Here is a 57,671-nt window from a genome sequence, read left to right as displayed (position 1 = left end):
TGTGCCAAAAACATATAATTGCCGCCGGTTTTATAATTCACAAATGAAATGATTGGAATCAACAGGTTTAAAAAAATCATTGTACGCTTAATCGATTGAAATGTCGGTCTATACCCTTCTACCCAAGTCATAAAGAGCGGTGCCCAAATAAGCAATACGTGTGCGATGAAATATTCTATGAAGCGAAAATGTGGAAAAGCATACTGTAAATTAGGTGTTAAAATTGCTTGTGATGCTCCGATAATTCCAGTAAAAAAGACGATCTCATAGATTTTATAACTTTTTGTTATAACCATAATCGTTACTAGCACGAGACTAATCGTACATAACTCAAATGGCAGCGATGTACTTAATTGAAAAATCCCAGCTTTCATTTGCCACACATCAAGTCCAATTTCACTTCCGATAAATAAAAAGACCATCGTATATCGAATAATCATATTCCATTGTTGTTGTCGAAGTAGGTCTTGAAAATGATAAAGAAAATAAGCTCCTATGCCGATAAGAAGAAGTATAATGACATGTTGTTTTGAGTACGGAACAAATTTCTCCACAGGAAATGCTCCAAAATATGTTTCCATATTCCTCACTCCTTTCCTTCATACAATATTATTGTAAGAAAGAAAAGACGCGTCAAACAATCTGCTTGTCTCCCAATATGTAAACCTTACAAAACTGTAATGTTATTGTAAGCTAAAACGATTTGTCATATTTTCCTTCTCTTCTATACTGAAAGCAGATACAAAAACGAGCGAAAAGGTGATAAATAAATGAAAAAGAAAAATAAAGTGATAATTACAGGTTTGATAACAATTGGGATTGCAGCAGGATCATATTTTACATTTGCTGGTGGCGGTTCTGACGTAGCTATAGCATACAGCAGTTATAAAGTCACAGAGAAGCAGATTGAAAATGCACAAAAATTTGGCGGTGAAGTCATTCCAAATGGAATTGAAAGCATCACATTTGATCCCTCAAAAGGTACGTATGAACTGTCCGTTAAAAAAGGCGATGAAGTAAAAAAAGGACAGCTACTTTTTAAATACAATGATCCTTCTATGAAGTTAGGTGTAACAGAAGCAGAAATGCAAAAAAAACTTGCTAATAAAGAAGTAGAATTATTAAATAAACAACTAAATGAAGCAAAACAAAAATTACAAAAAGATAAAAATGCTGGCTCACCTGGGGAAATGTTAAAAGCAACTGAAACTGAAATCGGGCAACTTGAATCTCAGCTTGAAATGAAAAAAATTGAAGTTGAAAAAGCCACTCAAATGATTCAAACAAGCAACGAAAAACTAAATACTCTTTCTGTAACAAGCCCAGTTGATGGCGTAATTGAAGATATTACAAAAAATGCGGATGAAAAAACAGGTATGAGCGGTATTACCCTTCGCACTGCTGGTCCTCTAAAAGTAAAAGGGCAATTATCAGAATATGAACTAGCTCATGTAAAAGTTGGGCAAGAAGTAACTGTTACATCAAAAACTGTACCAGGAAAAACATGGGCTGGAAAAGTCACAGAAATCGGTACAACTCCAGTAAAGAGTATGGATGAAAATAAGACAGTTTCTAACTATCAATTTATCGTTACATTAGATAATAATGAAGAATTACAAACTGGCTTCCATGTATACGTAACAAGCAAGTCTGGTGAAGCAACTGGTACAGTTGTTCCAAAAAGCAGCATTGTGAAAAAAGGCGATAAAAATGTTGTATTCATCGTGAAAGACGGTAAAGCAAAAGAACAAGCAGTTACTGTTGAATTTGAAACAGATAGCGAGGCAAAAGTTTCTGGCGTGAAAAAAGGTGACCAAATCATCTCTAAACCAGAAAAAGACTTAAAAGATGGTATGGAGGTTAACGCCCAATGATTGATTTAAGAGGCATCACGAAATCCTTTCAAAACGGTGAAGAAACAGTTCAAATATTGCATGGTATTGATGTAACGCTTAATCAAGGCGAATTCACTTCTATCATGGGACCATCTGGTTCTGGTAAATCAACATTAATGAATATCATTGGTTGCTTAGATAAACCGACAAGCGGGACTTATTCGTTAGCTGGGCAAAATATTTCAAATATGTCTGAAACGGAGCTAGCTCATATTCGTAATAAAGAAATCGGATTTGTATTCCAAAACTTTATGCTACTCCCTCGTCTCAATGCAATGCAAAATGTAGAATTACCTCTTATTTATGCTGGTGTAGATAAAAAAGAACGACGTGAGCGTGCATTAGCTGCACTAACAAAAGTAGGTCTAGCAGATCGCGCAACACATTTACCAAACGAATTATCTGGCGGGCAAAAACAGCGTGTTGCTGTCGCCCGTGCGATTGTAAACAATCCGAAATTCATTTTGGCCGATGAGCCAACCGGTGCACTCGATACGAAAACAAGTAAACAAATTATGGACCTCTTTTACGAATTAAACAAACAAGGCTCAACAATCATTATGATCACCCATGACAGAGAAATTGGGGAAGCGGCAGCACGCCAAATTGTAATTCGTGACGGAAATATCGTCCAGGATTGGAGAGGTTAATTTTGAACACAAGTGAAAATATACGCATGGCCCTTTCCTCCATCTTCGCTCATAAAATGCGTTCTGTGTTAACGATGCTAGGGATTATCATTGGGGTTAGTGCCATTATTACAATCATCTCAATCGGGGATGGAACAAACGCCAAGTTCCGTGAACAAATTGGGAAGGAAAAGAAAGATCAATTTTCAGTAAACTATACGACAGAAGATTATTCTGATATGGATGGCAAAATATCCGCAAGCATGTATGAAAGTGTCTCAAAAATTTCTGGTGTTCAAGATGTTTATCCAGATGTTAGAGGCAAAGAAAAAGTATATGCAGGTAAAAAAGAATTGGATCTTGATATAACTGGTGTAAAAGGCGATTACTTTGAAGATACATCTCGCTTCAAACTTGAGCACGGCAGGTTGTTCACTGCCGCTGATTTAGATAAACCTGAACATACAATCGTGTTACACAAAGATGCATTTGATAAATTATTCTCTTCATGGGAACCAAACTTATATATTGATATAAAGGGGACTCCCTATAAAGTAGTCGGTGTATACTCTACAGAAGCAATGATGGGTGGCATGGAATCTAAAGAAGGTGCTATCTCTGCAGAAAACTGGCCTGTGCTATTTGGTAAAAACAACTATGATGGTTTAACAGTAAAACTCGCTCCAGGTCAAGATAAGGACGCAGTACAAGATGCAGTTGTAAAATCATTAAATGATGCTAAAAAACCAGAGCATACAGGAAAATTCAAAGTACCAGATCCACAAGAAATGTTAAAAGAAGTCGATAGCTTCACAGGCATTCTAAAAAGTGTATTTGGTGGTATTGCAGCTATTTCACTACTTGTTGGTGGAATTGGCGTTATGAATATCATGCTTGTTTCTGTAACAGAACGTACGCGTGAAATCGGTATCCGTAAAGCACTTGGGGCAACTCGAGGAAAAGTATTAATGCAGTTCCTAATTGAATCTTGTATTCTAACAGCATTAGGTGGATTCATTGGATTTATGCTTGGTATTTTCTTCGCTTGGATCGTTGCAATATTCGCTGGATGGCCACTTGTTGTTTCCGTAAAATTAGGTTTAATTTCAGTAGCACTATCTATGTTAATTGGTATTCTATTCGGTTTACTTCCTGCTAATAAAGCTGCGAAACTTGATCCAATTGAATGTTTACGATATGAATAAACAAAGAAGCTACCTTTTGGTAGCTTTTTTGTTTCATATGTATTCTTTCTTAAGTGAATCGTAATTTTAATTCAAATCTTGGTACATCGTTAAAATCTCGTCAGCTTGTATACGCAAATTATCTATTAATTCCTTTGGTTCTAAAACTCGCGCATGCATTCCAAGTCTGTAAAATAGTGGCGTTATAAAACCAAGTTCACCTTTATCAATGATTATATCAATATATCCAGTTCCATCTTCTTGCTCTACTACAAAGCCCTCAAAAGTAGGAACACTTTTACATTGACGTACGCCTTCCATTGTTAATTGCACATGCAATCGAATTGGTTTTTTCACTTCATGAGAGGTCAACCATTCCTCCAAATTCATGAATTCACCTTCAGCTTTTTCGGTTGATAAGATTGAAAGAATGCGATCTACACGATGCAGTAATACTTTTTGCTTACGATAATCATAAGCAGGTAAATACCATAATCCATCATGGGCATATACACCGATAGGATGAATATGTTTTGTTTTCATACCTGATTTAGATTCATATTGAATGTTTAAATTTCGACCATCAATAGAAGCCTCTAAAACATCTTTTAAAAATAGTGCATCAATCGTTCTTTTCGGATTCCAAAAGGCAATATAAGAACGCATTTTATCCACCTTTATTTTAGCATCACTCGGAAGTGTACTATATAATTTATGTGTAACTGAGTTAATCTCAGTATCAAAAGGCAAACTACGATAATAATTTAGAGATTGAAAAGCAAAGAAGATTGAAACAGCTTCTTCTTCTGTAAATAAAATAGGCGGAAGAAGTCTATTTGTTAATACTGTATATCCCCCGTTCCGTCCTTGTTCAGCATAAATTGGTAATCCCATATCACATAGGTCTAATATGTATCTATGAACAGTGCGAATAGAGATTTGAAATTCATCCGCTATTTCTTGTGCTGTAAACTTTCTCTTCGCATTCACAAACAGAAGAATATCTAACAACCGCTTTGCTTTTGACATTTCTCTCACCTTTTCTTTTATCATGCCATTACTTGTCATGTTTTATCGTTATTATAGTGTGTACCTAATGATTTTATCAATAAGGGATATTCTATAAGAGAAAAGGAGATAAAAATATGGCACGTGAAGTTATTTTATATATTGGAACTAGTTTAGATGGATTTATTGCGAAAGAAGATGATGACTTACAATGGTTATATGACACAGAGGGTGAAGGTGACAATGGATATACAGAAATGTATCAATCTATTGATACAACGATTATGGGGAAAAAGACTTATGACTACGTAATGAAACATACAGAAACATTTCCGTATCCTGATAAAAAATGCTACGTCTTTACCACTTCTAAAAAAGGTTCAAGTGAGTATGTGAATTTTGTGAATGAAGATGTAGTAACGTTTACAAAAAAGTTAAAAGAACAAAAAGGCTCTAAAATATGGATGGTTGGTGAAGCAGCTATACTCGATGCATTTATAAAGGAAGATTTAATTGATGAATATATTATCACGGTTTCACCTCATATATTAGGTTCTGGTATTCCTTTATTTAAAGAAAAGAATCCACAAATAGATTTAATTTTAATTGATACAAAACGTTTTGGACAATTTGTACAACTACATTATAAGGTGAAGAGATAACTTTAACTATTTTTGGTGTTGAGACAGAACACGCCCTTCATTTAATAGACATGTTCTGTCTTTCCTTGTTCTTTCTTACTGTATTTATAAAATAATTATTTCTTTAATGTAAATCCAAATTTATCCCACGCTTGTAAATAATCTAATAGGAAGATTTCCTCTTCTACCACACGACCTACTACGTTTGTCTTACCTGTATTCACCATATCTTTTAAGGCAATCTGTAATTCACCTTTATATTGACCGTATTGTTCATTATCAATAAGAAGATCACCACGTTTAATTGGTCTTGTATTATGTGGTTTAAACTCTTCTTTTTTATATTTTACACGGCTTTGTGTGGAACGAATCATATATTCAGATACATCCCCGCGGTAAAAATGTGGTTCTTCTAATACAATTTTTCTTTCTAAATCTGTTGTTGTTTCATAAATCTCTACGTCAAACGTTTGTTTTTCTTTATTTACTTCTCCAAGCGCTTTTAATTCTTCTTCTGATGCATAAGCATTTGCAATGATCACATCATCAATAGATTCTGTAGCAAATAAATGTTTCGCCTGCGTTGTCATTGGCAATTCACGATGTTGTTCGATTGTACATAATCCTTCAGTGACCGGCCATGGACCATATGTCGCATCAAATGATGTAATAAAAGCAGCAGTTCTCATACCGTAATCTTTAAATTGTTTTGAGCATTTTATAAAATGATCATAAGAAAGACCGGAATAACGATGCGGATAAAAATTATGACAACCAATTAAATTTTCACGGTTCGGACGATGACTCATAATATTATCAACATATTTCGTACCGTTACTCATATTAATCTCAATTTTTAATCCATATGGGTTATATGTCATAATGGATTCTTCTAATCCTGAGAAACCAACATCTAGACGAATACCATATGCACCTAATTCATGGAAAAATGAAAGGTCGTTATAAGAAATACCAAGCTGTTCAAAAACGGCTGGACTAATATCAACAAGTACTTGGAAACCTAATTCATTTGCATGCGAAATCGTTTCCTTAAATTCTTTAACAATTTTCTCTTTTTCTCCATCCACTGATAATAAACATGTAAATACACGTGTAAAACCATATTGATGTGCTAATGTTAAATATTCCTTATCTTTCTTTACTGTAGAATGTTCTGGATAAATAGAAATACCTAATCGTCTCATGCGTATACGCCTCTTTCTTCATCATCAATTTGTAAACCTTTTCAAACATATGTAGTAAAATAGTAGAAATCCTCTTCTACTTTACTATCCGTTTGAATCCGCTTTCTTTTAAAAAAACATCTCTATCAATCATAACAACTAGCAGACTATACATCTATACTTTACCTTTTTTGAGAATATTTGTGTAGTATTTACACAAATTTGTAAATTTTTTCACCTAAAAAAATTGTTACACCCTTTTAGTTCACCTTTCTTGACTGTTACATTGACCACTACATATACTCGAAAGAACAGAGAAAAATATTTAGGGGATGAATATATGGGAGAAGCAGCACTCGTAAAACGAGAACCATTATGGACAAAAGAATTTATTGCGCTCATTTTAGCAAATTTATGTATGTTTTTAGGATTTCAAATGTTAATTCCAACCTTACCTGTTTACGTTAAAGAAATTGGTGGCACAAGTTCAAACATCGGATTTGTTGTTGGAATGTTTACTGTAGCAGCTTTAATTATTCGGCCGCTCACTGGAAATGCACTACAGAAATTTAGTAAAAAACTCATTTTAATGACTGGAACTGCCATTTGTCTACTGGCCATGGGTAGTTACCTGTTTGCCTCTACCGTTTTTCTTCTTCTTGCTGTTCGCATTTTGCACGGAGCTGGGTTCGGTATTACAACTACTACATATGGAACTGTAGTCTCCTACTTAATTCCAGCAGCCCGCCGTGGTGAAGGTATGGGGTATTTCGGCCTCTCGGGAACGATAGCTATGGCACTTGGCCCTCTTATCGGACTGTGGCTCATGCAAACTTATAACTTTACGATTCTTTTTTTATGTGCGCTATCTTGCACAGTGATTTCTTTAATATTAACAAAGCTACTCAAAATTCAAGCAACTGAAAAACCAATTCACCAGGCACATGAATCATTTTTAGATGGATTTATCGAAAAGAAAGCTTTACTTCCTTCATTATTAATATTGTGTATTACATTAATGTATGGGGGGATTGGTAGCTTTATCACTTTATTTGCTACACAAGTCGGTATCGCTGATATTAGCCTTTTCTTCTTATTTAACGCTCTTGCCATCGCAGTAACACGCCCGTTCTCCGGAAGATTATACGATGTAAAAGGCCATACATTTGTTATTATTCCTGGTGTTATCTTAACATTTGCAGGAATTATCCTGTTATCGTATACAACAACAATACCAAGCTTAATTATTGCAGCAAGCTGTTACGGAAGTGGATTCGGTGCCATTCAACCTGCCTTACAAGCATGGATGATTGACCGTGTAGCCCCGCATCGCCGTGGCGTTGCTACCGCAACATTCTTTTCTGCATTTGACCTTGGCTTTGGAGCAGGAGCCATTATCTTCGGATTCATCGCACACTTTACAGACTATGCAACTGTATATCGGTACTCTTCGGTGTTACTTATCGCTTTTCTCTTTATTTACATTACAAATGTACGAAAGCAAAAACAGATGGATAAAAAGAATGAAAAAGCCGCTGGGTAAACCAGTAGCTTTTAATTTTATCTAGCACGATTTCTCCCTCCAAATTTATAAAGTGAAACTTCCATCTGTAAATATTGCAGATGAAGTTTTAGGAGAACAGGGAAAAGTTGCATTAAAACAAACACTATAATACAAAAAGACGATCTTGATAAAAGATCGTCTTTTTATATAAATATAAATTGAAAAAACTGATATAAAATCTTTCTTTTTTGGGTGGGAGAGATCGTCCGACCTTGCATAGAAACGGTCAGACCCTTTTTCTGCCCATACCAAGTGAAAACAAAGGGAGAAAACGAGTGGAGATCCCCTTTTATTCTCACAACCACAACTTATATGCCAGCAAATCAAAATAGATATATACTAACTACCTAATCTTGTAGTACATTTTTCATTGGATCTTCTGTACCTTGCGTTAATACGTTCACAATCGTTCTTCCCTTTAACTTCCCTTGCAATATAGGTTCAAATTTATCGTTTAATTCTTCTAATGTACATTCTGTCGTATAAGGTAATAAATTTAGATTCTTCCACTCATTTCCTAACATTGACCAAATCTTCTTTCTTAATGCCATTGGACATTGTACAGAATCGATTCCTAACAGATTGATACCACGCAGAATAAATGGATATACAGAAGTTTTAAATTCATGTCCCGCAACGTTACCACAGGTCGTTACACTTCCCCCGTATTGAATAACCTTCAGAGCCGTTGCTAATGTATTTCCACCAACTGTGTCAATCACACCCGCATATATTCCTTTTAACATCGTTTTTCCCGATTGATCATTCATTTCATCACGGTGAATAATCTCTTTCGCACCTAAATGAAGCATCATTTCTTTCTCTTCCGTTTTTCCAGTCGCAGCTACTACCTCATATCCTAATCGCGCTAAAATGCTAACTGCAACACTTCCAACTCCTCCTGTTGCTCCTGTAACAAGAATTTTCCCCATGTCAGGTGTAATACCTGATGTAATTAACTTGTGTACAGACAAAGCAGCTGTAAACCCTGCTGTCCCATACATCATACTCTCTTTCAATGACAGCCCTTCTGGTAACGGAACGACCCATGATGCAGGGACACGAATATATTGACCAAATCCACCAGATGTATTCATTCCTAAATCATATCCTGTTACAATTACTTGATTCCCTTTTTTAAAGGAAGGATCTTGACTGCTAATCACTTCTCCTGCTGCATCAATTCCTGGTGTATGTGGATATTTTCTTGTAACTCCCTTATTCCCAGTAGCTGAAAGAGCATCTTTATAATTTAATGAAGAATAATGAACACGTATTAGCACTTCTCCTTCAGGTAAATCATTTATCTCCCTCTCAACAAAGGTTCTTTCAAATTGAATTCCTTCCTTTTCATTTACAAGAATTGCTCGAAATGATGTATGATTCATTATGTCTATCTCCTTTACTCCTAACAAACTGTCTTTCTACTTCATTATATAAGGTCTATAGAATGTAATATAATCATCCTATTGAACATATTTCAACAAATCTTACTTCTTTATTATTTTTTCATAATATGTATTTCTATTTCAAATAGAACAAACTATACTTGTTCTATTGCTCATTCTCCCAAAATTCCCTTTACAAGAAGTCGAAAAATCTGACTTTTCGTAAAATAAGTTGGATTTTTGCGAAATGTAAATGATTTGTAATGTTCTTTTTCGCCAAATTTCATTATAATTAGGTGATATGAGTATCGTATTTCAATCCAAATGAAGGAGTATATGAAATGGATCAAAACCCATCTTTGCAAGAAAATATACGAAATAATAAGAAAACAGGAAAACGAAAAACAAAAATTATTATAAGTGTCCTTTTATTATTTTTAATAATAGGAGGCGGTTATACTTGGTTTCTAGTAAATAAAGCATCCTCTGCTGTTCGAAATGCCGCTCATGATTTAGCACGCGGTGATAAATCAGATTTACGTGATAAAGCTGTTAAACCTATTTCTAATAATGTATCTGTATTGATAATGGGCGTTGACGAAAGTGATGTACGTGGTAAAGAATACGGTGGTGCTATAAGAACAGATGCACTGTTACTTGCAACGTTTAATAAAGATAGTAAAACTGTAAAACTTTTAAGCATTCCGCGAGACACATATACTTATATCCCAATAGAAAAGAAAATGGATAAAATTACACATGCACATGCATATGGTTCTGCTAAAAATGGAAAAGATGGTGGACCGCAAGCTAGTATTGATGCGGTAGAAAAATTACTTCATGTTCCTGTTGATTACTTTGTAAAATTCAACTTTAAATCATTTATGAAAATTGTAGATGATTTAGGTGGTATTGAAGTAGATGTTCCTGTTGAATTTACTGAACAAGATAGCAACGATAATGCAGAAGCAATCCACTTGAAAAAAGGTGTTCAAAAATTAAACGGTGAAGAAGCACTTGCTCTTGCTAGAACACGCCACATTGATAGTGATGCAATGCGCGGTCAACGTCAACAACTTGTTATCGAAGCCATTTTGAAAAAAGTAACAAGCGTTGACTCTGTAACAAAAATAGGAAATATTATCGATGATATTAATGGACAATTTGTTACGAATCTAACATTTGATGATATGTTATCATTCTATAAATATGGTGCAGATTCTTCAATTGAAAAATTACAAATCAATGGTAAAGATTGTTATATGTCCGCTGGTGATAAAGAATGTGGCCGTGCGAGTGACGGCGGTACGTATTACTATGCACCAGTAGAGGAAGATTTAGAAGATTTAACAGATCAACTCCGTACTCACCTTGGATTGCCTGAGTATAAAAAAGCTAATTCTAATGATAAAGAGAGCAGCAAGAAAACAAATTCAGAGAAAACGAAAGAATCAAAATCTAATAGCAGTAACAAGGATGACTCAGATAACCAAAAAAATAACGATAATGATGAAGACACAGACTCCAAAACAACATCGAATGAAAGAATAAACAATACAAAACAAGATAACGATAATCAACAAAATTCTAACAACAATAAAAATAACAGTAACGATGAAGATACAGAAACAACATCGAATGAAAATTAATAAAACCCAGCTCTATGGAGGTAGAGCTGGGTTTTTCTACTTTTTAAAGCTTCTATCAGTGAGGAGTTCTTTATTTATCTTATTGTTTGTTAACGCACAACAAAAAATTAAAAATTCTAACTTTTTAGCTATCAATTCCTATATCTTTAAATTATAATAAAGGGTAGATATATATTCTAATTAACAGGAGGCACAAATATATGAAAGCCGCAGTTAAACATAACGTTTCAGACTTTAAAGATTATCTACAATCCAATGAAATACATATGGAAGAAAACATAGATGAGAATGATGGATCCGTATTTTTTTCAGTGAACTTAGAAACAGAGACAGGTGCAAAAATTCGCCTTATCGCTGCCTTTCATAACGACCATCCTACTGTCGATATATATTGCTTCAATGTCGCTCAAGTTCACGATTCAGCTAAGAAAAGCGAAGTATTGCATTTACTAAATGAACTAAATACGGCATATAGATTCGCAAAATTCACGATTAGCAACAGGGATTCTATCGATATTTCCACTTCCCTTGTATTTACAGAACCATACTTTAATCCTGCCCTTGTATTTGAACATACTAGACTATTATATAAAGCTGCAAATGATGAATATGAAAGATTGATGAAACTTGTTTGGGCTTAATAATTGAACGCCACTAATTCTTCAGTGGCGTTCTTATATTCTTTCTATACTAGCCTTCTTCTTAAGATATCTATCCAGTAACATTTGGTAATAAACTTCAAAAAAATCATATTACAACGCGATATCCATCCAAATTTTAATAGATGTCGAAACAATCAATATCGCTAATATCCACTGCAATATTTTTTGATTTAACCTCTTCCCTACACTTGCTCCAAGGGGTGAAGCGATTAAACTTGCAATCGCGATGATTATAGACGGCAGTACTACTACTTGTCCTGTAGTTACTTTTCCAATCGTAATCCCAATAGATGAAATAAAAGTAATTGCTAATGAAGTTGCAATTGTCATATGTGTAGAGATTTTGAGAATGACAAGCATAATTGGTACAAGTAGAAATGCACCGCCTGCCCCAACAATACCAGAAAAAGCACCTACGCTAAATGCTAAAATGCTAGCTAATCCTTTATTATACGTCAATGCTTCTAAAGGGAAATCACTCTGATTCCTTTTCGGAACAAACATCATAATAGCTGCCACTGTAGCTAAAATAGCATATACAATATTAATTTGCCCTTCCTCTAACACTTTTGAACCTAGACTCCCGACAAAACTCCCCACTAAAATACTCGTCCCCATATATAACACCAATGTTTTATTTATATAACCGCTTTTCCGATAAGCCCATACACCCGCAAATGTTGCGAAAAATACTTGAATAGCTGTAATACCGCTCACTTCATGCGCTGTATAACCAGTAAATCCTAATAGCACCGGAATATATAAAATCATCGGATAATTAATAATGGCACCGCCAATACCAACCATCCCTGAAATAAATGAACCAACAAAGCCAATAAGAAAGATTACAATCATAAAACTGAAGCTCATCTTTATTTTTCTCCCTTCTGAAGAGAAGGCTTCCTTTAATTGATTCCCTTTAAATAAATAAATTTACATTTCCTTCAGAAGCATCTGCTAAATAAGCTGCTACTCCAGCAAACTCAACATCGTCCATAATTTCTTCTTCTTTTAGCCCTAATAAATCAACTGTCATTTGACAAGCTACAAGCTTAACACCTTGCTCTTTTGCCATATCAATTAAATCTGGAAGCGGCATAGCATTATGCTTTTTCATAACATGCTTAATCATTTTAGGACCCATACCGGCAAAGTTCATATTAGATAAGCCCATCTTATTTGCACCGCGAGGCATCATCTTTCCAAACATTTTCTCTAGGAAGTTTTTCTTTACTTTTACATACTCACCTTTCCTGAGTGCATTTAATCCCCAAAACGTATGGAAAATCGTCACTTCTTGATCATACGCTGCTGCACCATTGGCAATAATATAAGCTGCCATCGCCTTATCGTAATCTCCACTAAACAAAACGATCGTTGTTTTTTTCTTGTTCTCCATGTTGACTTCTCACCTCTATATACCTATACGGGTATTTATAAAGATATATAATACCCTTTATAACATAACTCTGAGTCGTACTCAGTATTATTCTGTTTTACCTTCCCAATCTAACATGCCACCGGTCATATTTATAACCTGGAAACCATTACTTTCTAAAAATTGAACCGCCCGTGAGCTTCTCCCACCAGAACGACATACCATAATGTATTCTTTGTTTTTATCTAATTCATGCATACGAAATTCTAATAAACCAAGCGGAATATGAAGGGCTCCTGGAATTTTACCTTCTATCACTTCTTCTACTTCACGGACATCAATAATGTTTAACACTTCATGGTTCATTAATTTATTTTCTAATTCTTTGGCTGTCATTTCTTTCATTTTTAGTTCCTCCTTAGTTCCAAGCATTCATACCACCTGAAACATTTGTGATATGTTGAAATCCTAATTTCTTTAATATTTTTGTTGCTCGTTTACTTCTCATTCCACTTTGACAAATAACGATTACTTCTTTGTTTTTATCTAAATGGTCCGCTTTCTGCACCAACTCATTTAAGGGGATATTACGAAACCCTTGAATATGATTCCCTCTAAATTCACCTGGTGTGCGAACATCAATAAATTGTTTATTTTTTTTATTAATCTCAGCTTTTAGTTCTTTTCCATTTATATTTTTAACTCCCTTAATCGGTAAAAAGCGAGAAATAATAAACCAAGTAACAAGTACAATTAAAACGATATTTAATACTACATTTGCACTCATAGACCATCTCCTCCAATCTTTCTTTATACAATTTATTATCTACGCCTTTTTAATCCAGAATTTCAGTACACCGTTTTCTTCCGTATGCTGTAGTACTTCGTGTCCACCTGTTTTTGACCAAGCTGGAATATCCTTTATCGCACCTTTATCTGTTAAATGAACCTCTAGTACTTCTCCAGTTTGTAAAGCCTCCATTGCTTTTTTTGTTCTTACAATCGGCATTGGGCACGCTAATCCTTTTACATCTAATACTTGTTTTACATTCATGTTTCATACCTCCAAAATATTTTTTCTTTTATCCCGCATTAACCATGAACCGCACAGCGGTTTGGACCAATTTCCATCTCACTCTCTTCATCTACACTTGGATTGATTTTCCCCATATTTGTTTGGCGAATATCCTCATATGCATTCGGCTGAGGTGGCAAGTTTTCTGTAACTGTTTTACGAAACTCCGACTCATCCTCTATGTTTAATCCTGCATTTCGCTTAAATAGATCTTTCAGTGTTGCACGAACTACACCTTGCTCATCCAGTTCACTCACTTTCGAATAATGCGCTGGTAAAACAATTAACTCTTGAGATAACTCCTTGTAACGTTTATATAAGGTGTTACGTAAATCGTTTACCCAATCCTCCGCTTTACCTGCAAGGTCCGGACGCCCAATAGAATCTACAAATAAAATATCACCTGATAGAAGATAAGCATCGTCTACAATGAATGATGTACTTCCAATTGTATGTCCTGGCGAATAGATTGCCTCAATATCAATTTTCGTCTCTCCTACCGTAATTACTGTTCCTTCAACAAGAGGCTCATAAGAAAAGACAACTTCCTCAGCATCTTTTGGTGGCAACCAATACGTACCTTTCACCTTCTGTGCTAACTTACGACCACCAGAAATATGATCGGCATGTAAATGCGTATCCATAATATTTGTAATTACGCCACCTTTTTCTTTTGCAAACTCCTCATATATCTCGATTGTTCGTACAGAATCAATGACTGCAGCTTCACCGTTTGAAATAATCATATAGGACAAACACCCTTTTCCAAGACGGTTAAATTGATATATGCTGCCACCATCTTTTAAATTTCCTACTTTAATCGGCTTCACATATTCACTCCAAGCTTTCATGCCACCAGCTAAATAATAAACATTTTTCAAACCCGCCTCTATAAGTTGCTCAGCAACAAATTTGGAAGACCCTTCTTTCGCACATACAACAAGGATATCTTTTTCCTTTGGCAACTCTTCCAAGGTGCCCTCTACGCCTTCTAATAAATCAAAATATGGTTTATTAATAGAAGAAACTTGTTTCCCTTCAATTTTCCAATCCATATAATCCGCTTCATTACGAACATCTAAAATAAATAATTCTCCAAATAAAACCTTCTCAGCAACATCTTGCGCTTGTAATCCTATAACACCCACTACCTTACCCCCTATGGTATATTTTTATTTGAAAAATTTTAATGCTTTCCTAACACATTTTGTACATCCTTCCTATAGCATCCAACACTTATACCTGTATGGGTATGCTGAAATGTTTTTTAAAATCTGTCAACACATTCGTTTGACAGATTATCTACTTTTTACAAGTAGCTGTACTGCTTCTTTAATTAAATCTTCATTTGATGCATCGCCTTTTTCAAACTGTTCACGCAAACATTGTTCCAAATTTGTTCCAACGATTAATCCAATTGTGCGATCCATCGCGGAGCGTGATGCAGTTAATTGCGTAATTACCTCTTTACAATCTTTTCCTTCTTCAATCATTCGAAGTACACCACGAACTTGCCCTTCAATACGCTTCAATCTATTTTTGATATCTTGATTATATTCCAACGTACAATCACCTCGGTAATATTATGTTGTAACTTTTTCTAACTTATAACCACATAATATACCCTGCAGGGTATATTGTAAACCCCTTTTTAAAAAAATATCGTTTTCGTCTGTAGAAATATATGCCAAATTTCCTAAAACATTAATATACAATGCGGTTTGGTAACACTGTGCTATACAATTTAAATCCACCATCTACATTCTTCACCTTATATCCTTTTTCCATTAACATACGTGCAGCAACATATCCCCTCATACCGAGCTGGCATGTAAGATATATTTCTTCATTTACTGGAATTTCATCTAATCTTTCACGTAATTCATCTAATGGAATATTGATTGAACCCTTAATCATCCCTTGTTTCAACTCATTTGGTTCACGGACATCAATCAAATACCCACCATTTTGGACAATATGGTCAATCTCATGCCACTGCACTGTATCTACAAGCCCTTCCATTATATTACTTGCAGCATACCCGATCATGTTTACTGGATCTTTTGCAGAAGAATACGGCGGTGCGTATGCTAATTCCAAATCTGGTAAATCCATTACTTTCAAATGAGCTTTCATAGCCGTTGCAATAACATCAATACGCTTATCTACACCGTCACGTCCAACAGCTTGTGCACCATAGATTTCTCCTGACTCTTTATTAAAAATCAACTTTAATAAAACGGGATATGCATTTGGATAGTAACCTGCATGAGAGTTCGCCTGTACATGCACTACCTCATAGGGTATATTTAAGCGCTGTAATACCTTTTCATTCCCCCCCGTTGAAGCTACCGTTAATTCAAATACTTTTGCAATTGATGTTCCCATCGTTCCTTTGTATACAGACTCTGTATGCCCATGAATAATATCCGCTAATAGACGTCCTTGTCGATTTGCTGGCCATGCTAACGGAATCATTGTTTCTGTTTCCGTTACAAAATCTTTCACTTCAATCGCATCACCAATCGCATAAATAGACGAATCAGAAGTTTGTAGTTTTTCATTTACTTTAATTGTCCCTCTTACTCCAAGTTCTAGTCCTGCTTCTTTTGCTAAACGACTCTCTGGCTGGACACCGATAGAAAGAATAATCATATCTGTATTAATTTTTGCACCACTTTTTAAGCGTACGACTGCTCCATCTTCTTCAAAAGCATCTACTCCGTCTTCCAAAATAAGCTGAACGCCATGCTTTTCCATATGTTCATGTACATACGCTGCCATTTCATAATCAATTGGTGGCATTACTTGATTATTCATCTCAACGAGCGTCACTTCTATTCCTTTTTCTCTCAAATTTTCTGCCATTTCAACCCCAATAAATCCTCCACCGATGACAGTCGCATGGCGTGGTTTCTTCTCATCAATATACCCTTTAATACGATCCGTATCTGGTACATTCCGTAATGTAAACAACGCCTTTGCTGTTTCAATTCCTGGAATAGATGGCACAATTGGTTTTGATCCTGGTGAAAGAATTAAAACATCATAAAACTCTTCGTATGTTTCATTTGTCATTACATTTTTCACAATAATTGTTTTTTCTTCTTTATTAATTTTTATCACTTCACTTAATACACGTATATCTAAATGGAATCGCTTTGACATCTTTTCAACGGTTTGCACTAACAACTTCTGTCTCTCTTGAATCACACCGCCAATATAATATGGTAACCCGCAGTTCGCAAATGAAATATATTCTCCTCGCTCAAACATAATAATTTCATCCTCTTCACTTAAACGACGAAGACGTGCTGCTACTGATGCTCCGCCTGCAACCCCACCGACTACAATAATTTTTTTGCTCATATTTCCCTAACCTCCACAACTATTTTTGCTTACTGCTACGGATATATAACAACTCCTAATTACATATACCCGTATAGGTATATAATAACCATAAAAAAATATAATGACAATATATACGGCTCGAACTTTATACTTGTTCACCAAATTGAAACAAACTGAGCATTTAAAAAAACCGCTGATTCCAGCGGCTTCACACATACTTCCGATGCACCATCTTTCCATCATAAGAAAAGACAACATTTTTATTCTCCACGACCGACTCCATATGCACCGTTCTTCCCCATAGCTGATGAATGTAAGGCAATACTTTCTCTAAGTATTTTAAATCAAGCTCAATTCCTTCATAACTATGCTTAATATACAGTTCACCGTTCTTTAAATGGTCTCCATCTTCCACTACTAAGTATGGAAATCCGCCATTTGTCCTCATATTAACGAGCTGATCACGAACATGTTCCCACTCTTTATCAATTACCTTATATTCTTTCCCTTGGCGCTGGAATAAGTACATATCTTCTCTCATCACAAGTTCTTTATTTAAATAGTTTCTAAGGAATGATACGTCCCATTCAATTTCCCGTACTTCAAAGATTTTTTCCCGACCTGATCCCGGTTTTACACCGCGCATTTTCATTTCTTCCGTTGGATTATTATAGCGTTCTTCAATATCCTCAAAGATTTTGATACCGAGGTAATATGGGTTAATGCTTGTTTTCGACGGTTGCACTACACCTGCATTAAGCTTCGCAAACTCGATTGCTTCATCAGAGGTTAAGTCCATTTCACGAAGAATGCGCTGATGCCAGTAGGACGCCCAGCCTTCGTTCATGATTTTTGTTTCTAGTTGCGGCCAGAAATACAACATTTCTTCTCGCATCATCGTTAAAATATCACGTTGCCATTCGTCTAGTTCTCTACTATATTCTTCAATAAAGAGAAGTAAATCTTTCTCTGGCTGCGGCGGGATTTTCTTTTTCTTTCGTATATTTGAACGTTCTCGTTTTTTATTTCTATCATCTAAATTCCACAAATCATCATACTGTGAAACTCGTTTCTTTTCTACTTCTTCCTCTTCTAAGTCATCTATACTCCAAGCAAGCTTCGGCCTCATAAGCGATGGATCAATATGTTCTTGAATGGCTAAAACAGCATCTAAAAACGTTTCTACCTCTTCTTTTCCATATTTATGTTCATACGCTTTAATTCGTTCTGCTGTCGCTGCCATGCTTTCAACCATATCGCGCTTCGTATTTGAGAAGCGAATATTATTTTTAAAGAAGTCACAGTGTGCTAAAACGTGCGCCACAATTAATTTATTTTGAATCAATGCGTTTGTATCAAGTAAAAATGCATAACATGGATCAGAGTTGATGACAAGCTCATATATTTTACTAAGTCCCAAATCGTAATGCAGCTTCATTTTAAAGAACTGTTTCCCAAAACTCCAATGTGAAAACCGCGTCGGCATTCCATATGCACCAAATGTATAAATGATTTCCGCTGGACATACTTCATAACGCATCGGATAAAAATCCAGCCCAAATCCAGTTGCAATTTCAGTAATTTCGGCAATTGCATATTGCAGTGCTTTATCATCACTAGCTCTCATTATTTTCCCTCCTTACACTTTCCCTTAAAACAGTGTATGAGGGGAAACAAGCTTTCATGAAGACTAAACACATCAAAACAAAAATTCAATCTAAATAAAAAACACCTTTTAAGTTTACAAGGGATTTTATATTTCTATAGCGAATAATTAAAATATATGGTAATAACCTCTGAATTAAACGAAGTTATGGCCCCTTATAAGGAGGTAGCAAAATGAAATGGAAGGTGCATCGAGATCGAGGTTTTCTATATATTGTTTTTGGATCGGGTCTATTATCAAATCTACTTTTAACACTCCCACTATGGTTAGATCCTACATTAACTTCTGTTGATTTTATTATTTTTCTTTCCATTATTGCAGTTTTTAATTTCTTTTGGTTTTGGATAACCTTTGATATTCGATATGAATTTAGAGAAAAGACTTTCTACGCACGTTGTGGCCCGTTTCGCTGTAATATTCCTTATGAAGATATTACGAAAATCAATAAAACGAATGATATGCTTATGGGGTTTCGTTTATCTGCAGCTTTAGAAGGCATTGAAATTCATTATCCTAAAGCACTTTTCGGTAGTGTAAAACTTTCTCCACAAGATCAAGATGCATTTATAGCATTATTAAAAGAGAAATGTCCTAACCTACAAAATACTCCATCTAAAAAAGAAGTTAAAAATAGTTAGCTCAATTTCACGAAAACGAATTCCACAATAAAAGGCATCCTTGTACAAAACAAGAATGCCCCTTTTATTATCCTTCAATAACTTCAAGCTTCTCCGTAATCGGTGTACGCGCTTTTCCTTCTGGCTTTTTATCGAAATAACCAATATGAAGAATCCCAACAATACGTTGTCCTTTTGTTAGTCCAATTCCTTTTATAAATAAAGGATTATAATTTAGCCCACCTGATTTCCAAACACAACCTAAACCACGTTCCCATGCTAGTAACTGGAAGTTTTGCATAAATGCACATACTGCTGCGTAATCTTCATCACGTTGCACTTGACGTGGATCTTCATCCATATAAACAACAATTTGAGCCGGCGTACTTAAAAAACGATCTGATAAAATTTTACCTCGTTTTGCTCTTTCTTCTTCTGTAAAAGAATTTAACACAGCATCTACTAATGTTTTACGACCTTCTCCAATAAATAATTTACATTTCCATGGCTCGCGATGCTGATGGTTTGGTGCCCACGTTGCATCATTTAATAATTCAATTAATAATTCTTTTTCTACTGCTTTATCTGTAAATGTACGAATGGAACGTCTTTCCTTAATGATATTCGCAATGGAAGTATATGTAGTCATATGTTTCTCTCCCTTATTTTCATCTATATTTATACGTCTATTATTGATATTGATATTGATTTTCAATTTCGATTATAACGCAGTTTTCTATCATTAATCAATGTTTTATGTTGTAAAACTAACAAAAAACTATTTTGTTACATCGCGAAAAAAAACTTGAAATGTTCACAAGTTTTTCACAACTTCTCCACAACTTACGGACATGCTATATGTAAAGTTTTCCATTTCATTCAATTAGGAGGAATTTGTATGTACAAAAAAATGGTATTAAGTATGACTATGGTAGCACTGCTATTTGGAGTCTCTGTCTTCCCAGCTGCAGCCGCTACACAAAAAGAAGTTGTAATGCATCATCATAAGATAATCTCGGAAGAACAAATCCAGTCATTAGAAAAACAAGGTTATAAAAAGCATGAAATTTGGAAAGCTGCACACATTGCAAAGATTAGCCAAAAAGATATTAACGATGTTTTATCGTACTATAAACAAAATAAATCTTGGAAAGAAACAGCGAAACATTTTGGCGTGGATCCAAAGAAACTGCATAAACATCATATGAGTAAAGAAATGAAACAAGCACTATTGCAAAAAGTAGCCGAAATGCAAAACTCCACTCCAGAACAAATGAAAAAAACAATGCAAGATAACCATATTCGTTTACATCACCTAGCGGTTCTAACTATCATTGCACAAAAAAGTAATACACCATTCAATGATGTATTACAAATGAAAAAAGATGGCATGCATGTCAAACAAATTGCAGAAAAATTAAATGTGCAGAAAGAAGATATAAGAGCCGAAATGATGAAATTAATACAGTCTGTAAAGCAAAACAAGACAAACTAAATATAACAAAAGGAAGAAGCATTTGTTGATCTTCCTTTTGTTATGAGTAAATTAGAATATATGAGAAATTTACTAAGATGAACACCGTTAATATGTGTATTCCCCCATCTCATACTCACTTTGATTCTTTACTCCAGCGTGCAATTCAAGATGTAAAAATAATTCATCAAATTGAAAAAAGGCTGTTCAAAAGACAATCAATATCTAACTTTTGAACAACCTTTTTTATGTTTCCTGTATAAATTTCTGCCTTCCCCAAAAACTAACGAGAGCATTCCATATAAGGGAAAGAGGTGAAAAATATGTTTGGCTTACCACGAAAAAAATCTAAGCCAGAAAACAAAAAAAAGAAGTGTACCGTCCCAGAATTCATTCATACGATGAAAGAATCTAACGATTTTGTTTCTTATAACGTAACAGAAGATGGAGCATTATGCCTATTTTATTATAAATCTGTCGTAGAGTCGCTCTTAATTAAAAAGTACATTTTAACACCTGTTAAAAATCAATTAGAACAAATCCAAGACATCGCCGATTTGATGAATATCGTCTCTATTGAAGACATTATTACCTCGCCTTCCATTAATGATATTCGTGAAAAGTTATTAAGTGGATATGTGCTCATTAAACTACAAAATATATCACAGACTACGCAATATGCTCTAATACGTGCAGAAAGTACCCTCCTTGGTAAGCGTTTATATAACGATACAGAAAATGAATATAGTGTAATTGGACCTAAAATTGGATTTGTGGAAAATATGGATACGAACCTTCACTTATTACGTCAGTCCATTGTAACAGAGCAATTAATTTTTAAAGAAGTTATTGTCGGATCTCTATCCAAGACAAAAGTTACAATTGCTTATATAGAAGGAATTACGAGTGAACAACATATTAATACCACTACACAACGTCTGCAAGGTATTGATTTTGATGTTCCTTTTGATGCAACAATGATTGAACAATTTATTAGTGATAATAGTAACTCACCGTTTCCTGTTTTGTTACCAACTGAACGAGTTGACCGTGCCGTATCAGCTTTAATTAATGGACAGGTATTAATTGTAACAGATGGCTCTCCCTATGCATTAGCCGGACCGACAACACTATTGGATTTCTTTGTTTCTCCAGAGGACTACTATTTACCGTGGGTAATTGGCTCATTTTTTCGGATGATTCGTTTTTTTGGTGCCATATTTTCTTTGTTTTCTTCTGCCATTTATACAGCTGTATTAACATTTCACTATCAAATGATTCCTTCAGATTTATTAGGGCCTATTATTTTTTCTAGAGCTAATGTACCCTTCCCGCCCATTTTAGAGGCACTCTTTCTAGAAATTACGATTGAATTACTACGTGAAGCTGGCGCCCGCTTACCTACAAAAGTTGGGCAAACGATTGGGATTGTTGGTGGAATTGTAATTGGACAAGCTTCTGTTGAGGCCGCTTTAACTAGCACTATTTTATTAATTGCAGTAGCATTATCAGCGCTTGCTTCTTTCACAACACCAACTGTAAAGATGTCTACTACCATTCGTTTACTCCGGTTTCCCCTTATTCTTTTAGCAGGTGCATTCGGAGGACTTGGTCTTATCATAGGATTTGTTTTTATATTGGCACATCTCCTTCATTTAAAATCACTTGGATCACCGTACTTACTACCCTTATATCCATTTCATGGTTTAGGTTCATCTGAAGGTTTTATCCGCTTGCCATTTAGTCAGGCTGCTCAGCGTCCTTCGTTTCTACGTCCAAAATCAAATTGGCGCTATAACCCAAACAAGGCAAAAAGAAAACGTGATGGTGAAAATACATGAAAAACATTCTAACTTTATTAATCATTGGGCTGTTGTGCTTCCAATCTGCTTGTACACAAACATCTACGATAGATACTCAGAGAATTATTCACATAGCTGGATTCGACATAACAAAAGACAGGAGATTTCAAGGTACTATTTTATACCCAGATTACACGCTTGGTGTAAAAACGAAACCAAAAACTCAGTCAACAATAGCAAGGTCGCTTGAAACAATCGCTTCTCGATTGAATGCAAAGTCGCCTCATAATGTTGTTGTAGGACAAATGCGTGTCGTATTATTTGGAAAATCTTTTGGTACTTATGGAATTGCTGACATTATTAGCAATTTACAGCGTGATCCCAATGTTGGACGAGATGTACAAATGGCAATTGTAGACGGCTCAGCGGAAAAACTTGTAAAACATATCACGTCAAATGGTTCTTTATACCTAGCTGACTTGCTTGAGCAAAATATGATGAATGAAAATATTCCTCGAACGACTTTGAATGTTTTTTTATATGATTATTTTTCATCTGTAAGTGATCCGTTCATCCCTTACATTCAAATTGCTGATGATCACGCAGTTTCTGTAAATGGACTTGCCTTTTTAAAAGAAGACAAAGTGGTCATGTATACCGACAAAAAAGACTCGTTTTTAGTAAAATTGCTTGTTAATCCGACTAAAAATGGTCGTTATGAAGCACCAATAAAAAAGGATAACCATACGGGTCTTGTCGTAACACAAAATTTATCTGGGAAGAGCACCTATTATGTCAATCAAACCGGTGACATTCCTAAAGTAAAGATTCGCTTAAAACTAAATGGACTAATAAAAAACTCTCCAGATTGGCTTAATTTAACAAAAAAAGAAAATATAAATTATGTCAAAAAACAGGTAGAGCAAATGATTGAACAACAGTCAAAAAACTTAATTCAACAATTTCAACAAAAAGAAATAGATCCTTTAGGAATACGCGATCAAATTAGAAGCCGAACGAGAAAATGGGATATAAAACAAATTCAAGAAATGTATCCAGATGTAGATATAGATGTTGAGGTTCATGTAAATATTGTGCAATCTGGTATCGGAGAATAGTGAGGTGATGAAATGAATAAGAACAGTAAAGAAATAACTGTTTCCCCTTACTTTGCATTTATTTTGATGCACTCTCTTCAAATCGGAGTAGGGATTTTAGGGTATCAACGAATTATTATAAAAAATGCTGGCTACGACGCCTGGATTTCCCTTATTCTTTCAGGTATTGCAACTCATATTGTATTATTTTGTATGTTAAAAATGCTAGAGAAAGATGAAGACCTAACCAATATCCATACAACTTGCTTCGGAAAATGGATTGGCTCCTTTCTTTCTTTATTCTTCACTATTTATTTTCTATTATTTTGCCTAACTGTTCTTCGTACATATATTGAAGTTATCCAAGTTTGGGTATTTCCAACGATTAAATTATGGAAACTCACTTTGATTTTTTTATTAGTGACTTACTACATTATAAAAGGAGGATTTCGTTCTGTAACAGGAATATGTTTTTGGGGCATCGTACTCCCTATTTTTATATTGTTCTTTTTAATGTTCCCGATGAAATATGCGCATTTTCGTAATATCCTACCAATTTTTACCCACTCACCTTTAGATATTGTAGAATCAGCTAAAGACTCCTCGTTAGAGTTTCTAGGATTTGAAGCACTACTCGTCTTTTATCCACTTCTTGAAAAAGGAAAATCTTTAAAAAAGTGGGCGCATGGTGGTATTGCTTTTACAATCATTCTTTATGTAATTTTAGCGATAGTCTCTTTCATGTACTATAGTGAAGGACAATTACAACACACAATATGGCCTACGTTAACAATGTTAAAAATTATTAAGGTTCCTTTTATTCAACGGTTTGAATATATTATTATTTTTGTGTGGTTTCTTATCATTTTACCAAATCTTTGTTTAACAATTTGGTCATCTTGTCAGTCTATGAAGCGTTCATTCCGTATCCCATTTAACATCACACTGCCTTTTTTTACTTTTGTTGTATTTATTGCTTCTTTATTTTTTACAAATCGAGAAAGTATCAACACATTAAACACAATCCTATCCGAATCCGGTTTGTACATTGTATACATCTATGTTCCTTGCCTTTTTCTATGGCATTCAATTCGGTGGCGTTTTAAAAATAACAAAACTTCATCGTAGGAAACCACTAGAAAGTTTGGTACAATTTTACTAACACAAAAACAAAGGGGAAAAGCAGATGAAAAAATATCTATTCTCTCTACTTGTAATAAGCAGCCTCATACTCTCTGGATGTGGTGCAGCGGACAAGAAACAAACGTCTGAACCTAAAGAAGAACACGCTTCTCATTCTCAGCAAGGTGACATCCAAGAAACAACGAAAGGCTTCGACACGCTCCCAACCTTTTTAGACAAGCTAGATCCGCAACTGAAGGACATATATGCTGTTGCAGGAAAAAATGCCGAATTATTAAATTGGATACCTTGTTACTGTGGATGCGGAGAAAGTGTGGGACATAAAAACAATAAAAACTGTTTTATTCGTGAAATTAAGAACAATGGAGAAGTTGTTTGGGATTCCCACGCAACAACCTGTGTAAACTGTTTAGAAATTGCAGTCGAATCAGCATCGATGCAGCAAAAAGGAAAAACCACTCTTGAAATTCGAAACTACATTGATAATAAATATAAAGAAGGCTATGCAAAACCAACGCCTACACCAATGCCAAAAGCGTAAAAACGAGGAATTTCCTCGTTTTTTTATTTTTCACTCAACATTTTCCTTAACAAATTCTTTCAAGTGTATTTCTTCTCTCTTGTCGTAAACTATTTGTAACTCCTCAGTAAGGAGGGTACACAATGCACACATATAACGACTACGATAAGGCTCTCTATTACACATATTGTTGTAATTGGGACAAGTTGCTTGTATTAATGGTACAAACTGATGATCAATTATTTTCTAAACGAATTGAACATTTTTTACATGCTTATAAATATAGTAAAGAACTTCCAGAAGTAGATAAACAACTTCAGCTTCTATTTCAATACATTGACCATGCTTCACAAAAATCACATTTAGAAGAAATAGATCAAGTACAAATGTAACCGAAGCGCTATTCTCTCCTCCGAGAATAGCGCTTTTTGAATATTTTTCCATACACCTGTTCATAATACACATATCAATAGTGGATGGACGTGATCATTTGCATAAATCCTTATCTGTATTTCTCTGCATGATTATATTGCTTATCGGTTGTGAAAAAGCGAATAATCCTCATTCGTTTCAAGGGGTAAAACAGGAAAAAGACATATGGAATATCTTAATTATCGGCAGCGATTCACGAGGCGAACGACAAGCTCGTGCTGATACAATTATGATTGCCCAGTACAATAAAAAAGAAAATACAGCAAAGCTTGCTTCGATTATGCGAGATAGTTATGTAGAAATCCCTTCTTATGATAAAAAATATAATAAAATTAATGCTGCCTATTACTACGGCGGTCCTGAACTATTACGAAAGACGATTCAACATAATTTCGGAATCGATGTTTCTCATTACGTTACGATCGATTTTGAAGCATTTGTTAAAATTGTGGATACAATCGCACCTGAAGGTATTGAAGTCAATCTTACACAAACAATAATCGATGATATGGGACTACATTTACAGCCGGGGATACAAGCTCTTCATGGAAAGGATTTATTAAAATATGCCCGCTTTCGTCATGATGCTGAAAGTGATTTTGGTCGTGTGAAACGGCAACAAGAAGTACTCCGGGCATTGAAACAAACCCTTACTGATAAAGTTCACTCTATAGATGGAGTACTAAATTTACCAATAATGGCACACGAACTCTCTCCATATATAAAAACAAATTTAGATACACCAACGCTATTTACACTTGGAAATAGCATTTTATTTCAACCCATTGATAAAATGGAAACAATGCGAATTCCAATTGATAAAGAATATGAACCAGCTCTTACCGAACACGCTGGCTCCGTCTTAAAAATAAATCAAAAAATAAATAAAGAAGCAATTCAAAACTTTTTTAATGCTACAAAAGCTGTAAATCGTCCCTAAAAAAACAAGGTTTGTGAACCTTGTTTTTTTATTTCCAAGTTTTCTTCTTATAAAACTTTCCTTGATAAAAATATTTTTCTCTTCCTTTTTTTATACGCTTCATACTATAATTTAGTATGTAACTATTATAAGAGAGGTAAAAAACATGGAACGTGAGAAAAAACAAGAATATGCTTTGTTTACTGCTTGGGGAGCTTCGTTTATCGCTACACTTGGAAGTTTATATTTTTCCGAGATCATGAAGTTTGAGCCTTGTGTACTTTGTTGGTATCAACGCATTTTTATGTATCCATTTGTTTTATGGCTTGGTATTGCAGTTGTAAAAAAAGACTATCGCATTGCTACATATTCTTTACCAATTGCAAGTATCGGTGCCTGTATTTCGCTATATCATTATGCAATTCAAAAGGTTTCTGCATTCTCAGAAGCAGGAGCTGCTTGTGGACGTGTACCTTGTACAGGAGAATATATTAACTGGTTTGGATTCGTCACAATTCCGTTTTTAGCACTTATCGGATTTATCACGATTGCAATTTGCAGTTTAATTGTAATCAAAAACAAATAAGGAGATGAAATAATGAAAAAAATGCTTATCTTTGGCGGTATCATTATCGTTTTATTTGCAGCTATTTTAGCCATAACAAATATGGAATCAAAAAAGAAAGAAAGTTACTATACAAATAAAATTTCAGCCGATGAAATTCGTAAAAATAATGAAGAGAAAAAAGAACAAATCATTTATTTCTATCAAACAGGTTGTGTACACTGTGAAAAAGTTTCACCTATCGTTGTTCCAATGGCAAAAGATATGAATATTGATATGAAAGTCATTAATATTTTAAACGACAACCCAACTTGGGATGAATATAAAATTGAAGGTACACCAACAATTATTCATTTTAAAGATGGCAAAGAAGTAAGTCGTATTCATGGCGAAAAGCCAAAAGAAACTTTTGAAAAATGGTTTAAGGAAAACAAAAAGTAACAAGAAAAGGAAACTTCCTCTATACATGAAACGTGTGTAAAATCCCACACTAATGTATAAGGAGGGGGTTTTATGCCAGAAGTACGATGTTCTGTTTCCAATTGTTCATTTTGGGGACAAGGGAACTTTTGTCAAGCAAATGCGATCTTTGTTCAGCCTGATGATCAAAACACGAATCAGTCAAATAATGACTCTTATACAAACGCGGCCTTAACAGGTGAAACACTTGAAAGTTCTGCGGCAACAAGCGTTGAAACATGCTGCCAGACGTTTAGACCGAAATATTAATACATGAATCCCCATCTCCTTTTGAGATGGGGATTTTTCTTTCTTTTCTCCCTCATGTCTTTCATAATATGTATAAAGTGAAGGCTTTTACGGGCAGCCTACCCCCACCTAACATCTTTGCTTTCGCTGAATTTTGAAGTGGGCTCTTACTGCCTGCAAATAGCGGGATAAACATAATATTTGAGGAGCGAACATAGATGAGACACGTTTTTTGTATCGGAGAATTACTAATCGACTTTGTATGCCGTGATGTTCATTCATCATTAACAGATGGTAAACATTTTGAAAAGAAAGCTGGCGGAGCTCCAGCAAATGTTGCAGCCGCTATTACAAAACTAGGAGGACACTCCTCATTTATGGGGCAAGTCGGAAAAGATCCATTTGGAAATTTTCTTGAAAAAACATTACAAGATGCACATGTGAACACCTCTATGCTTATAAAAGAAAAACAAACAACACTTGCATTTGTATCAATTGATGAAGATGGGGAACGAGATTTCACCTTTATGCGAGGAGCCGACGGTGAATATACATTTGAAGAAATTAACCTTGCTGTTATTAAAAATAACGATATTATCCACTTTGGATCTGCAACTGCATTACTACCAGGTAATTTAAAAGAAACATATATCAAACTTTTGCACTATGCCAAACAGAACGACATATTTATTTCCTTTGATCCAAATTATCGTGATGCATTAATCAAAGATATCCCGCAATTTCGAAAAGATTGCCTGATTTTCATTTCAAATGCACACTTTGTCAAAGTAAGCGATGAAGAAGCAATACTATTAACTAAGGAAACAAATATGCATCAAGCGGCACAATTATTATTGTCATACGGAGCAAAATCTGTTGCAATTACGCTTGGAAAAAACGGGACACTTCTTGCAACAAAAGAAAAACAAATCATTATCCCTTCTATTATCGTTCAACAAATAGACACGACAGGTGCAGGTGATGCTTTTGTTGGAGCAATGTTATATCAATTTTCAAACGAAGAATATAAGTTCCTACCAAATTTTACAACTCTAAGTCATTTTGTTGCATTTGCAAATAAAGTAGGTGCCTTAACTTGTACAAATTATGGAGCAATTGCTTCCCTTCCGACGCTAGAAGATATAGAAGCATACCGCTAAAGGTATGCTTCTACATCATAACAATCCCATATTTCCAAGCATCATGCATCACCGTCATATACACAATCAATATAAAAACGGTTCCAAATAATGTTACCCTGCGATATATTCCATCTTCCCCTTCTCTCGCTTCAACAAAGGACCAAATAAAGCCAACTAAAAGCACTAAATCAATATAAGTAATGTAAAGATCAAACATAAATGATACATACAAATAAATAATAAATAAACAATTTGTTAACAAAAAGATTTTAAATGCAAATTGGCTATTCCCTTTTTTCATAACGCGCCCGCCCCCAATCTGTACTGTATTATATTCACAAGAATAGAATAGTTGCGATTGGACCAACTAATTTAACAGAATTTCGAAGTAAGTTTTCTTCCTCAATTTGTGTAAAGGTGATTGTACCAATAAAGTGAAACTTTGAAGAGTTCATGCTTTACGAACAAACAAGCTACCGCTTATTTACGGTAGCTTTTACTGAACGTTATATTTCCGTTTATAAATATTACTTAAAGTGGAATAAGGCACTTGCTCATAACGAATTTTTTCACCTGTTTCATCCATAATATACAAATTATTACCTATATAATAGCTTCCATTTTTTCCGCGAGAATAAACAGCATATCGTTCATTTGGCAATACCGTTTTTACTTTCGTAAATTGACCATTTGGTTCTTGCCAATATATATTCATACGATCCACAAGTGTTAATATTCCAATTTGTTCTTCTTCTATTATACGTCCATTCCAGCTTGTAACACGATATCCAAGCTTATGCGCTGCATATTCTGGAGATGTATAAAACTGAGAAATAATTACTTTGGTTTGTAACGATACCCGGGCATATAGCCATTGTATGTCTCGATCATGCATACGAATGCAACCGTTTGATTCCCTTCTTCCAATCGATCCTTCTCGATTTGTACCATGAATTGCATATTCTTTTTCATTTAAACCGAGCCACCGTGTTCCAAGTGGATTATTCGGTGCACCACCGGGAATTTTTTTTCGGTGATATTCTTTATTTTTATATTTGTTAATAATACAAAATGTTCCTTCAGGAGTTGGTGTGCTTTGTCTCCCTGTTGTTACCGGGAATGTCCTTATATAATTTCCATTTTCAAAAAAAGATAGCTGATTTGTCGTAAGATTAATCAGTATTAAATGGTCTGCACTAGCAAAAGTATTGATTGGTAGACAGAAAAAGAGTATTACAAATAAACATACTTTTTTCATTCATATCCCCCCGAGCATCCCCCTTTAAAATTGACCATAACATATGATGGTACAGTTAGTTTTTACTACGAGCTCTATTCTTATGAATGAAAATACAAGGCCCCTTCCTGGTTATTTTTATCCGTTCACAATTACACCGCCATTCACATGAATAATCTGTCCGGAAACATATGTGGAATCACCTGAAGCTAAGTATACATAAGCAGGTGCTAATTCATATGGCTGTCCTGGTCTTTTCATCGGTACATTGCTTCCAAATTCAGATACCTTCTTCTTATCGAAACTCGCTGGAATAAGTGGTGTCCAAATCGGCCCTGGTGCAACGCCATTTACACGGATTCCTTTTTGAACTAACGATTTTGCAAGTGAACGAGTAAAAGCAACAATCGCTCCTTTTGTTGCAGAATAATCAATGAGCTGCTCATTTCCTTCATACGCTACAATAGAAGCTGTATTTATGATTACATCTCCCTCTGTTAAATGTGCGAGAGCGGCTTTTGTAACGTGAAAATAAGAAAAAATATTAATGCGAAATGTTTTTTCAAGTTGCTGTGCTGTAATATATTCCAAACTTTGCTGTGGATATTGCTGTGCAACATTATTTACAACAATATTTAAACCACCTAGCGCCGAAGCCGCTTCTTTTACAATATGCTGACAATGTTGTTCACTACTTAAATCTCCTGAAAGTAATATGCACTTTACACCTTGTTTTTCCACAAGTCTTGTCGTCTCATTTGCATCTTCATGCTCATCTAAATAAGCAATAGCAATATGTGCCCCCTCTTTAGCAAAAGCAATGGCTACCGCCCTTCCAATTCCACTATCTCCCCCTGTAATGAGTACATTTTTTCCTTTTAATTTTTCACTGCCACGATAATTAGGATCTTCATACTCTGGGAGAGGGTTCATAATTGATTCAATCCCTGGTTGTCTATTTTGATGCTGCGGTGGTAATGTTAAAAACTTCTTTTGTTCTGACATCCACTATTCCCCCTTTCATATTTCTCTCTTTTATGATGTACACAATTATGAAAAGTACTTATATAAAACCGAAATATAAGGGCATTTTTTTGATTAACATTCGAAATTAAGACATAAAATATGAATTGTTATAAATTTTTTTGTGCAAAACTCTTGCAATATGACTTAAAAACGAATATTATATATAACTGTTGTGAAAATTATTCGTAAACAGAAAGGATGTTTATATGTTTAACCTTTCGAAACATAAAACTTCTATTAAAACTGAAATTATGGCAGGTATTATTACCTTCTTAACAATGGCATATATCATTGTCGTAAACCCTGTCATCCTTGGGGATGCAGGTGTTCCGTTTGAACAAGCATTTACAGCGACAATTATTGCAGCTGTTGTCGGAACATTATTTATGGCAATCTTCACAAATTTACCAATTGCAATTGCACCGGGTATGGGACTTAACGCTTATTTCTCTTACTCTGTTGTAAAAGCACATGAAGGAATGACATTTGCAATTGCATTCTCTGCTGTATTCGTAGCAGGTATGATTTTAATTTTGCTATCATTCACATCTTTCCGTACAAAATTAATGGAAGCAATTCCTGAAAACTTAAAACACGCAATTACTGCTGGTATTGGCTTATTTATTGCTTTTATCGGTTTACGCATGACAGGGATTGTAGTAAAACATGAATCAAACTTAGTTGGGCTTGGGGATCTTCATTCTGCTCCAGTATTACTAGCGTTAGCTGGACTTGGAATCACACTTATTCTTATGTCCTTAAATGTAAACGGCGCATTATTCTTCGGAATGTTATTAACAGGAATTATCGCTTATTTCACAGGACAGTTAACATTCTCAAAAGGCATTACATCAATGCCTGGATTACCAGAAGGAATTATTGTTTCTAATCCAATTACAGCTGTTTCTGATGTTATTAATTACGGGTTATACGGCGTAGTATTCTCTTTCTTCCTTGTTACACTATTCGATACAACAGGTACACTACTTGGTGTTGCTCAGCAAGGTGGATTTATGAAAGATGGCAAACTTCCAAAAGCTGGACGAGCTCTTCTATCTGATTCTTTCTCAGCAACGATTGGTTCTATGTTCGGAACGACACCATCAACAGCATATATTGAATCATCTGCAGGTGTTGCAGCTGGCGGACGTACTGGTTTAACAACAATTACAGTTGCTGTACTATTTGCAGTTGCTGCATTCTTCGGCCCTCTAGTAGGTGCTGTTTCAGGTGTTTCAGCGATTACATCTCCATCGTTAATTATTGTTGGTAGCTTAATGATGGGATCTGTACGTCACATTGATTGGGATACATTCGACGAAGCATTCCCTGCATTCTTAGTAATCTTAAGCATGCCACTTACATCAAGCATCGCAACAGGTATTGCACTTGGATTCATTTCATATCCACTTATGAAAATGGCAAAAGGACAATTCCGTGCTGTTCATCCACTTGTATACGTATTTGGTATTTTGTTTGCTTATCAATTGATTTTCTTACCGCATTAATAAAAAAGCCTTGGTTCGTAAATTTCATGAACCAAGGCTTTTTCTAATATTTCTCATTCATTTGCAATTCTTTACTATACTTTTGGATTAAAAACGAAGAAATAAACATCACCAGTCCCGTGCTGAAACCAATTAGTTGATCTAATAAAAGTTCGTCATGAATCATAAAGCGTAATAAAAATACTCCACCAAAAATGAGCATTGCCAAATATCCAATGTGTCGAATTCCTTTATATACATTTTCCACATATATCATTCCTTCAAACATTATATCCATATTATACCACATATTGAACTAGAATAGATTTTATATTCAATCTATTCCCAAAAACAAAAAACCTCTTAAAGAGGTTTTACATTCATTAACTTTGCAAAAATGCCTGCAAATCCGCAAATTGTCTTGCCGCATCCTTATATCCTTGCTCATATAAATTTTGCAGTTTTTGTGGGTCTTTTTCCATTCGGTCTACTTGCAATGGTACTTCTGGACGAATGACAAATAGATTACCAGCTAACTCTTCTTTTTCAATATAGTGAAGTGTCTCATTGTATACTTCATAACGAGAAAGCATCGTATTGACAAGATTAGGATATTTTTTATAAGCCTTCGCTGCAATCCATCCAAATTTTGATTTTTTCTTAACATATCCATGATTTCTCGTTAAAATAACAACTGATTTCTCATAGCCATCTTTCTGTGCTTTCCGAACTGGGATTGGATCCGAAATTCCACCATCCAATAATTGTTTACCACGGTAATTTACAACTGGTGCGATAAATGGCAATGAGCTAGAAGCTTGTAGTAATGTCAATGCATCTTCATTTGTTCCTTCTTTTTCAAAATACATTGGTTTACCTGTTTCACAATCTGTCGTCCCTACTAGAAAACGCTCTGCGCTATTAAAATATGTGTCAAAATCAAATGGCACATGCTTTTCTGGAATTTCATGAAAAATAAAGTCCATATCAAATAGTTGCCGTTTTTTCCATAAATTTTTGTAAGATAAGTATCTCGGATGTGTTGCATAATCAATATTTACTGTTTTATTCCGATTTCTTTGTCTTGAAATATATGACGCCGCATGACACGCCCCTGCTGAAACACCAATAATATATGGAAAATATAAATCCTGTTCCATAAAGTATTCTAGTATTCCACCTGTATATACGCCGCGCATACCGCCGCCTTCTAATACTAAACTCGTATTTTCAAGCATTGCTTTCTCTCCTCTTTATATATATAGACTCTTTAATTATTCATCTTGTTAAGTATCTCTTTCTATTATATATGAGTCTTTACAAAAACCATATTCAGAAGGCTTAATGTGAGCAAAAAAATTCTTCCTCTACTTTTCTAAATGAGCTCCTACATCCTTTACAAACCTTTGAATAAATGATAATTCCTCTTCTGTATACTGATCTAAAAGTAACAACCACTTCTCTTCAGCTTGTTGATGCAGTTTCTCATGCGCCATATAAATTTCATTTCCGCTATCTGTTAAACGGAAAAATATTTCTTTTTGATTATCTAACATTTTCATCTTTTCAACGAATTGTTTATTAAACAATTTTGTACAAATTTTAGAAATTGCTCCCTTTGTCATTCCCATCTCTTCCGTAATCGCTGTCACATTCATTAAGCCTTTTGTTCCTATGCATTGGATTACGTGTAGTTCTGATAGAGACATACCACTTACACCTGTCTCACGAAGAAAAAGCTCATCATTTTCCTTCATATGCTCTTCTTTTTTATGAAAAAGTGTACGAATATCCGAAAGTATTTCTATTTGCCTTAATGTGCGGTCCAAGTCGGATCCCCTCCATGATACTTTATAAGTTTCCACAGAAACAATTTATCTATATACCATTGTAAAATTATTTTTTTATCTTTACAAGCAAGAAAATAATGTTACAATTATTTTAGTTTCCAAGGAAACTAAAATAAGGAGGTTTTATTATGCATTCATTATCTTCATCTAAATTAAAATCCATTCTATACATTGTTTGCATGAGTGCTCTATTAGGATCTTTCGCACAAAATATTTACACACCGGTCTTACCAATGATTCAAAATTCCTTTCACACCTCTCTTTATCTTGTAAATTTAACTGTCTCTATTTTTACTTTTGTTCTTGCAATTATGCAGCTTGTTTACGGACCATTAATTGATGCAAAAGGACGAAAATATATTCTTATTCCAAGTCTATTCATTGGTACTATCGGTTCCATTGGTTGTGCCTTTACAACAAACATTTATTTATTTCTTATTTTTAGAGCCGTTCAAGCGTTAGGAATAGCTGCCATTCCTGTTATAGCTGCTACTATTATTGGTGATTTATTCGAAGGAAAAGAACGTGGGAAAGCAATGAGTACATATCAAATGCTACTTGCTCTTGCTCCTGCTGTAGGCCCTCTCATGGGTGGCTATCTTGGAAGCATAAACGGTCACGTATCTATTTTTCTATTCTTATCTACAATTGGCGTATTCCTGTTAATTGCAAATACTACATTGCTTCCAGAAACAAAACCGGCTACGCCTAAAGCAGCTAGAAAAGCAAATCATTATCGGAGTATTTTAAGAAATAACACTGGATTTTCTATCGTAATTATTGGCTTTATGCAGTTTTGTATTTATTTCTGTTTCCTCGTTTTTTTACCTAACATATTAACAAATTTATTTCATCTAAATGCAGGGGAGATTGGACTTACGTTCGTACCAATGTCCTTATGTATTATGCTAGGAAGTTATTGCTACAAGTTTTCACAAATATTACTCTCAACAAAACAAGCTTTACTTCTTACTAGTTTTTTTAATATCGCATGCGTTATCCTATTCTCTTTCGTATATCATATAAATATCCCAATGCTTATTGTGGCTACATCCCTATACGGTTTTAGCATGGGATTATCCATGCCGACTCATACCACTTTATTGACAGAAGAATTTGTAGAAGAAAGAGCAACTGCCATTGGAACCTATAACTTCATTCGTTATATTGGAATGGGCACAGGACCAATTGTAAGTGGTTTTCTATTATTTAATCAAAATTACTTTTGGATTTTCTTTACAGGGGCGATTGTTTTTCTAATCGTGGTCTTATATGTGATGAAAAAACTAACTCGTTATCACACAAGAAAAAACGAGATTCAAAAAGCTAAATAACAAGCAAAAAAGAGAATGTCCCAAAACAGCTCTTTTACTGCACTTAGACATTCTCGCTTTATGTAGTTTAGGAATAAAGTTTGATTAAAAACACCCCAAAAACTTATATTTTAAAGTGTATAAGAAGAATCTATTTTGAAAAAAGATTGATCAAAACAGATTCTTCTTCAGCAAATTTAAGTTTTTTTATAAAAAGTTTAATCGTTTTAAGATACGTTTTGTCGAACATTAACACCTGTTAGTTGAATACCCAATCATTAATCTAACTCTATATTTTTTATTCAAAAACAATACATTTTTGGATTTAATATTTCGGCTGAATAGACTTTGAATTCAGATATATACATACCAGCCTTTCCTTTTCATAATTCGCAACACTCTTTAGGTAATTTTATCCAGAATAATATTTTTCAATCGATGAATTATTAATTAGTAATAGCGGTTTTCTTCAGTAGACATGGCAATTGCTTTTGTTTCATGAACTGTACCATATGGATGCTCTGGCGGCGCATAGATAGCGTAAATTTTAAGTGGTATATTACCTATATTGGTTACATTATGCCATTTTCCAGCAGGTATCATAATCGCATAGTCATCATAGGCCATTTCTTGAAAATCCAATTTATCTTTGCTATCACCCATTTGAACAAGTCCCTGCCCTTCTTCAATACGTATGAATTGATCAGTTGTCGGGTGGGCCTCTAAACCTATGTCATCTCCAACATTAATACTCATCAGAGTCACTTGTAAGTTTTCCCCTGTCCATAAAGCGGTGCGGTAAGTATTGTTTTGCTTAGTAGCTTGGTTAATATTCACTACAAATGGTTTTGATCCATAATCTTTTAATCTGATGTTTCCATAATAAGGATTCCAGTTATTATTGTTCCTATCGTAATAATAAGGATTCCAATTATAAATCCAATTGTTGTTATTCCAGTTGGTATGCATTGGATTTTGCCATTGATAGTGATGGCATGATTTACGGTACATATTCATGCTCCTCTCATGATTTCATTTACCTTTTATCCTATGCAGTTGCCTATTTATAGGGATACAACATGGGCAAAAATGGGCAGTAATAAAACAATGACAATACAAAATTATAAACAATTTATATTCAATTTTCCCCTTAATGTTTTATAGTTATTGAAGATAAATGCCCCGTTAACTTAACAAGAAAAGAAATATTCTGTATGTTCACTACATGATTTTGATCAATCTTTTTTATAAACGATCAGACTGTATTATAAATTATCAAACTTTATTTCAAAGAAACAATTTATACTCTCTGATCAGCCACAATATGAATATCGATATGTTTTGTTTGTCTCATAATTTCATTTACAATTGATCCTTTTCGAATTTCTTCCCACCTTGTTCTTGCTGATTGACCAAGTAAGATTTGTGTAACCTGCAATCGTTTCGCAACTTCAATAATGACATCTGCTGGCTTTCTTCCTTTCGCTTCTTCCAATAAGAAAGTCGCATGAAATTGATTCGTCAATGCTTTCCACTCATCGATTGTTTGCCTTTTGCCTGCCGATAATGATTCTATATTTTCTCTTTCTACATTTAACACATATAATTCAGCATTTAACCGATTCGCCATACGCCATCCACGCCGTATTAATTTCTCCGCCGTTGAACTGTATTGCACACAGACAAGAATTTTCTCTTTTACACCTATTGGTTCCGTCACCGACTGACTAATTTTCTCATCCATATCGTCTGCAACTTCGCGCAACGATAGCTCTCGCAAAGCTCCTAAGTTATTAACCGTAAAAAAATTTTGTAAGCTTTGCTGAATCTTTTCTTCTTTATATATCTTCCCATCTATTAATCGTTTCCTTAATACTTCCGGTGTTACATCAACGAGTTGAATCTCATTCGCTTTCTGTAAAATAAAATCAGGAATGCGCTCTCGTACTTTTACATTCGTTATCTGCTCCACAATATCATGAACACTCTCTAAGTGTTGAATATTAAACGCCGATAAAACTGATATTCCAGCGTCTAACAATTCTTCTACATCCATGTAGCGTTTTTTATGTTTTGAGCCAGGTATATTACTATGTGCCAATTCATCCACAACAACAACTTTAGGTGCTCGCTTTATAATCCCCTCTATATCAAGCTCATAAAATACCTTTCCTTTATAATTCATTTCTTTTAAAGGAACTTTTTCTAAATCAGCAATTGCTTCTTCTGTCTCTTTTCTTCCATGTGTTTCAATTAAACCTATTACAATATCAATGTTCTCTTTTTTCATTTCCTGCGCATCAAACAACATTTTGTAACTTTTCCCTACTCCTGGAGCAGCACCTACATACAGCTTTAATTTCCCACGATTTTGCTGGCGTATATATTCTAAATATTCTTCTGGTGTTCGCCTTTGAAATGTTGGTTTATAGTCATCTGCATACATTACACACACAACCTTTCCTAGTAAACAGCACTACCTCAATCGATTGGATTGAGGTAGCAACGGTACTATTTCATTATTTTCTGTAATTCCAAATTTAATTTCAAGACATTAACACGCTCTTCTCCAAATAACCCTAATGCTGCACCTTCTGTTTGAGACTTAATCAGCTGATCCAGCTTTTCTTTTGGAATATTCGTTAATTTCGAAATACGATCGACCTGTACGTAAGCTGCCTCTGGGCTAATATCAGGGTCTAATCCAGATCCTGAATTCGTCACTAAATCCATTGGTACTTCCGTAACTGGAACAGCCGGATTTTTATCCTTCCAATTCGCTACACTTTCTTCTACACGTTTTACTAAATCAGGATTAGATGGTGCATAGTTATTTGATCCCGATGCTTCTGCTTTATATTCTATACTAGAGACACGCCCATGAAAATAACGTGGATCTTTAAAATTTTGACCGATTAGTTTTGAACCAATCACTTCATTTTTTTCATTATATATAAGACTGCCGTCCGCATTATCCTTCATAACCGCTTGTGCAATTCCAGTTACAAGTAGTGGGTATAACAATCCACACAGGACAAGAAATGTAAAGGTAACACGAATGACCGGTGAAAGTATATTTTGTTTTTTAGACATTTTCTTTTCCCCTCTTCCTTAAATAAACAATCCCACAATCATATCAATTACCTTAATTCCGATGAAAGGAACAATAACTCCTCCAAGTCCATAAATCAATAAGTTACGACCAAGTAATGCATTGGAACTCATCGGTTTATACGCAATTCCCTTCATTGCTAACGGAATGAGTAATGGGATAATAACTGCATTAAATATCAATGCTGATAAAATGGCTGACAGCGGTGAAGTTAACTTCATCACATTCAGTGCTTCCATTTGTGGAATTGCTAATGTAAACATCGCTGGAATAATCGCAAAGTATTTCGCTATATCATTTGCAATACTAAATGTTGTTAGCGCACCACGTGTCATTAATAGCTGCTTCCCAATACCTACAACCTCAATAATTTTTGTTGGGTTGGAATCTAAGTCAATCATATTGGCCGCCTCTTTTGCAGCTGTTGTTCCACTATTCATCGCTAATCCAACATCAGCTTGTGCTAATGCTGGTGCATCGTTTGTACCATCACCTGTCATCGCAACAAGTTTTCCTTTATCTTGTTCTGCTTTAATAACTGCAATTTTATCTTCTGGCTTACATTCCGCAACAAACTCATCTACCCCTGCTTCTTTCGCAATTGTTGCCGCTGTTAATGGGTTATCCCCTGTACACATCACCGTTTTAATTCCCATTTGGCGAAGCTGTTCAAAACGTTCGCGCATACCAGGTTTTACAGTATCCTTTAAATAGATTAAGCCATAGATGCGATCATCGACTGCCACTACAAGTGGTGTCCCACCTTCTTTGGAAATTAGATCTGCCTTTTGATTCACATCTTTTGGAATCGTACCACCTTGTGCTTGTACCCACTCAATAACGGCACCAACTGCACCTTTTCTTACTTTTGTACCATCAAGTAGATCTACACCACTCATTCTTGTTTCTGCTTTAAACGGAACAAACTCACCTTGCTCAGCAAGCTCACTGTTATATGATAGAGCTTTTGATTTTACATATTCAATTACAGAGCGACCTTCTGGTGTTTCATCTAAAACCGATCCTAATGCAGCCCATTTTGCTAATTGCTCAATTGTTTCGTTTCCTACAGGAAGCAATGTATGTGCCATCCGATTCCCAAAAGTAATAGTACCTGTTTTATCTAAAATAATTGTATTAATATCACCAGCAGCTTCTACAGCTTTACCTGACATCGCTAATACATTAAATTTCGTTACCCGATCCATTCCAGCAATCCCAATGGCTGATAATAAACCACCAATTGTCGTTGGAATTAAGCAAACAAGAAGTGCCACAAGTACAGCTGTATCAATCTTGAAACCTAAATAGTTTGTAAAGATAGGTAGTGTCACAACAACAATTAAGAAAATAAGAGTTAAACTTGTCAATACTGTGTTTAAAGCTATCTCATTCGGCGTTTTTTGACGAGCAGCTCCTTCTACTAAAGAGATCATTTTATCTATAAATGACTCACCAGGATTGCTTGTAATCGAAATTGTAATTTCATCACTAACAACCATTGTACCGCCTGTTACCGAGCAAAAGTCACCACCAGCTTCCTTAATAACCGGTGCAGATTCTCCAGTAATAGCTGATTCATCAACAGATGCTAACCCTTTAATAACCTCTCCATCACTCGGAATCATTTCTCCTTGTTTCACGATTACAACATCACCTTTTCTCAGTTCAGTTGCTGAAACTTGAACAATTTCACCATCTTCTTTTACGACATTCGCAAATACATCTTTCTTCGATTGTTTTAAAGAATCTGCTTGTGCTTTTCCTCGCCCTTCTGCTAATGCTTCTGCAAAGTTAGCAAACAAGACTGTAAATAATAGAATAAGAGAAACTGTTATATTAAACCAACCTGGTATACTACTAGACACATTGGGAAGAAACGATAAAATAAAAGTAATAATAAATCCAATTTCTACTACGAACATAATTGGGTTTTTGACCATTACTTTTGGATTCAACTTCGCAACTGATTGTTTCATCGCATGTGTAACAATGTCACGATCCATTGTTTTCGCTTGTCTAACCTCATCTTCTACAACATGTACCCGTGATTGATTCACTTGTTTTTCTTTTACCACTACAGGTCTCATCATTTACCCTCCATCACTTCAATGTAAGAAATTCTGCAATTGGGCCTAATACCAACATTGGGAAGAATGTTAACGCCCCAACAATGACGATCGTTCCAATGAAAATCCCACCAAATAAGCTATTATCTGTTCGGAATGTTCCGACTGTTTCTGGTACTACTGTCTTCTCTTTTAATGAATATGCAACAGCTAGCATTGTAATTAAGCTGAAATAACGTCCTAAAAACATAACTAAACCAGTTGTAATATTCCAAAACGGTGTATTATCTCCTAACCCTTCAAATCCAGATCCATTGTTAGCAGCAGAAGACGTGTATTCATATACAACTTGCGTTAACCCATGAAATCCTGAATGAGAAATAGCATCCGTTCCTAAATGCGTTGAAAGAGCCAATGCTGAAAACCCTAAAATAAGCAATGGATGAAATAATATCGTTACCGCAATTAATTTCATTTCTTTTCCTTCAATTTTTTTACCTAAAAATTCTGGTGTCCGTCCAACCATTAATCCAGATATAAAGACTGCGATAATTGCGTACATAATGATATTGACAAAGCCTGCACCAACCCCACCAAACACTGTATTTAACATCATGTTTACAAGTGGTACCGATCCGCCAATTGGTGTTAATGTGTCATGCATCGTATTAACTGCACCTGTTTCGGCTGCCGTCGTTACTGTCGCATATAGCGAAGAAAAGACCGTTCCAAATCGTACTTCTTTTCCTTCTGTACTGCCTTGCACGCTTTCCATTCCCATTTGATTTAATGCTGGGTTGCCATGCAATTCTGATGACACAATCGTTGTGAATCCCACTAAAAATACCATAAATAATGAAACAAAAAGGATACGTCCTTGTTTTTTATTCCCTACCATTCTTCCGTACGTAAACGGTAAAGCTGTTGGTAATAGCATCATAAGCATCATTTGCAAAATGTTACTGATTTGACCTGGATTTTCAAATGGATGCGTGGAGTTTGCTCCGAAGAATCCACCACCATTATTACCTAGTTCCTTAATTGAAACGAATGAAGCTACAGGACCGCGTAAAATACTTTGTTTCACACCTTCAATCGTTTGTGCTGTAACCGCCCCATCTAAAGTTTGCGGTACACCAAGCGCAACAAATATCAGTGCTGTAACAAATGCAATCGGAAGAAAGACCCTTGTTAAAGCTCGTGTAAAATCAACGAAAAAGTTACCAAGTTCCTTGCCTGCTAATCCTCTTATAAAGGCCATTACAAGGGCTAATGTTGTTGCCGGTGCAGCAAACATTAAAAATGTAATCCCTATTAATTGTGATAAATAAGATAATCCATTTTCACCGCTATAATGCTGTAAGTTTGTATCTGCCATAAAGCTGATTGCTGTATTAAAAGCAAGCGTTGGCTCCATACCTTCAATATGTGCCGGATTTAACGGCAATACGCCTTGTAATCGAAAAATGAAATATACGACAACAATCATAAAACCATTAAGTGCAACTAACGATAATGCATACTGTTTCCAAGTTTGATTGTATGACTTCACACCTGTAATTTTGAAAATAAGCTTTTCAAAAGGTCCAAATACTTTATCTAGTTTTCTACTACCTTGAAAAGCCTTCTCTAAATAAATGCCCGTTGGCTTTGCCACAAGAATAAACAATAGCACTGTGATAACAACTGCGACCCAAATCATAATGAATGATTCCCCCTAATTAAAACTTTTCCGGATTTAATAACGCATAAACTAAATACACAGTAATCGCTGCGACAATAACTGATAAGGCAATCATCATGATTGCTTCCCTTCTTTCACAACTTTATCTGACCAGCTTGCAAGCCCTATCATAGATGCTACTAATACAACAAAGATTCCGATCATCACTACATCTAGCATTCCAATCCCCCATCTCGAAAATGTTAAATTTTACCATTTATCCATCAAAAAAAGAACACTGAGGCTCTACTCAGTGTTCAAAAATGAACAACACAAAAGTAAACCTCCTCTCCAAACGCTTACGAGGTTAGCTGTCGGATTCGGGCCTAAAGAGTAGCCCTACTTTCGTAATGAAAGATTCACCCCAAGTGACAATGCACAAAATTGGTTCCCCCGCTCCAAATACTTGGACTCAGCGATATCAGGTTGTTTTTGGAAAATTTTATGAACAATTTATGAATGTAAATATACTCCTCTATATTTGAGTTGTAAAGAGGTATATTACTTAAAATAAGAAAGTTTTTACCTGTTTAACCGCTTACATTGATTAATATTAATATTTTATCGTCTGTTTTCTTGTCTTTTCTTTGTTTTTCATTAAAATTAACTTTTAATTTGAAATAATAATAAAAAAGAGCGAATAATTCCAGATACTATTTTAGTACCTAGAATCTGCTCTTTTCTCATTCGTAAGCCTATTATCCGCTATAATCAGAATCATTCATCATTTGTTAATAACATGCTAAAAACGTTCGTAAACTCCGCCCACGAAAGCACACTTGCGTCAACTCCACATGTATTTTTTCATACGCAATCAGCTCAATCTCTAAATACAAACTATCTCCTGATGGTAATATCATATATGGTTTTGGAAAAATAGAATCTTGCATTGCTAATTCTTCAACTCGCTCTACTGATACTGCCCAACGGTTCGCTATATCCTCTCGTAATAACACCTTCATCTTCACTTCCTCCACCCTATTCAAAAAATAAAAAAGAAATGTTATCACAGTTTGTAAACACTACAAATTTAGCTCCAATTGTTTGATAGAGCCTTACTGGATATCTTTTATTTCTTGTGACAACTGTAATAGGCGCTTGAAAAGAAAAACGAATACGTTCGGTAAAAAAACTAACTGTTGGAAGTTCATCCCCTAGAAGGATTACTTTTTTAATCCCATTGCAAATATCGGTTAATTTCTGTTCCCCATTGCAGCAATAAGTTGCTTCAAATCCACATGCTCGCACTTCAGATGCTACATGTTCATTTACTGTAACAATAATCATATCTTGTTGAAAAGGTACTAATTCTCGTAAACTGTTTACTTTTTCCTCTTCCCCTACACAAATGAGCGTTACTTCTTTTTCCCCATCCATGCACATCATCCTCCTTAGCATAAAAGAATTCAAATATAGCTTGATATTCTCCTATACTAATCAGACCGATGAAGCGATGTATCCATCAATGCACCATCCTCTCCCAAGACGCTTACGAAGTTAGCTGTCGGATTCGGACTTTGAGAGTAGCCCTACTTTCATCATGAAAGATTCACCCCTAGTGACCATGCACAATTTGGTTCCTCCGCTCCAAATTAATTGGACTCAGCGTTACAAAAAAACAGATTCTGGCTGATATAATACTCCTAAATATGGAAAAAGTAAACAACAAAAAACCAGTTATAAAAACTGGTTTCCTCATTAATATTTGAATATTTATGCATGAATTTCTTGACGTTTGCCCCGCTATTTGCAGGCAGTAAGATCCCCATCCCAAAATGCAGCGAAAGCAAAAGCTATTAGGTAGGAGATTAACTGCCTGTAAAAGCCCGATTGGTGAAGGCTAATAATCAGTGGGGGATGAAGCTCCCTACTGATTAAAGTTTCATTTTATATGCAAAATGATTCGTTGGTCCATGACCACTCCCAATATTTAATTGCTCTTCAATCGCTATACTAATAAACTTCTTCGCTTCTTGAACTGCTTCTTCGATTGGGTACCCTTTTGCAAGTCCTGCCGTTACAGCAGATGCAAATGTACAACCACTACCATGCGTTTGTTTGGAATCAATTCGTTCACTTCTATATTCAATAAACTGCTCACCATCAAATAAGAAATCAATTACTTCATTTCCTTGATACGCTGCATGTCCACCTTTCATAAGGACGTATTTAGCTCCTAATCTATGCAATTCTTTCGCAGCTTCTTTACTATCTTGGATGTTATGAATCTCCATCCCTGTTAATACTTCTGCTTCTGGTATATTCGGCGTCACAACTGTTGCAATTGGTAATAAATACTCCTTTAACGCTTGCACTGCTTCTTGTTGTAACAATGACGCTCCACCTTTTGCAATCATAACAGGATCTAGTACAATATTATTCCAGCCAAACTTTTTAATATTCTCTGCAACAACCTTAATAATTTCACTACTAAACAACATGCCAAGCTTCACAGCATCCGGTGTTAAATCAGTACCAATTGAATTTAATTGTTCCTGAACCCCTTGGGGCGTAACTGGATATACCCCTTGAACACCAAGTGTATTTTGGGCTGTAATAGCTGTAATGGCTGTCATTCCGTATACACCCAGCTCTTGAAATGTTTTTAAATCTGCTTGAATACCAGCACCACCGCCGCTATCAGATCCAGCAATTGTTAAAGCTTTATTCACTTTCATTTCACTCATCCTTTTCATCCAAAATAACGATGATAAATTGTTTTTGCTTCTACTATATCTTTCGTTCCATGTACAAGAACCCGGCCATCTTGAAATGCAACTAATCTCTTTCCTTCAACCGAAAATGATAATAAATATGGATTTACCATTAACTCTGCTACGCGATTACGCAGCAGTTCTTTATATCGTTTAAAATCTAGTTTTTCCTTATGAGGCGGTCTGATTTGAACTGTATTTCTCCCGCACAAAACTGCAGTTTTCGATGTGTTCTCTTTACTTAAATACGGATAGATTGCCTCCTCACCACATGATGGACAATTATGTTTGCGAAGCTTTTGCACATTCATACATGAATATTCATTTTTCCATACATCAAACGATACAAGTCCATCTCGAAGTGCTTCATAATCCTCTACTAAAATTTTGAGAGTTTCCGTTACTTGATGAGAAACAACAAGAGATACAGCAGGTGAAATTATACCTGCTGTATCACATGTTGCTCCTCCAAGCGGGATGGATTGTAGTAAACAAGACAGACATGGCGTTTTGCCTGGTAAAATCGTATAAGAAAGGCCATAACTTCCTACACATGCTCCATAAATCCATGGAATGGAATATTTTTGTGATATATCATTAGCGATAAAACGTGTTTCAAAATTATCAGTTGCATCAATTATCACATCCACATTTGTAACAAGCTGTTCTAATTCCTCTGCTGTTACATCTTGAACAAAAGCTTCTACGATTACATTGCTGTTAATTGCTTGCAGACGTCTCTGTGCGGCTACGGCCTTCGGAAAATTATTTTCTACATCTTCCTCACAATATAGCTGCTGACGTTGTAAATTACTCCAATCAATATAATCACGATCCACAATTGTCACTTTTCCAACACCAGCACGCACAAGCATCTCGGCGTTCGCACTACCAAGTGCCCCAGCTCCAATGATTAGTACATGTTTTTCTCCTATCTTTTGCTGTCCTTTTTCACCAATTGGCGAAAATAACTCTTGGCGAGAATAACGATTATTCAACTACACTCATTCCTTCTAACGGGCTACTTGCTGTCGCACAGCGTTTACGTACAATACGTCCTGCTTCAAATCCTAAACGTCCCGCGTGAATACCTAGTTTCATTGCTTCTGCCATTTTAATAGAGTCTTTCGCACCTGATACAGCTGTATTTAATAACACACCGTCTGCTCCTAATTCCATAGCAAACGCAGCATCAGCAGGACTACCAACACCGGCATCGACAATAACTGGTACAGTTGCTTGTTCAATAATAAAGCTTAAATTTAATGGATTCACAATTCCAAGCCCTGAACCAATTGGTGAGGCACCAGGCATAATCGCATGCACACCAAGCTCTTGCAACTTACGAGCTAATACAACATCATCAGATGTATAAGGAAGAACAATAAACCCTTCTTCTAAAAGCATTTCAGATGCTTTCAATGTTTCTACAGGGTCTGGTAATAACGTTCTGTCATCACCAATAACCTCTACTTTTACCATGTCACAAAGCCCTGAAGCTTTTGCTAATTTCGCAATACGAACTGCTTCTTCAGCATTTTTTGCTCCTGCTGTATTTGGAAGCAATGTATATTTTTTCACGTCAATTTTTTCCAATAAATTCGGTTGGTCTGCGTCGAATATATCCATACGGCGTACTGCAAATGTTAAAATTTCTGCTTCTGATACTTCAATTGCTTTTCTCTGCACATCAAAATCTGAAAATTTCCCTGTTCCTAATAAAAGTCTAGATTTGAATGTAAATGGTCCAATGTTTAACATAATCAACCGCCTCCTACGAAAGTTACAATCTCAATTTGGTCTCCATCAAAAACAGATGTATCTTGATGGTCTTCTTTTGTTAAAATGCCTGTATTGCGTTCTACTACAACAATCTTTGTATCTAATCCTAAATGCGTAAGCAATTCTGCTACTGTCTTAACACTCCCAGGTACCTCTACTTGCTTACCATTAATTTTCAAGTTCAAGCTTCCATCCCCTTTCTAAACCGTTTTAGAAAGCAATGAATCTAATAAATGATTCCCTTGCTTTCCTTCTATTAAATCGGCCATATATTGACCAGAAACGGGGCTTAATAAAATGCCGTTTCGGTAATGGCCAGTGCAAGCATATAATCCTTTTATTTCCTCATGTTCCCCCATATAAGGGACTTCATGATTAGATTGGGGGCGTAATCCCGCCCAAGTATTTTCCCATTCCGCTTCTTTTAAAGCTGGTAAAATTGTATACGCACGCTCTAATATCGATGTAATACTCTCTGGTTGTACAGACTTATTAAACGTATGTGGCTTCATCGTTGCTCCAATTACATAGCGTCCACCACGTTTTGGCGTGATATAAAACCGCTCTTGGAAAATCGGGGATTGCAATAGTGGTTTACGGCTCTTTACAGCAACAACTTCTCCTTTCACAGGGTATGTACCCCACTCTTTATCAAAATGATGAAGGAGTTTTGTGCTCCATGAACCACCGGCAATTACTACCTTTTCACATGGAATCATACCTTCATTTGTAATCATTCCTACTACTCGATTGTTTTCTATTTTGATATCAAATACTTCTGTTTGTTCATATATATCAGCACCTGAAATGGCCGCAGAATGCGCAAATGCCTTTGTCAGTTCCGGTGCAATAACATGACCATCTTTCGGATAATATACAGCGCCGGTAATAGACGAAGAGAGAAATGGCTCTTTTTCACGAAGCTCATCTCCTGTCATAAAATATGATTCTTCACCTGTTTTTTGTTGCCAATCCATAATATCTAGTATTCTTGTCTTCTCAGCTTCATTTTGGGCAATCCGATATATGCCTTTCTCTTCATATCCAATATCAATACCCGTTTTTTCGCGTAAAGCTCTTGCAAGTTGCGGAAATATTGCACGGCTTTCTCTAGCAAGCTCAAATAGTGGATCATACGCATCCCATTCTGCCTGTACACCAAGTAAACCTGCCGCTGCTTTAGAAGCTTCAGATGCAATCCTTTTCTTCTCAACAATCGCAACTTGGTATCCTCTTTCCGCTAGAAAATGTGCAACTGAACTACCAATTACACCACCGCCAATAATGGTTACATCATATATCTTACTCATGATTTTCCGCCCACTTTCTTATTGTTTCCTTATACATTCTTGCTTTCTCGTATGGATTACTATCACTTACAATTCCAGACATAACAGCAATACCACTCACACCAGAGCTAAGAACCGCTGCTGTATTTTGAGGTGTTATCCCACCAATAGCTGTAATCGGTATCGTTAATCGCCTTGCCATATCTGCAATTTCTTCTAACCCTCTTGCTGGAACACCCTGCTTACAATTCGTTGGAAATACATGACCATAAACAAGGGAATCTGCCCCGTTTTTGAAAGCTGTTATTGCTTCTTCCAAAGAATGCACAGAATACCCAACATGCAAATAAGAAAACTTTTCCTTTACAGATCTAACATCAGCACTTCGATACCCCAATTGTACGCGAGGGATATTTAATAAGATCGCTATATCAATTCGATCATTCATTACAAGCTTAGATGCTGGAAAGCCCCTCTTCAGGAGGCCCTCTACACCTTCATATAATTCTTTCGTGCTTTTCTCCCGCTCACGAATATGCAAATAATCAATCTCACTCTCAATCTGCATTGCTACATTCGCTAACTCTTTGAATGTCATCTGGCCATTTGAGATAACATGGAGCTCGTCTTTCATATTCATTCGCCTACTTTAAAATGTTTTCGAATAATTCATTAGCAGGAACGCTCTCTTTTGTCATTCCTTTTTCTTTCAACCATTTATTTTGTTTTTCCCATGACTCTTTTGAATCTGATAAAAATGGCTCATCTTTCGTTTCCATTTTCTCTAATAAAATTTTCATACTTTCTTTTTCAACTTCTGGAACAAGCGGGAAGTTTTCTTTTTCTTGATGATCTAATAAAATACCCAGTGCCTCATCGGGATTCTTCTTCATAAATTCGTATCCTTTTTTCGCACCGCGTAAAAAGGATTGCAACGCTTCTTTATCTTTTTTCAATGTTTTATCACCTGTTACAAAAACAAGTTCATGATAATTTGGTACACCATAGTCAGCTGGGTTAAAGTATGCAGGTTCATGGCCTTGATGACGCATAACAGGAACTTCATGGTTAATATAAGCACCTGTGACAGCATCTACCTTTTTCGTAATTAACGCTGGTACTAAATCAAACCCAACATCTACTACTTTTACGTTATCTGGATTACCACCAGCTTCTTTTACCATCGTTTTTAAATATGCCTCACTTAAAGGCGTTCCAGAATAACCTACTGTCTTTCCTTCTAAATCTTTTGGTGAATGAATTCCAGCCGATTTTAACGATACAACATGGTTTAATGGTGAACGTACAACCGCCCCAATTGATTTTACCGGGATTTGTTCATTTGCTTTTGCAATGACAACATCTGGCTGGTAATATAAACCAACTGTTACTTTCCCTGCTGCCGCTAACGTTAATGGGTCCGTCGGATTAGAAGGAAATTTAATATTCACTTTCACTCCTTCTTCTTTAAAATATCCTTTTTCAATTGCCGCATAGATAAAACTATGGACCGCATTTGGATACCAATCGAGCATCACTGTAATTTCTTTTTCTTTCTTTTTCTTATCTGATGCCGAATTACTAGAACATCCTGCAATCATTGCAACTAATAATGTAAACACAAAGATGCGTTTGAATAATTTCATGAATGTTTCCTCCAACTAATCAATTTCTTTTCTAATATAGAAACCAGTAATACAAAGAAGATGGCTAATAATGATAAGAGTACAATAGGTGCAAATACGCCTGCTCCATCTAATTGTGTCATCATTCGTTTACTAAAGTACCCTAGACCCGCTTGAGCGCCAAGCCACTCACCAATTGCTGCTCCAATGACACTAAGAGGAACTGCAATTTTTAAAGCAGAGAAAAAGTAAGGAAGTGCAGATGGCAACTTTAACTTTAGAAAAATGTCTTTTTTTGTTGCACCGTATGTTACTAAAAGTTCCTCCCATTCCTTTTTTGTACTGCGCAATCCGTCATACGTATTTACTGCAATCGGGAAAAATGTAATCAAAACTGTCACAACTACCTTGCTCCAAATTGAATATCCAAACCATAAAACAAATAATGGTGCTAGAGCTGTAATTGGAATCGTTTGTGATGCAACTAACAGTGGATAAAATGCTCTCTCCATCCATGAACTAGCATTCATTAACATCGCGAGTCCCACACCGAGCACGATGGAAATAACAACTCCTATTAAAACTACGTATAACGTCGCCGGTAGATGAACTGCAAGCAATATATCTCGCAACGCCCACATTTTAGCTAGAATTGCAGTCGGGGATGGTAAGATGTACATCTCGTCTACAATTCTAGCTCCCACTTCCCAGCTCACAAGTAAAATGCTACTTAAAATCAATGCAGGTAATAATTCTGTCATACGTTTCATATGAGCACCTGCCTTTGCAACATACCAAGTAGCTCATCTTTTAGCGCGAGTATCTCAGGCTTATACAAATCTTTTCTTGAACGATCAGTTCCAAGGGGAACGATACGCTCCGTCAAAGTTGTTATGGGCTGCTCCGTCACAACTAAAATTCGATTAGAAAGAAAAAGAGCTTCCTCCACATCGTGCGTAATAAATAAAATTGTTTTTTGCCATTGTTTCCATTGTTCAAACAACCATTCTTGCAAAGTTGATTTCGTTAATGCATCTAGTGCACTGAACGGTTCATCTAACAGTAAAATATTCCCACCTGTTAATAAGGTTCGAATAAAGGATACCCGTTGCCGCATTCCACCAGATAAATCTTTCGGATATTTATCCTCGTATCCTTGCAAACCAAATTGTTCTAAGAGTTCCTTTGCCTTTACATGCGCTTCTTTTTTCTTTACACCCTGACATTCTAAAGGTAATGCCGCATTTTCAATAATCGTTCTCCACGGCAGGAGCATATCTTTTTGTGGCATATATCCTACAGGATGACTCGTTGTTTCTGTCAGTTGGATAGTTCCAGCCGTCGGTTCTTCTAATCCTGTAATTAAACGAAACAATGTACTTTTGCCACAGCCACTCGGTCCAATGATGCTAACAAACTCCTTTTCTTGCACGAAAGCATCTAGGCCGTTTATGATTGGCTTTTCATCATAATGAAAAGAAACATTATGAAATTGTAGTATGCTCTTGCTCCTCAAAACCCCACATCTCCTTACGATACGCCATATCCCAGAATAAATACTCAAATCGGCTGGAATATAAGAAAATCTCTTCTAATTTGGCTAACTCTTGTTCAGATTTCCCAATAGCTAGTTCATTTAATAAATCCATTAACCAAATGCAAAGGTCTCCATATTCTTCTGAGCTATATCCTTGAATCCACTCCCCAAAGAACTCATGATTCCTTGCTCCCGGAATATCATTTAAACGTTTTCCAATTTCCCAGTAGCTCCACATACAAGGAAGAAGAGCCGCAATTAACTCTGCAAGCGTACCATTTTGAGATACTGACATCATATAGTTTGTATATGCTAAATTTTTAGCAGATGGTTTTGCCTCTTCCATCTCCTTTACAGAAATACCAAGGCGTTTTGCATACTGTTTATGGATTGTCATTTCTCCATTTAAAATACCATCTATTTGTTCTGCAAATTTTGCCATAACTTGCGGATTAGTCGCTTTCACAACTCCAATTGCATATAATTTTGCATAATCTAGTAAATATAGATAATCTTGTATGATGTAATATTGGAATTTATCTTTTTCTAACGTACCGTCCCCCATCCCCGTTACAAACGGGTGATTATGACTTTTTTCCCAAACAGGCTGCACAGTCTCGAATAATCTCTCACAAAATTTCATTTATATTTCCCCTTCCTTCATATCTGTTTATCTAAATAAAAAAGCCACTCCTATATATAAGAAGTGGCTACAGCAAATAAAAACACATTTATTCGTTGTTCCACTTCCCTTCGCTAGTATTACCTAGATCAGGTCCATAAGGGTTAAGGATTATTCCTCTCTCAGCATGCAAAGCACCCCTAGTGGTTGTTACTATGAATTTGTCCAATAAAAAAGCCCTGTTTCTTTACGCAAAGAAACAGGGACTGACTGTTCATGTCCGAATTGCTTCCCTACGCTAGCATAATCTAGATCAGGTAGTAAAAAGGATCAAAGACTCTCGGTCTTACTCTCAGCTGGCAACACCAGCTCTCCTAGCATAATATGAAATTACCATAGTCAGTATAACACTGTCGTGGGTCATCAGCAACTGTTTTAACTTATTACTATCTCATTTATCCTAATTGGCAAGGACTAATAACCAGTTGGCTTACAGATTATAAAATGAGAATTATTCACATCTAAGTTCTACTATATAAAATATGAAAAATAAACATTCATATAGGCATGGCTACTTGTTCTCCTACTAATAAGTACAAAAGTGATTTTTCACTATCTATTCAGAAAATATCGATTATCTTTTATTCATATTCTAATGATTATTTATCTGTTATTCTTGTAATATATTTCGATTCCATTAAAAAATTGTTATTTTTTCTCATTTCATATTACAGTTATGTGAACAATGCACAAAGTATTATATCTTTATACTATAATAAAAAATATATTAATACATCTATGGGGGCTAATATTAGATGAAACAGAAAGCTACAGCTTTAACGGCAACTACTGTCGCAGTCGCCTCTCTACTTCCATCCATAAATCAAGTAGATACGCGCACTGTAGCAGCTCAGCAATTGCCTACTCAAAACACTCAATATATAAAATCAAATACAAAAATATTATATTCGAATAACAGAATAAATACAATAAATAAAACTAACTCCTTAAAAAAAACAGATATTGCGTTTACTACATCTACTAAACTTAAAAATAATTATATCGTAAATACCAATATTTTAAACGTTCGCTCTGAGCCAAATATCAAATCCTCTATTACTGATAGATTACCAAACGGCAAATTCATCTCTGTACAAGAAACAAAAGGGGATTGGTATAAAATCTCACATAATGGGCAAGTAGGGTATGTAAAAAAAGAATTTGTATCCCATACATCACAGCCATTAGTAAAAGGAATTACAACACAAAATCAATCTTCCTTTTATGTTGGTGCACCTGTATTAAAAGTCCGCAGTGGGGCCGGAACAAATACCTCCGTGATTGGATCTTTACATAACGGAACACAAGTAGAAGTTATAGAAACAGTCGGTACTTGGTATAAAATCCGTTTTGGAACAGCTTATGGATTTGTAGCAAAACATTATATCATTGAAAAGCAACCACAACCTAAACAAGCCGCTCCTTCTATTCCTGCTGTTTTTAAATTTCCTACTCAAGGAACAATTAGTTCTACATTTGATATGCGCTGGGAACAAATGCATTATGGTGTAGATATTATCGCACCAGGTAATGTTTCAATTCATGCAGCTGCTGCAGGCAAAGTTATAAAGTCTTATTACTCTGCTAGCTATGGAAATGTCGTATTTGTGGCACATCATATTCAAGGTAAACTATATACAACAGTTTACGCTCATATGAAAGACCGTTCAGTAGAAGTTGGTGATCAAGTTCAAACCGGGGAATTATTAGGACATATGGGAAATACAGGTCATTCATTTGGACAACATCACCATTTTGAATTACATAATGGTGAATGGAATTCTGAAAAGACAAACGCAGTAAATCCACTGCCTTATTTGGTTCGGTAATATTATATGCCACGTAATATTCCCTTAATAATTGAGTATTTAGCTTTTCTCGGTTTAATCTGTTGCTTAGTAATTTACAATACTAACCTTGTCTTTTTAGCTATCGTCATCTCATTTGTTGCAATTGAATCTTTGATGGAAGCATTCAAAATCCGTCTAAAGAAACAAATTTCTCATATATATACTGCATTTATTATTATCGGCGGTTTAATAACAAATATAATTTATAGTGGTTTTCATATTGCTGCTATACTCCCTGTATTTTTTATAGGGGTATTAGTAATTATTTCCCAATATATCTACATTCCTGAGCACCGTAAGAAGCAGCAAGAAGCTTAGAACAATCTTCTACATTTACGACTACAAAAGGGATCCCACCTGAAGGTGAGATCCTTTTTTCCATATATACACTATATTACTTGAACAAAGAAAAACTTCTCTTTATCCACACGCATATCGTTCATAAATAAAACTTAAATTATACTTCTTTTCTAAGCCCATTCGTTGTTCATCATCACACCAGTAAAATAAAATATCATGAATCGTTGCATAGCGCTTATTCTTTAGAAATTGCTTAATAAATGACGGTAAACAATCATGTAATTGTATAAATATATAATTCCGCAAGATTTCTTCTTTATGTTCAGTTCCTTTACAAACATACATCAACTCTTCACAATAATATGCATGTTGCGGAACTTGAATCATTTCAAAAAATGGTACATATGATAATAGTTTTCCAATGAAGTGCTCGTATCGATTCATAAACTCAAACGACATGTGCTCCATCATTTCCTTCATTACATAAAGATAATCATCCACATGCGTAGTTTTTAACGGATTAAGACGGTCAGAAATTTGAGCAATTACAGCCCTTTGACATGCAACAACAGAACGACTCGGTCCATAATATGTTAAAAAATCCGTACACTTACGATATTTTTTTAATAAGTCATATATGTATAAGTCATAAACGTATGTATTACAGTATATTGCTAAATGCATCATCTCTTGATCCAATTCTTCTTTGGACAATAGTTTTGCCTGTTTGCAAATATAAAAGAATGTAAGTTCCATTACTTCCTTATGAGATAATAGCTTTTCACATTTTTCAATACATTCTTCATTAAATTTAATTCTTTCCCATATCATTACATCTTTATTTTCTAATTCACCGACTCGATATTTTACGATTAAGTAGTTCCAAGCCACAACTTGAGTTAAAATATCCCACGTTTCATATTCCATAGATGTATGTACAAATTCATCTAATCTTTGGTTCACCATAAATGTATAAGCTTCCTTATACCAACCAATCTTTTGGCATAAACGAACAATACGAACTAAAGTTGGTATTTCATCTTTATGAAACTGTGGCAAGCTCTGTACTTTATTCATTGCATATAAGATAAACGGAGCCAAGTTTTCTTGTTTATAAAATTCTTTTTCTTTCCAAGCTAAAATTGTCCGTTCTTTTCCTTCACCTTTTGGACGATTTGGTACAAGTAAAGAAAATAAATCCGCAAAATTATTTGGTTCCACATAGACATCTGTAACCAAATTCCAATTTGGGTTACTCTGTACATCCCTCATATCATTTCCCCTCCGTTTCTACTTATATATGAAATCTTTGATAGCTTAGTAGGTAATCACGATATTATTAATATATTCAAAATCCCTTATGAAACTTATATTTATTATTATATCATTTTTTAACATAACAAAAATTAGTAATAGAAATTGTTAACCCAAATTTCAAATGAATTTAACATATGTCATTCTCCAGATATACTTAATGAAGCATCTTTACATCTTATATACATCTATGCCTAATATTTTGGATACGTTTTAATCACAATATAGTTTTATTTATATTATTAATAAAACGTATCCAACCTTACCTATTTTCTAACATCTAAACACACTGTATTTTCTAGGCTAAAAATAATCTGCCTATACTCCTTTATTCTGTATGCTCGGAAATCTCACTTAAAGCAAATCCTGCTTGATCATCAGCTTTCTCTGTTGTTGCTAAATCACCTAGCGCTAACATCCCAACAAGCTCGCCATTTTCAACTACAGGTAGTCTTCTGATTTGGTGCCGTGCCATTAACTCCGTAGCCTTTTCAATAGAGTCATCAGGAGATACGGAAACAATTCCTGTTGTCATGACATTTGTAATTTTATTAGACCCAGGATGTTTCTCAGCAATTCCACGAACAACTAAATCACGATCTGTGACAAGACCAACCACTTGATTGTTCTCTACAACTGGAATCATTCCAATGTCCTCTTCTTTCATTTTCACAGCAGCTTCATATACATTATCTAGCGGTGTACATTGTACGATATCGGTACTCATAAATTCTCTAACTGTTGTCATCTAGCTCTATTCCCTCCTTTTTATACATACTATAGTTTTTCCAAATTCCCTTTATTTATTATGAAATAAAGGGAATTTTAGATTGATCCTATCTTGTATTAGAAAAGGAAAGAACTTTCACATTATATTTTCACACAAAAAAAGAGCCAGCTAATTGCTGACTCTTTTATATGACCCGTACGGGATTCGAACCCGTGTTACCGCCGTGAAAGGGCGGTGTCTTAACCACTTGACCAACGGGCCATGGCTCCGCAGGTAGGACTCGAACCTACGACCGATCGGTTAACAGCCGATAGCTCTACCACTGAGCTACTGCGGAA

64 protein-coding genes, 2 tRNA genes and 4 riboswitches (1 of these 70 running past the window's edge) are annotated in these 57,671 nt (G+C 35.3%); of the genes, 23 read left to right on the top strand and 43 right to left on the bottom strand.

The genetic code is table 11. The annotated features are described in order from the left end of the window. Positions 1-581: the 5' portion of a YwaF family protein gene (locus J4P91_RS21925; protein WP_017153164.1), read on the bottom strand. It extends 154 nt beyond the left edge of the window; 581 of the gene's 735 nt are visible here — the first part of the coding sequence; the start codon lies at positions 579-581; its stop codon lies beyond the left edge, outside the window. A gap of 189 nt (positions 582-770) precedes the next feature. Between J4P91_RS21925 and J4P91_RS21920 the strand changes: the two genes are divergently transcribed. From J4P91_RS21920 to J4P91_RS21910, 3 genes are read left to right on the top strand one after another with little or no spacing between them, the layout of a single operon-like run. Continuing rightward, positions 771-1,874: an efflux RND transporter periplasmic adaptor subunit gene (locus J4P91_RS21920; RefSeq protein WP_207995828.1), complete on the top strand. Its 1,104-nt coding sequence runs from the start codon at positions 771-773 to the stop codon at positions 1,872-1,874. After that, positions 1,871-2,545: an ABC transporter ATP-binding protein gene (locus J4P91_RS21915; protein WP_017153166.1), complete on the top strand. Its 675-nt coding sequence runs from the start codon at positions 1,871-1,873 to the stop codon at positions 2,543-2,545. The genes J4P91_RS21920 and J4P91_RS21915 overlap by 4 nt, the downstream gene beginning before the upstream one ends. A 26-nt stretch (positions 2,546-2,571) precedes the next feature. Next, a complete protein-coding gene (locus J4P91_RS21910) occupies positions 2,572-3,729 on the top strand; it encodes an ABC transporter permease (protein WP_483862150.1) in 1,158 nt (385 codons plus the stop codon). Between the two features lie 66 nt (positions 3,730-3,795). Here J4P91_RS21910 and J4P91_RS21905 read toward each other — a convergent pair whose 3' ends face one another. Further along, positions 3,796-4,737: a helix-turn-helix transcriptional regulator gene (locus J4P91_RS21905; protein WP_207995826.1), complete on the bottom strand. Its 942-nt coding sequence runs from the start codon at positions 4,735-4,737 to the stop codon at positions 3,796-3,798. Positions 4,738-4,853: 116 nt separating this feature from the next. On the opposite strand from J4P91_RS21905, the gene J4P91_RS21900 reads away from it, so the two are divergent. Next, the gene (locus tag J4P91_RS21900; protein ID WP_207995825.1) at positions 4,854-5,378 is read left to right on the top strand and encodes a dihydrofolate reductase family protein; all 525 of its coding nucleotides are present in this window, start codon (positions 4,854-4,856) and stop codon (positions 5,376-5,378) included. Positions 5,379-5,473: 95 nt separating this feature from the next. Here the strand turns inward: J4P91_RS21900 and J4P91_RS21895 are convergent, their stop codons facing one another. Further along, positions 5,474-6,562: a DUF871 domain-containing protein gene (locus tag J4P91_RS21895; protein ID WP_207995824.1), complete on the bottom strand. Its 1,089-nt coding sequence runs from the start codon at positions 6,560-6,562 to the stop codon at positions 5,474-5,476. A 319-nt stretch (positions 6,563-6,881) separates the two neighbouring features. Here J4P91_RS21895 and J4P91_RS21890 point away from each other — a divergent pair, with 319 nt between their 5' ends. Then, positions 6,882-8,084, top strand: coding sequence for an MFS transporter (locus tag J4P91_RS21890; RefSeq protein WP_207995823.1), 1,203 nt, complete (start codon positions 6,882-6,884; stop codon positions 8,082-8,084). 368 nt (positions 8,085-8,452) lie between these two features. Here the strand turns inward: J4P91_RS21890 and J4P91_RS21885 are convergent, their stop codons facing one another. Then, positions 8,453-9,493 carry a YhdH/YhfP family quinone oxidoreductase gene (locus J4P91_RS21885; protein ID WP_207995822.1) on the bottom strand — a complete coding sequence of 347 codons (1,041 nt, stop codon included), beginning with the start codon at positions 9,491-9,493 and terminating at the stop codon, positions 8,453-8,455. A 341-nt stretch (positions 9,494-9,834) separates the two neighbouring features. Between J4P91_RS21885 and J4P91_RS21880 the strand changes: the two genes are divergently transcribed. Further along, a complete protein-coding gene (locus J4P91_RS21880; protein WP_207995821.1) occupies positions 9,835-11,142 on the top strand; it encodes an LCP family protein in 1,308 nt (435 codons plus the stop codon). A gap of 200 nt (positions 11,143-11,342) precedes the next feature. Further along, positions 11,343-11,783 carry a YbjN domain-containing protein gene (locus J4P91_RS21875; RefSeq protein WP_207995820.1) on the top strand — a complete coding sequence of 147 codons (441 nt, stop codon included), beginning with the start codon at positions 11,343-11,345 and terminating at the stop codon, positions 11,781-11,783. A gap of 111 nt (positions 11,784-11,894) precedes the next feature. Here the strand turns inward: J4P91_RS21875 and J4P91_RS21870 are convergent, their stop codons facing one another. The 9 genes from J4P91_RS21870 to spoVR all read right to left on the bottom strand — a co-directional run bounded on the left by J4P91_RS21870 (position 11,895) and on the right by spoVR (position 19,235). After that, the gene (locus J4P91_RS21870) at positions 11,895-12,674 is read right to left on the bottom strand and encodes a sulfite exporter TauE/SafE family protein (RefSeq protein WP_207995819.1); all 780 of its coding nucleotides are present in this window, start codon (positions 12,672-12,674) and stop codon (positions 11,895-11,897) included. Positions 12,675-12,723: 49 nt separating this feature from the next. Then, on the bottom strand, positions 12,724-13,203 hold the full coding sequence (locus J4P91_RS21865; protein ID WP_207995818.1) for a DsrE/DsrF/DrsH-like family protein: 480 nt from the start codon (positions 13,201-13,203) through the stop codon (positions 12,724-12,726). Positions 13,204-13,290: 87 nt separating this feature from the next. Continuing rightward, positions 13,291-13,587 (bottom strand): rhodanese-like domain-containing protein, encoded by a 297-nt coding sequence (locus J4P91_RS21860; RefSeq protein WP_207995817.1) that lies wholly within the window; start codon positions 13,585-13,587, stop codon positions 13,291-13,293. Positions 13,588-13,600: 13 nt separating this feature from the next. Next, entirely contained in the window at positions 13,601-13,969 is a 369-nt protein-coding gene (locus tag J4P91_RS21855) for a rhodanese-like domain-containing protein (RefSeq protein ID WP_207995816.1), read from the bottom strand. A gap of 39 nt (positions 13,970-14,008) precedes the next feature. Continuing rightward, the gene (locus J4P91_RS21850) at positions 14,009-14,236 is read right to left on the bottom strand and encodes a sulfurtransferase TusA family protein (RefSeq protein ID WP_017153179.1); all 228 of its coding nucleotides are present in this window, start codon (positions 14,234-14,236) and stop codon (positions 14,009-14,011) included. Between the two features lie 38 nt (positions 14,237-14,274). Continuing rightward, complete coding sequence (locus tag J4P91_RS21845) at positions 14,275-15,405, bottom strand: MBL fold metallo-hydrolase (RefSeq protein WP_207995815.1); 1,131 nt, start codon at positions 15,403-15,405, stop codon at positions 14,275-14,277. 150 nt (positions 15,406-15,555) lie between these two features. After that, positions 15,556-15,819 (bottom strand): metal-sensitive transcriptional regulator, encoded by a 264-nt coding sequence (locus J4P91_RS21840; RefSeq protein WP_098492232.1) that lies wholly within the window; start codon positions 15,817-15,819, stop codon positions 15,556-15,558. A 142-nt stretch (positions 15,820-15,961) separates the two neighbouring features. Then, positions 15,962-17,626, bottom strand: coding sequence for a CoA-disulfide reductase (cdr, locus tag J4P91_RS21835; RefSeq protein WP_207995814.1), 1,665 nt, complete (start codon positions 17,624-17,626; stop codon positions 15,962-15,964). A 190-nt stretch (positions 17,627-17,816) separates the two neighbouring features. Next, positions 17,817-19,235 carry a stage V sporulation protein SpoVR gene (gene spoVR, locus J4P91_RS21830; protein ID WP_207995813.1) on the bottom strand — a complete coding sequence of 473 codons (1,419 nt, stop codon included), beginning with the start codon at positions 19,233-19,235 and terminating at the stop codon, positions 17,817-17,819. A 212-nt stretch (positions 19,236-19,447) separates the two neighbouring features. Between spoVR and J4P91_RS21825 the strand changes: the two genes are divergently transcribed. Further along, on the top strand, positions 19,448-19,912 hold the full coding sequence (locus J4P91_RS21825) for a PH domain-containing protein (RefSeq protein ID WP_207995812.1): 465 nt from the start codon (positions 19,448-19,450) through the stop codon (positions 19,910-19,912). Between the two features lie 67 nt (positions 19,913-19,979). Here J4P91_RS21825 and J4P91_RS21820 read toward each other — a convergent pair whose 3' ends face one another. After that, on the bottom strand, positions 19,980-20,540 hold the full coding sequence (locus J4P91_RS21820; RefSeq protein WP_017153185.1) for a nitroreductase family protein: 561 nt from the start codon (positions 20,538-20,540) through the stop codon (positions 19,980-19,982). A 249-nt stretch (positions 20,541-20,789) separates the two neighbouring features. Between J4P91_RS21820 and J4P91_RS21815 the strand changes: the two genes are divergently transcribed. The 11 genes from J4P91_RS21815 (at position 20,790) to J4P91_RS21765 (ending at position 29,711) form a co-directional block, all read left to right on the top strand. Further along, positions 20,790-21,386, top strand: a complete 597-nt coding sequence (locus J4P91_RS21815) for a hypothetical protein (protein WP_207995811.1) — start codon at positions 20,790-20,792, stop codon at positions 21,384-21,386. 302 nt (positions 21,387-21,688) lie between these two features. After that, positions 21,689-23,206, top strand: a complete 1,518-nt coding sequence (locus J4P91_RS21810; protein WP_207995810.1) for a spore germination protein — start codon at positions 21,689-21,691, stop codon at positions 23,204-23,206. Beyond that, on the top strand, positions 23,203-24,285 hold the full coding sequence (locus tag J4P91_RS21805) for a Ger(x)C family spore germination protein (protein ID WP_207995809.1): 1,083 nt from the start codon (positions 23,203-23,205) through the stop codon (positions 24,283-24,285). The genes J4P91_RS21810 and J4P91_RS21805 overlap by 4 nt, the downstream gene beginning before the upstream one ends. Before the next feature lie 12 nt (positions 24,286-24,297). Beyond that, positions 24,298-25,392, top strand: a complete 1,095-nt coding sequence (locus J4P91_RS21800) for a GerAB/ArcD/ProY family transporter (RefSeq protein ID WP_207995808.1) — start codon at positions 24,298-24,300, stop codon at positions 25,390-25,392. Positions 25,393-25,450: 58 nt separating this feature from the next. Beyond that, the gene (locus J4P91_RS21795) at positions 25,451-25,948 is read left to right on the top strand and encodes a PCYCGC domain-containing protein (RefSeq protein ID WP_207995807.1); all 498 of its coding nucleotides are present in this window, start codon (positions 25,451-25,453) and stop codon (positions 25,946-25,948) included. A gap of 122 nt (positions 25,949-26,070) precedes the next feature. After that, positions 26,071-26,319, top strand: coding sequence for a YhdB family protein (locus J4P91_RS21790; RefSeq protein ID WP_017153190.1), 249 nt, complete (start codon positions 26,071-26,073; stop codon positions 26,317-26,319). A gap of 98 nt (positions 26,320-26,417) precedes the next feature. Then, positions 26,418-27,299 carry an LCP family protein gene (locus J4P91_RS21785; RefSeq protein ID WP_243763959.1) on the top strand — a complete coding sequence of 294 codons (882 nt, stop codon included), beginning with the start codon at positions 26,418-26,420 and terminating at the stop codon, positions 27,297-27,299. 145 nt (positions 27,300-27,444) lie between these two features. Further along, on the top strand, positions 27,445-27,864 hold the full coding sequence (locus J4P91_RS21780) for a disulfide formation protein C (RefSeq protein WP_207995806.1): 420 nt from the start codon (positions 27,445-27,447) through the stop codon (positions 27,862-27,864). Positions 27,865-27,876: 12 nt separating this feature from the next. Beyond that, on the top strand, positions 27,877-28,284 hold the full coding sequence (locus J4P91_RS21775; RefSeq protein ID WP_207995805.1) for a thioredoxin family protein: 408 nt from the start codon (positions 27,877-27,879) through the stop codon (positions 28,282-28,284). A gap of 72 nt (positions 28,285-28,356) precedes the next feature. Further along, positions 28,357-28,572, top strand: coding sequence for a DUF1540 domain-containing protein (locus tag J4P91_RS21770; RefSeq protein ID WP_207995804.1), 216 nt, complete (start codon positions 28,357-28,359; stop codon positions 28,570-28,572). Positions 28,573-28,769: 197 nt separating this feature from the next. Continuing rightward, positions 28,770-29,711: a carbohydrate kinase family protein gene (locus tag J4P91_RS21765; RefSeq protein WP_207995803.1), complete on the top strand. Its 942-nt coding sequence runs from the start codon at positions 28,770-28,772 to the stop codon at positions 29,709-29,711. Between the two features lie 10 nt (positions 29,712-29,721). Here the strand turns inward: J4P91_RS21765 and J4P91_RS21760 are convergent, their stop codons facing one another. The 3 genes from J4P91_RS21760 to J4P91_RS21750 all read right to left on the bottom strand — a co-directional run bounded on the left by J4P91_RS21760 (position 29,722) and on the right by J4P91_RS21750 (position 31,935). Beyond that, a complete protein-coding gene (locus J4P91_RS21760; protein ID WP_207995802.1) occupies positions 29,722-29,994 on the bottom strand; it encodes a hypothetical protein in 273 nt (90 codons plus the stop codon). A 195-nt stretch (positions 29,995-30,189) separates the two neighbouring features. Then, positions 30,190-30,951, bottom strand: a complete 762-nt coding sequence (locus J4P91_RS21755; protein WP_207995801.1) for a L,D-transpeptidase — start codon at positions 30,949-30,951, stop codon at positions 30,190-30,192. Positions 30,952-31,068: 117 nt separating this feature from the next. Then, positions 31,069-31,935, bottom strand: coding sequence for an SDR family oxidoreductase (locus J4P91_RS21750; protein ID WP_207995800.1), 867 nt, complete (start codon positions 31,933-31,935; stop codon positions 31,069-31,071). A 227-nt stretch (positions 31,936-32,162) separates the two neighbouring features. Between J4P91_RS21750 and J4P91_RS21745 the strand changes: the two genes are divergently transcribed. After that, positions 32,163-33,464: an NCS2 family permease gene (locus tag J4P91_RS21745; RefSeq protein ID WP_017153200.1), complete on the top strand. Its 1,302-nt coding sequence runs from the start codon at positions 32,163-32,165 to the stop codon at positions 33,462-33,464. 43 nt (positions 33,465-33,507) lie between these two features. Here the strand turns inward: J4P91_RS21745 and J4P91_RS21740 are convergent, their stop codons facing one another. The 3 genes from J4P91_RS21740 to J4P91_RS21730 all read right to left on the bottom strand — a co-directional run bounded on the left by J4P91_RS21740 (position 33,508) and on the right by J4P91_RS21730 (position 35,272). After that, on the bottom strand, positions 33,508-33,711 hold the full coding sequence (locus tag J4P91_RS21740) for a hypothetical protein (RefSeq protein WP_026049291.1): 204 nt from the start codon (positions 33,709-33,711) through the stop codon (positions 33,508-33,510). A 115-nt stretch (positions 33,712-33,826) separates the two neighbouring features. Then, positions 33,827-34,681: a patatin-like phospholipase family protein gene (locus J4P91_RS21735; protein ID WP_207995799.1), complete on the bottom strand. Its 855-nt coding sequence runs from the start codon at positions 34,679-34,681 to the stop codon at positions 33,827-33,829. 129 nt (positions 34,682-34,810) lie between these two features. After that, positions 34,811-35,272, bottom strand: coding sequence for a MarR family transcriptional regulator (locus J4P91_RS21730; RefSeq protein WP_017153203.1), 462 nt, complete (start codon positions 35,270-35,272; stop codon positions 34,811-34,813). A gap of 149 nt (positions 35,273-35,421) precedes the next feature. Between J4P91_RS21730 and J4P91_RS21725 the strand changes: the two genes are divergently transcribed. After that, entirely contained in the window at positions 35,422-36,627 is a 1,206-nt protein-coding gene (locus J4P91_RS21725; RefSeq protein ID WP_207995798.1) for an MFS transporter, read from the top strand. Positions 36,628-37,056: 429 nt separating this feature from the next. On the opposite strand, the gene J4P91_RS21720 is transcribed toward J4P91_RS21725, so the two are convergent. The 19 genes from J4P91_RS21720 to tenA all read right to left on the bottom strand — a co-directional run bounded on the left by J4P91_RS21720 (position 37,057) and on the right by tenA (position 53,100). Next, complete coding sequence (locus J4P91_RS21720; RefSeq protein ID WP_207995797.1) at positions 37,057-37,617, bottom strand: cupin domain-containing protein; 561 nt, start codon at positions 37,615-37,617, stop codon at positions 37,057-37,059. A gap of 289 nt (positions 37,618-37,906) precedes the next feature. Continuing rightward, positions 37,907-39,052 (bottom strand): KdpD-like non-kinase potassium sensor, encoded by a 1,146-nt coding sequence (gene kdpDN / locus J4P91_RS21715; protein WP_207995796.1) that lies wholly within the window; start codon positions 39,050-39,052, stop codon positions 37,907-37,909. Positions 39,053-39,117: 65 nt separating this feature from the next. Next, positions 39,118-39,699 carry a K(+)-transporting ATPase subunit C gene (gene kdpC, locus J4P91_RS21710; protein WP_207995795.1) on the bottom strand — a complete coding sequence of 194 codons (582 nt, stop codon included), beginning with the start codon at positions 39,697-39,699 and terminating at the stop codon, positions 39,118-39,120. 18 nt (positions 39,700-39,717) lie between these two features. Further along, entirely contained in the window at positions 39,718-41,808 is a 2,091-nt protein-coding gene (gene kdpB, locus J4P91_RS21705; protein WP_207995794.1) for a potassium-transporting ATPase subunit KdpB, read from the bottom strand. 13 nt (positions 41,809-41,821) lie between these two features. Beyond that, positions 41,822-43,489 carry a potassium-transporting ATPase subunit KdpA gene (gene kdpA / locus J4P91_RS21700; RefSeq protein ID WP_207995793.1) on the bottom strand — a complete coding sequence of 556 codons (1,668 nt, stop codon included), beginning with the start codon at positions 43,487-43,489 and terminating at the stop codon, positions 41,822-41,824. A 19-nt stretch (positions 43,490-43,508) separates the two neighbouring features. Beyond that, positions 43,509-43,589, bottom strand: coding sequence for a K(+)-transporting ATPase subunit F (gene kdpF / locus J4P91_RS21695; RefSeq protein ID WP_000972378.1), 81 nt, complete (start codon positions 43,587-43,589; stop codon positions 43,509-43,511). Then, positions 43,586-43,690 carry a hypothetical protein gene (locus J4P91_RS21690; RefSeq protein ID WP_026592831.1) on the bottom strand — a complete coding sequence of 35 codons (105 nt, stop codon included), beginning with the start codon at positions 43,688-43,690 and terminating at the stop codon, positions 43,586-43,588. Before J4P91_RS21690 ends, kdpF begins: the two co-directional genes overlap by 4 nt. 102 nt (positions 43,691-43,792) lie before the next feature. After that, positions 43,793-43,938, bottom strand: a riboswitch (cyclic di-AMP (ydaO/yuaA leader). A 303-nt stretch (positions 43,939-44,241) separates the two neighbouring features. Next, entirely contained in the window at positions 44,242-44,472 is a 231-nt protein-coding gene (locus J4P91_RS21685) for a hypothetical protein (protein ID WP_207995792.1), read from the bottom strand. A gap of 16 nt (positions 44,473-44,488) precedes the next feature. Then, a complete protein-coding gene (locus tag J4P91_RS21680) occupies positions 44,489-44,887 on the bottom strand; it encodes a hypothetical protein (protein ID WP_207995791.1) in 399 nt (132 codons plus the stop codon). A gap of 93 nt (positions 44,888-44,980) precedes the next feature. Next, a riboswitch (cyclic di-AMP (ydaO/yuaA leader) is annotated at positions 44,981-45,128 on the bottom strand. Between the two features lie 256 nt (positions 45,129-45,384). Beyond that, positions 45,385-46,197, bottom strand: a complete 813-nt coding sequence (gene thiD / locus J4P91_RS21675) for a bifunctional hydroxymethylpyrimidine kinase/phosphomethylpyrimidine kinase (RefSeq protein ID WP_207995790.1) — start codon at positions 46,195-46,197, stop codon at positions 45,385-45,387. A 5-nt stretch (positions 46,198-46,202) separates the two neighbouring features. Then, a complete protein-coding gene (locus J4P91_RS21670) occupies positions 46,203-47,222 on the bottom strand; it encodes a thiazole biosynthesis adenylyltransferase ThiF (RefSeq protein WP_207995789.1) in 1,020 nt (339 codons plus the stop codon). Next, the gene (locus J4P91_RS21665) at positions 47,215-47,985 is read right to left on the bottom strand and encodes a thiazole synthase (RefSeq protein ID WP_207995788.1); all 771 of its coding nucleotides are present in this window, start codon (positions 47,983-47,985) and stop codon (positions 47,215-47,217) included. Before J4P91_RS21665 ends, J4P91_RS21670 begins: the two co-directional genes overlap by 8 nt. 2 nt (positions 47,986-47,987) lie before the next feature. Next, a complete protein-coding gene (gene thiS, locus J4P91_RS21660) occupies positions 47,988-48,191 on the bottom strand; it encodes a sulfur carrier protein ThiS (RefSeq protein WP_207995787.1) in 204 nt (67 codons plus the stop codon). A gap of 15 nt (positions 48,192-48,206) precedes the next feature. After that, positions 48,207-49,316 (bottom strand): glycine oxidase ThiO, encoded by a 1,110-nt coding sequence (gene thiO, locus J4P91_RS21655; protein WP_207995786.1) that lies wholly within the window; start codon positions 49,314-49,316, stop codon positions 48,207-48,209. Then, positions 49,309-49,929 carry a thiazole tautomerase TenI gene (gene tenI, locus J4P91_RS21650; RefSeq protein WP_017153218.1) on the bottom strand — a complete coding sequence of 207 codons (621 nt, stop codon included), beginning with the start codon at positions 49,927-49,929 and terminating at the stop codon, positions 49,309-49,311. Before tenI ends, thiO begins: the two co-directional genes overlap by 8 nt. A gap of 10 nt (positions 49,930-49,939) precedes the next feature. Continuing rightward, positions 49,940-50,941: an ABC transporter substrate-binding protein gene (locus J4P91_RS21645; protein WP_017153219.1), complete on the bottom strand. Its 1,002-nt coding sequence runs from the start codon at positions 50,939-50,941 to the stop codon at positions 49,940-49,942. After that, a complete protein-coding gene (locus J4P91_RS21640; protein ID WP_207995785.1) occupies positions 50,938-51,690 on the bottom strand; it encodes an ABC transporter permease in 753 nt (250 codons plus the stop codon). The genes J4P91_RS21645 and J4P91_RS21640 overlap by 4 nt, the downstream gene beginning before the upstream one ends. Then, positions 51,687-52,436, bottom strand: a complete 750-nt coding sequence (locus tag J4P91_RS21635) for an ABC transporter ATP-binding protein (protein WP_207995784.1) — start codon at positions 52,434-52,436, stop codon at positions 51,687-51,689. The genes J4P91_RS21640 and J4P91_RS21635 overlap by 4 nt, the downstream gene beginning before the upstream one ends. Continuing rightward, complete coding sequence (tenA, locus tag J4P91_RS21630) at positions 52,405-53,100, bottom strand: thiaminase II (protein ID WP_207995783.1); 696 nt, start codon at positions 53,098-53,100, stop codon at positions 52,405-52,407. Before tenA ends, J4P91_RS21635 begins: the two co-directional genes overlap by 32 nt. An 88-nt stretch (positions 53,101-53,188) precedes the next feature. Next, positions 53,189-53,291: riboswitch (TPP riboswitch) on the bottom strand. Between the two features lie 61 nt (positions 53,292-53,352). Next, a riboswitch (TPP riboswitch) is annotated at positions 53,353-53,465 on the bottom strand. A gap of 429 nt (positions 53,466-53,894) precedes the next feature. Here tenA and J4P91_RS21625 point away from each other — a divergent pair. Both J4P91_RS21625 and J4P91_RS21620 read left to right on the top strand, forming a co-directional pair. Continuing rightward, positions 53,895-54,968: an SH3 domain-containing protein gene (locus J4P91_RS21625; protein ID WP_207995782.1), complete on the top strand. Its 1,074-nt coding sequence runs from the start codon at positions 53,895-53,897 to the stop codon at positions 54,966-54,968. 6 nt (positions 54,969-54,974) lie between these two features. Next, the gene (locus J4P91_RS21620; RefSeq protein ID WP_207995781.1) at positions 54,975-55,307 is read left to right on the top strand and encodes a hypothetical protein; all 333 of its coding nucleotides are present in this window, start codon (positions 54,975-54,977) and stop codon (positions 55,305-55,307) included. A 102-nt stretch (positions 55,308-55,409) separates the two neighbouring features. Here the strand turns inward: J4P91_RS21620 and J4P91_RS21615 are convergent, their stop codons facing one another. The 4 genes from J4P91_RS21615 to J4P91_RS21600 all read right to left on the bottom strand — a co-directional run bounded on the left by J4P91_RS21615 (position 55,410) and on the right by J4P91_RS21600 (position 57,670). After that, positions 55,410-56,561, bottom strand: coding sequence for a DUF3965 domain-containing protein (locus tag J4P91_RS21615; RefSeq protein ID WP_207995780.1), 1,152 nt, complete (start codon positions 56,559-56,561; stop codon positions 55,410-55,412). A 370-nt stretch (positions 56,562-56,931) separates the two neighbouring features. Continuing rightward, on the bottom strand, positions 56,932-57,351 hold the full coding sequence (locus tag J4P91_RS21610; RefSeq protein ID WP_207995779.1) for a CBS domain-containing protein: 420 nt from the start codon (positions 57,349-57,351) through the stop codon (positions 56,932-56,934). Between the two features lie 171 nt (positions 57,352-57,522). Beyond that, positions 57,523-57,594 (bottom strand) — tRNA-Glu (locus J4P91_RS21605). 1 nt (position 57,595) lies between these two features. Further along, a tRNA-Asn gene (locus tag J4P91_RS21600) sits at positions 57,596-57,670 on the bottom strand. Between the last annotated feature and the right edge of the window lies 1 nt (position 57,671).

This window comes from Bacillus sp. XF8, assembly GCF_017498755.1.
In the GTDB taxonomy this organism is placed as follows: Bacteria; Bacillota; Bacilli; order Bacillales; family Bacillaceae_G; genus Bacillus_A; species Bacillus_A bingmayongensis.
Note: the sequence above shows the minus strand (reverse complement) of the source record. Positions and strands in the feature narration are given on the sequence as shown.

Excerpts from the sequence above, each read along its gene's own strand:
- J4P91_RS21920 (WP_207995828.1), top strand. The coding sequence starts at position 771 with ATGAAAAAGAAAAATAAAGTGATAATTACAGGTTTGATAACAATTGGG.
- J4P91_RS21915 (WP_017153166.1), top strand. The coding sequence starts at position 1,871 with ATGATTGATTTAAGAGGCATCACGAAATCCTTTCAAAACGGTGAAGAA.
- J4P91_RS21910 (WP_483862150.1), top strand. The coding sequence starts at position 2,572 with ATGGCCCTTTCCTCCATCTTCGCTCATAAAATGCGTTCTGTGTTAACG.
- J4P91_RS21905 (WP_207995826.1), bottom strand. The coding sequence starts at position 4,737 with ATGTCAAAAGCAAAGCGGTTGTTAGATATTCTTCTGTTTGTGAATGCG.
- J4P91_RS21900 (WP_207995825.1), top strand. The coding sequence starts at position 4,854 with ATGGCACGTGAAGTTATTTTATATATTGGAACTAGTTTAGATGGATTT.
- J4P91_RS21895 (WP_207995824.1), bottom strand. The coding sequence starts at position 6,562 with ATGAGACGATTAGGTATTTCTATTTATCCAGAACATTCTACAGTAAAG.
- J4P91_RS21890 (WP_207995823.1), top strand. The coding sequence starts at position 6,882 with ATGGGAGAAGCAGCACTCGTAAAACGAGAACCATTATGGACAAAAGAA.
- J4P91_RS21885 (WP_207995822.1), bottom strand. The coding sequence starts at position 9,493 with ATGAATCATACATCATTTCGAGCAATTCTTGTAAATGAAAAGGAAGGA.
- J4P91_RS21880 (WP_207995821.1), top strand. The coding sequence starts at position 9,835 with ATGGATCAAAACCCATCTTTGCAAGAAAATATACGAAATAATAAGAAA.
- J4P91_RS21875 (WP_207995820.1), top strand. The coding sequence starts at position 11,343 with ATGAAAGCCGCAGTTAAACATAACGTTTCAGACTTTAAAGATTATCTA.
- J4P91_RS21870 (WP_207995819.1), bottom strand. The coding sequence starts at position 12,674 with ATGAGCTTCAGTTTTATGATTGTAATCTTTCTTATTGGCTTTGTTGGT.
- J4P91_RS21865 (WP_207995818.1), bottom strand. The coding sequence starts at position 13,203 with ATGGAGAACAAGAAAAAAACAACGATCGTTTTGTTTAGTGGAGATTAC.
- J4P91_RS21860 (WP_207995817.1), bottom strand. The coding sequence starts at position 13,587 with ATGAAAGAAATGACAGCCAAAGAATTAGAAAATAAATTAATGAACCAT.
- J4P91_RS21855 (WP_207995816.1), bottom strand. The coding sequence starts at position 13,969 with ATGAGTGCAAATGTAGTATTAAATATCGTTTTAATTGTACTTGTTACT.
- J4P91_RS21850 (WP_017153179.1), bottom strand. The coding sequence starts at position 14,236 with ATGAATGTAAAACAAGTATTAGATGTAAAAGGATTAGCGTGCCCAATG.
- cdr (WP_207995814.1), bottom strand. The coding sequence starts at position 17,626 with ATGAGCAAAAAAATTATTGTAGTCGGTGGGGTTGCAGGCGGAGCATCA.
- spoVR (WP_207995813.1), bottom strand. The coding sequence starts at position 19,235 with ATGAGAGCTAGTGATGATAAAGCACTGCAATATGCAATTGCCGAAATT.
- J4P91_RS21825 (WP_207995812.1), top strand. The coding sequence starts at position 19,448 with ATGAAATGGAAGGTGCATCGAGATCGAGGTTTTCTATATATTGTTTTT.
- J4P91_RS21820 (WP_017153185.1), bottom strand. The coding sequence starts at position 20,540 with ATGACTACATATACTTCCATTGCGAATATCATTAAGGAAAGACGTTCC.
- J4P91_RS21815 (WP_207995811.1), top strand. The coding sequence starts at position 20,790 with ATGTACAAAAAAATGGTATTAAGTATGACTATGGTAGCACTGCTATTT.
- J4P91_RS21810 (WP_207995810.1), top strand. The coding sequence starts at position 21,689 with ATGTTTGGCTTACCACGAAAAAAATCTAAGCCAGAAAACAAAAAAAAG.
- J4P91_RS21805 (WP_207995809.1), top strand. The coding sequence starts at position 23,203 with ATGAAAAACATTCTAACTTTATTAATCATTGGGCTGTTGTGCTTCCAA.
- J4P91_RS21800 (WP_207995808.1), top strand. The coding sequence starts at position 24,298 with ATGAATAAGAACAGTAAAGAAATAACTGTTTCCCCTTACTTTGCATTT.
- J4P91_RS21795 (WP_207995807.1), top strand. The coding sequence starts at position 25,451 with ATGAAAAAATATCTATTCTCTCTACTTGTAATAAGCAGCCTCATACTC.
- J4P91_RS21790 (WP_017153190.1), top strand. The coding sequence starts at position 26,071 with ATGCACACATATAACGACTACGATAAGGCTCTCTATTACACATATTGT.
- J4P91_RS21780 (WP_207995806.1), top strand. The coding sequence starts at position 27,445 with ATGGAACGTGAGAAAAAACAAGAATATGCTTTGTTTACTGCTTGGGGA.
- J4P91_RS21775 (WP_207995805.1), top strand. The coding sequence starts at position 27,877 with ATGAAAAAAATGCTTATCTTTGGCGGTATCATTATCGTTTTATTTGCA.
- J4P91_RS21770 (WP_207995804.1), top strand. The coding sequence starts at position 28,357 with ATGCCAGAAGTACGATGTTCTGTTTCCAATTGTTCATTTTGGGGACAA.
- J4P91_RS21765 (WP_207995803.1), top strand. The coding sequence starts at position 28,770 with ATGAGACACGTTTTTTGTATCGGAGAATTACTAATCGACTTTGTATGC.
- J4P91_RS21760 (WP_207995802.1), bottom strand. The coding sequence starts at position 29,994 with ATGAAAAAAGGGAATAGCCAATTTGCATTTAAAATCTTTTTGTTAACA.
- J4P91_RS21755 (WP_207995801.1), bottom strand. The coding sequence starts at position 30,951 with ATGAAAAAAGTATGTTTATTTGTAATACTCTTTTTCTGTCTACCAATC.
- J4P91_RS21750 (WP_207995800.1), bottom strand. The coding sequence starts at position 31,935 with ATGTCAGAACAAAAGAAGTTTTTAACATTACCACCGCAGCATCAAAAT.
- J4P91_RS21745 (WP_017153200.1), top strand. The coding sequence starts at position 32,163 with ATGTTTAACCTTTCGAAACATAAAACTTCTATTAAAACTGAAATTATG.
- J4P91_RS21735 (WP_207995799.1), bottom strand. The coding sequence starts at position 34,681 with ATGCTTGAAAATACGAGTTTAGTATTAGAAGGCGGCGGTATGCGCGGC.
- J4P91_RS21725 (WP_207995798.1), top strand. The coding sequence starts at position 35,422 with ATGCATTCATTATCTTCATCTAAATTAAAATCCATTCTATACATTGTT.
- J4P91_RS21720 (WP_207995797.1), bottom strand. The coding sequence starts at position 37,617 with ATGTACCGTAAATCATGCCATCACTATCAATGGCAAAATCCAATGCAT.
- kdpDN (WP_207995796.1), bottom strand. The coding sequence starts at position 39,052 with ATGTATGCAGATGACTATAAACCAACATTTCAAAGGCGAACACCAGAA.
- kdpC (WP_207995795.1), bottom strand. The coding sequence starts at position 39,699 with ATGTCTAAAAAACAAAATATACTTTCACCGGTCATTCGTGTTACCTTT.
- kdpB (WP_207995794.1), bottom strand. The coding sequence starts at position 41,808 with ATGAGACCTGTAGTGGTAAAAGAAAAACAAGTGAATCAATCACGGGTA.
- kdpA (WP_207995793.1), bottom strand. The coding sequence starts at position 43,489 with ATGATTTGGGTCGCAGTTGTTATCACAGTGCTATTGTTTATTCTTGTG.
- kdpF (WP_000972378.1), bottom strand. The coding sequence starts at position 43,589 with ATGATGATTGCCTTATCAGTTATTGTCGCAGCGATTACTGTGTATTTA.
- J4P91_RS21690 (WP_026592831.1), bottom strand. The coding sequence starts at position 43,690 with ATGCTAGATGTAGTGATGATCGGAATCTTTGTTGTATTAGTAGCATCT.
- J4P91_RS21685 (WP_207995792.1), bottom strand. The coding sequence starts at position 44,472 with ATGAAGGTGTTATTACGAGAGGATATAGCGAACCGTTGGGCAGTATCA.
- J4P91_RS21680 (WP_207995791.1), bottom strand. The coding sequence starts at position 44,887 with ATGGATGGGGAAAAAGAAGTAACGCTCATTTGTGTAGGGGAAGAGGAA.
- thiD (WP_207995790.1), bottom strand. The coding sequence starts at position 46,197 with ATGAGTGAAATGAAAGTGAATAAAGCTTTAACAATTGCTGGATCTGAT.
- J4P91_RS21665 (WP_207995788.1), bottom strand. The coding sequence starts at position 47,985 with ATGTTAAACATTGGACCATTTACATTCAAATCTAGACTTTTATTAGGA.
- thiO (WP_207995786.1), bottom strand. The coding sequence starts at position 49,316 with ATGAGTAAGATATATGATGTAACCATTATTGGCGGTGGTGTAATTGGT.
- tenI (WP_017153218.1), bottom strand. The coding sequence starts at position 49,929 with ATGAAAGACGAGCTCCATGTTATCTCAAATGGCCAGATGACATTCAAA.
- J4P91_RS21645 (WP_017153219.1), bottom strand. The coding sequence starts at position 50,941 with ATGAAATTATTCAAACGCATCTTTGTGTTTACATTATTAGTTGCAATG.
- J4P91_RS21640 (WP_207995785.1), bottom strand. The coding sequence starts at position 51,690 with ATGAAACGTATGACAGAATTATTACCTGCATTGATTTTAAGTAGCATT.
- tenA (WP_207995783.1), bottom strand. The coding sequence starts at position 53,100 with ATGAAATTTTGTGAGAGATTATTCGAGACTGTGCAGCCTGTTTGGGAA.
- J4P91_RS21625 (WP_207995782.1), top strand. The coding sequence starts at position 53,895 with ATGAAACAGAAAGCTACAGCTTTAACGGCAACTACTGTCGCAGTCGCC.
- J4P91_RS21620 (WP_207995781.1), top strand. The coding sequence starts at position 54,975 with ATGCCACGTAATATTCCCTTAATAATTGAGTATTTAGCTTTTCTCGGT.
- J4P91_RS21615 (WP_207995780.1), bottom strand. The coding sequence starts at position 56,561 with ATGAGGGATGTACAGAGTAACCCAAATTGGAATTTGGTTACAGATGTC.
- J4P91_RS21610 (WP_207995779.1), bottom strand. The coding sequence starts at position 57,351 with ATGACAACAGTTAGAGAATTTATGAGTACCGATATCGTACAATGTACA.